This window comes from Streptomyces gobitricini (genome assembly GCF_039532985.1).
Lineage (GTDB): Bacteria > Actinomycetota > Actinomycetes > Streptomycetales > Streptomycetaceae > Streptomyces > Streptomyces gobitricini.
Window position 1 is genome coordinate 70,122 of sequence record NZ_BAAASR010000007.1, and the last position, 56,731, is coordinate 126,852.

51 protein-coding genes and 6 pseudogenes (1 of these 57 running past the window's edge) are annotated in these 56,731 nt (G+C 70.3%); 24 read left to right on the plus strand and 33 right to left on the minus strand.

Translation table 11 applies throughout. The features are described from left to right. The first annotated feature begins 68 nt into the window (after positions 1-68). Positions 69-674, plus strand: coding sequence for a hypothetical protein (locus ABD347_RS07500; protein WP_344358064.1), 606 nt, complete (start codon positions 69-71; stop codon positions 672-674). Between the two features lie 132 nt (positions 675-806). On the opposite strand, the gene ABD347_RS07505 is transcribed toward ABD347_RS07500, so the two are convergent. Next, complete coding sequence (locus ABD347_RS07505) at positions 807-1,496, minus strand: NAD(P)H oxidoreductase (protein WP_344358067.1); 690 nt, start codon at positions 1,494-1,496, stop codon at positions 807-809. Positions 1,497-1,609: 113 nt separating this feature from the next. Here ABD347_RS07505 and ABD347_RS07510 point away from each other — a divergent pair, with 113 nt between their 5' ends. The 3 genes from ABD347_RS07510 (at position 1,610) to ABD347_RS07520 (ending at position 3,892) form a co-directional block, all read left to right on the plus strand. Then, positions 1,610-2,539, plus strand: a complete 930-nt coding sequence (locus ABD347_RS07510; RefSeq protein ID WP_425575596.1) for an AraC family transcriptional regulator — start codon at positions 1,610-1,612, stop codon at positions 2,537-2,539. Between the two features lie 334 nt (positions 2,540-2,873). Further along, complete coding sequence (locus tag ABD347_RS07515) at positions 2,874-3,116, plus strand: DUF6411 family protein (RefSeq protein WP_425575597.1); 243 nt, start codon at positions 2,874-2,876, stop codon at positions 3,114-3,116. Between the two features lie 467 nt (positions 3,117-3,583). Then, positions 3,584-3,892, plus strand: coding sequence for a DUF6207 family protein (locus ABD347_RS07520; protein ID WP_344358073.1), 309 nt, complete (start codon positions 3,584-3,586; stop codon positions 3,890-3,892). On the opposite strand, the gene ABD347_RS07525 is transcribed toward ABD347_RS07520, so the two are convergent. After that, positions 3,889-4,077 (minus strand): hypothetical protein, encoded by a 189-nt coding sequence (locus ABD347_RS07525; RefSeq protein WP_344358076.1) that lies wholly within the window; start codon positions 4,075-4,077, stop codon positions 3,889-3,891. The two genes, ABD347_RS07520 and ABD347_RS07525, sit on opposite strands and share 4 nt — an antisense overlap. A 904-nt stretch (positions 4,078-4,981) precedes the next feature. Between ABD347_RS07525 and ABD347_RS07530 the strand changes: the two genes are divergently transcribed. The 4 genes from ABD347_RS07530 (at position 4,982) to tpg (ending at position 9,780) form a co-directional block, all read left to right on the plus strand. Next, on the plus strand, positions 4,982-5,380 hold the full coding sequence (locus ABD347_RS07530; protein ID WP_344358077.1) for a hypothetical protein: 399 nt from the start codon (positions 4,982-4,984) through the stop codon (positions 5,378-5,380). 473 nt (positions 5,381-5,853) lie between these two features. Further along, complete coding sequence (locus tag ABD347_RS07535; RefSeq protein WP_344358080.1) at positions 5,854-6,306, plus strand: hypothetical protein; 453 nt, start codon at positions 5,854-5,856, stop codon at positions 6,304-6,306. Positions 6,307-6,948: 642 nt separating this feature from the next. Further along, complete coding sequence (tap, locus tag ABD347_RS07540; RefSeq protein ID WP_344358082.1) at positions 6,949-9,210, plus strand: telomere-associated protein Tap; 2,262 nt, start codon at positions 6,949-6,951, stop codon at positions 9,208-9,210. 12 nt (positions 9,211-9,222) lie between these two features. After that, on the plus strand, positions 9,223-9,780 hold the full coding sequence (tpg, locus tag ABD347_RS07545; RefSeq protein ID WP_344358085.1) for a telomere-protecting terminal protein Tpg: 558 nt from the start codon (positions 9,223-9,225) through the stop codon (positions 9,778-9,780). A gap of 554 nt (positions 9,781-10,334) precedes the next feature. Here tpg and ABD347_RS07550 read toward each other — a convergent pair. Continuing rightward, positions 10,335-11,018: a response regulator gene (locus tag ABD347_RS07550; RefSeq protein WP_344358087.1), complete on the minus strand. Its 684-nt coding sequence runs from the start codon at positions 11,016-11,018 to the stop codon at positions 10,335-10,337. Positions 11,019-11,023: 5 nt separating this feature from the next. Continuing rightward, on the minus strand, positions 11,024-12,226 hold the full coding sequence (locus ABD347_RS07555) for a sensor histidine kinase (protein ID WP_344358089.1): 1,203 nt from the start codon (positions 12,224-12,226) through the stop codon (positions 11,024-11,026). 184 nt (positions 12,227-12,410) lie between these two features. On the opposite strand from ABD347_RS07555, the gene ABD347_RS07560 reads away from it, so the two are divergent. After that, entirely contained in the window at positions 12,411-13,523 is a 1,113-nt protein-coding gene (locus tag ABD347_RS07560; protein ID WP_344358092.1) for a glycosyltransferase 87 family protein, read from the plus strand. Next, complete coding sequence (locus tag ABD347_RS07565; RefSeq protein WP_344358094.1) at positions 13,520-14,689, plus strand: glycosyltransferase family 4 protein; 1,170 nt, start codon at positions 13,520-13,522, stop codon at positions 14,687-14,689. Before ABD347_RS07560 ends, ABD347_RS07565 begins: the two co-directional genes overlap by 4 nt. Before the next feature lie 337 nt (positions 14,690-15,026). Here the strand turns inward: ABD347_RS07565 and ABD347_RS07570 are convergent, their stop codons facing one another. From ABD347_RS07570 to ABD347_RS30785, 7 genes and pseudogenes are all read right to left on the minus strand, one after another. After that, positions 15,027-16,499 carry an oxygenase MpaB family protein gene (locus ABD347_RS07570; protein ID WP_344358096.1) on the minus strand — a complete coding sequence of 491 codons (1,473 nt, stop codon included), beginning with the start codon at positions 16,497-16,499 and terminating at the stop codon, positions 15,027-15,029. Beyond that, on the minus strand, positions 16,496-17,338 hold the full coding sequence (uppS, locus tag ABD347_RS07575; RefSeq protein WP_425575601.1) for a polyprenyl diphosphate synthase: 843 nt from the start codon (positions 17,336-17,338) through the stop codon (positions 16,496-16,498). Before uppS ends, ABD347_RS07570 begins: the two co-directional genes overlap by 4 nt. Before the next feature lie 832 nt (positions 17,339-18,170). Next, a pseudogene (locus ABD347_RS07580) lies at positions 18,171-18,287 on the minus strand (sigma factor); the annotation flags it as partial. 496 nt (positions 18,288-18,783) lie between these two features. Then, positions 18,784-19,383 (minus strand): GOLPH3/VPS74 family protein, encoded by a 600-nt coding sequence (locus ABD347_RS07585; RefSeq protein WP_344358102.1) that lies wholly within the window; start codon positions 19,381-19,383, stop codon positions 18,784-18,786. 99 nt (positions 19,384-19,482) lie between these two features. Further along, positions 19,483-20,277, minus strand: coding sequence for an alpha-L-rhamnosidase C-terminal domain-containing protein (locus tag ABD347_RS30775; protein WP_486388590.1), 795 nt, complete (start codon positions 20,275-20,277; stop codon positions 19,483-19,485). Continuing rightward, positions 20,190-21,914, minus strand: a complete 1,725-nt coding sequence (locus ABD347_RS30780; protein ID WP_486388591.1) for a family 78 glycoside hydrolase catalytic domain — start codon at positions 21,912-21,914, stop codon at positions 20,190-20,192. Before ABD347_RS30780 ends, ABD347_RS30775 begins: the two co-directional genes overlap by 88 nt. Next, positions 21,869-22,513, minus strand: coding sequence for a glycoside hydrolase family 78 protein (locus tag ABD347_RS30785; RefSeq protein WP_486388592.1), 645 nt, complete (start codon positions 22,511-22,513; stop codon positions 21,869-21,871). The genes ABD347_RS30780 and ABD347_RS30785 overlap by 46 nt, the downstream gene beginning before the upstream one ends. Positions 22,514-23,275: 762 nt before the next feature. On the opposite strand from ABD347_RS30785, the gene ABD347_RS07595 reads away from it, so the two are divergent. After that, complete coding sequence (locus tag ABD347_RS07595; RefSeq protein WP_344358105.1) at positions 23,276-23,929, plus strand: phytanoyl-CoA dioxygenase family protein; 654 nt, start codon at positions 23,276-23,278, stop codon at positions 23,927-23,929. 347 nt (positions 23,930-24,276) lie between these two features. Here the strand turns inward: ABD347_RS07595 and ABD347_RS07600 are convergent, their stop codons facing one another. After that, positions 24,277-24,678, minus strand: a complete 402-nt coding sequence (locus ABD347_RS07600; protein ID WP_344358282.1) for a hypothetical protein — start codon at positions 24,676-24,678, stop codon at positions 24,277-24,279. 839 nt (positions 24,679-25,517) lie between these two features. Further along, a complete protein-coding gene (locus ABD347_RS07615) occupies positions 25,518-25,715 on the minus strand; it encodes a hypothetical protein (protein ID WP_344358107.1) in 198 nt (65 codons plus the stop codon). A 438-nt stretch (positions 25,716-26,153) separates the two neighbouring features. Here ABD347_RS07615 and ABD347_RS07620 point away from each other — a divergent pair, with 438 nt between their 5' ends. The 3 genes from ABD347_RS07620 (at position 26,154) to ABD347_RS07630 (ending at position 29,532) form a co-directional block, all read left to right on the plus strand. Further along, positions 26,154-27,062 (plus strand): phytoene/squalene synthase family protein, encoded by a 909-nt coding sequence (locus ABD347_RS07620; protein ID WP_344358109.1) that lies wholly within the window; start codon positions 26,154-26,156, stop codon positions 27,060-27,062. Positions 27,063-27,217: 155 nt separating this feature from the next. Continuing rightward, complete coding sequence (locus tag ABD347_RS07625) at positions 27,218-28,174, plus strand: polyprenyl synthetase family protein (RefSeq protein WP_344358111.1); 957 nt, start codon at positions 27,218-27,220, stop codon at positions 28,172-28,174. A gap of 83 nt (positions 28,175-28,257) precedes the next feature. After that, the gene (locus tag ABD347_RS07630) at positions 28,258-29,532 is read left to right on the plus strand and encodes a geranylgeranyl reductase family protein (RefSeq protein ID WP_344358114.1); all 1,275 of its coding nucleotides are present in this window, start codon (positions 28,258-28,260) and stop codon (positions 29,530-29,532) included. Positions 29,533-29,605: 73 nt separating this feature from the next. Here ABD347_RS07630 and ABD347_RS07635 read toward each other — a convergent pair whose 3' ends face one another. The 4 genes and pseudogenes from ABD347_RS07635 to ABD347_RS07650 all read right to left on the minus strand — a co-directional run. Continuing rightward, positions 29,606-30,313 (minus strand): hypothetical protein, encoded by a 708-nt coding sequence (locus ABD347_RS07635; RefSeq protein ID WP_344358116.1) that lies wholly within the window; start codon positions 30,311-30,313, stop codon positions 29,606-29,608. Further along, positions 30,310-30,681, minus strand: coding sequence for a DUF6114 domain-containing protein (locus tag ABD347_RS07640; RefSeq protein WP_344358118.1), 372 nt, complete (start codon positions 30,679-30,681; stop codon positions 30,310-30,312). The genes ABD347_RS07635 and ABD347_RS07640 overlap by 4 nt, the downstream gene beginning before the upstream one ends. Continuing rightward, positions 30,672-31,157: a DUF6230 family protein gene (locus tag ABD347_RS07645; protein WP_344358120.1), complete on the minus strand. Its 486-nt coding sequence runs from the start codon at positions 31,155-31,157 to the stop codon at positions 30,672-30,674. Before ABD347_RS07645 ends, ABD347_RS07640 begins: the two co-directional genes overlap by 10 nt. Before the next feature lie 492 nt (positions 31,158-31,649). Further along, positions 31,650-32,123: pseudogene (locus tag ABD347_RS07650) on the minus strand (transposase); the annotation flags it as partial. A gap of 1,154 nt (positions 32,124-33,277) precedes the next feature. Between ABD347_RS07650 and ABD347_RS07655 the strand changes: the two are divergent. After that, positions 33,278-33,943, plus strand: coding sequence for a hypothetical protein (locus tag ABD347_RS07655; protein WP_344358285.1), 666 nt, complete (start codon positions 33,278-33,280; stop codon positions 33,941-33,943). A gap of 249 nt (positions 33,944-34,192) precedes the next feature. Here the strand turns inward: ABD347_RS07655 and ABD347_RS07660 are convergent. The 7 genes and pseudogenes from ABD347_RS07660 to ABD347_RS07690 all read right to left on the minus strand — a co-directional run. Continuing rightward, positions 34,193-34,360 (minus strand): annotated as a pseudogene (locus ABD347_RS07660) (helicase associated domain-containing protein); the annotation flags it as partial. A gap of 76 nt (positions 34,361-34,436) precedes the next feature. Then, on the minus strand, positions 34,437-35,942 hold the full coding sequence (locus tag ABD347_RS07665; RefSeq protein WP_344358122.1) for an MFS transporter: 1,506 nt from the start codon (positions 35,940-35,942) through the stop codon (positions 34,437-34,439). After that, a complete protein-coding gene (locus tag ABD347_RS07670; protein WP_344358124.1) occupies positions 35,935-37,146 on the minus strand; it encodes an acyl-CoA dehydrogenase family protein in 1,212 nt (403 codons plus the stop codon). Before ABD347_RS07670 ends, ABD347_RS07665 begins: the two co-directional genes overlap by 8 nt. Further along, the gene (locus ABD347_RS07675; protein WP_344358125.1) at positions 37,143-39,773 is read right to left on the minus strand and encodes a class I adenylate-forming enzyme family protein; all 2,631 of its coding nucleotides are present in this window, start codon (positions 39,771-39,773) and stop codon (positions 37,143-37,145) included. The genes ABD347_RS07670 and ABD347_RS07675 overlap by 4 nt, the downstream gene beginning before the upstream one ends. Before the next feature lie 8 nt (positions 39,774-39,781). Further along, positions 39,782-40,168, minus strand: a complete 387-nt coding sequence (locus tag ABD347_RS07680) for an ectoine synthase (RefSeq protein WP_425575598.1) — start codon at positions 40,166-40,168, stop codon at positions 39,782-39,784. A 232-nt stretch (positions 40,169-40,400) separates the two neighbouring features. Next, positions 40,401-41,005: pseudogene (locus ABD347_RS07685) on the minus strand (B3/B4 domain-containing protein); the annotation flags it as partial. Between the two features lie 1,554 nt (positions 41,006-42,559). Beyond that, positions 42,560-43,219 (minus strand): hypothetical protein, encoded by a 660-nt coding sequence (locus ABD347_RS07690; RefSeq protein ID WP_344358129.1) that lies wholly within the window; start codon positions 43,217-43,219, stop codon positions 42,560-42,562. A 623-nt stretch (positions 43,220-43,842) separates the two neighbouring features. On the opposite strand from ABD347_RS07690, the gene ABD347_RS07695 reads away from it, so the two are divergent. Next, complete coding sequence (locus ABD347_RS07695) at positions 43,843-44,361, plus strand: hypothetical protein (protein ID WP_344358132.1); 519 nt, start codon at positions 43,843-43,845, stop codon at positions 44,359-44,361. A gap of 64 nt (positions 44,362-44,425) precedes the next feature. Here the strand turns inward: ABD347_RS07695 and ABD347_RS07700 are convergent, their stop codons facing one another. From ABD347_RS07700 to ABD347_RS07720, 5 genes and pseudogenes are all read right to left on the minus strand, one after another. Continuing rightward, entirely contained in the window at positions 44,426-44,632 is a 207-nt protein-coding gene (locus ABD347_RS07700) for a hypothetical protein (protein WP_344358134.1), read from the minus strand. A 750-nt stretch (positions 44,633-45,382) separates the two neighbouring features. Beyond that, complete coding sequence (locus ABD347_RS07705; protein ID WP_344358135.1) at positions 45,383-45,583, minus strand: hypothetical protein; 201 nt, start codon at positions 45,581-45,583, stop codon at positions 45,383-45,385. Continuing rightward, entirely contained in the window at positions 45,580-45,909 is a 330-nt protein-coding gene (locus ABD347_RS07710; RefSeq protein WP_344358287.1) for a hypothetical protein, read from the minus strand. The genes ABD347_RS07705 and ABD347_RS07710 overlap by 4 nt, the downstream gene beginning before the upstream one ends. A 212-nt stretch (positions 45,910-46,121) precedes the next feature. Then, positions 46,122-46,256, minus strand: a pseudogene (locus ABD347_RS07715) (AAA family ATPase); the annotation flags it as partial. Positions 46,257-46,319: 63 nt separating this feature from the next. Beyond that, positions 46,320-47,015 (minus strand): MerR family transcriptional regulator, encoded by a 696-nt coding sequence (locus ABD347_RS07720; RefSeq protein WP_344358267.1) that lies wholly within the window; start codon positions 47,013-47,015, stop codon positions 46,320-46,322. Positions 47,016-47,101: 86 nt separating this feature from the next. Between ABD347_RS07720 and ABD347_RS07725 the strand changes: the two genes are divergently transcribed. Continuing rightward, positions 47,102-47,572: a DUF6194 family protein gene (locus ABD347_RS07725; protein ID WP_344358137.1), complete on the plus strand. Its 471-nt coding sequence runs from the start codon at positions 47,102-47,104 to the stop codon at positions 47,570-47,572. A gap of 70 nt (positions 47,573-47,642) precedes the next feature. Here the strand turns inward: ABD347_RS07725 and ABD347_RS07730 are convergent, their stop codons facing one another. Both ABD347_RS07730 and ABD347_RS07735 read right to left on the minus strand, forming a co-directional pair. Then, positions 47,643-47,981: a hypothetical protein gene (locus tag ABD347_RS07730; protein WP_344358270.1), complete on the minus strand. Its 339-nt coding sequence runs from the start codon at positions 47,979-47,981 to the stop codon at positions 47,643-47,645. Then, positions 47,891-48,109 (minus strand): hypothetical protein, encoded by a 219-nt coding sequence (locus ABD347_RS07735; RefSeq protein ID WP_344358289.1) that lies wholly within the window; start codon positions 48,107-48,109, stop codon positions 47,891-47,893. The genes ABD347_RS07730 and ABD347_RS07735 overlap by 91 nt, the downstream gene beginning before the upstream one ends. A gap of 3 nt (positions 48,110-48,112) precedes the next feature. On the opposite strand from ABD347_RS07735, the gene ABD347_RS07740 reads away from it, so the two are divergent. The 7 genes from ABD347_RS07740 to ABD347_RS07770 all read left to right on the plus strand — a co-directional run bounded on the left by ABD347_RS07740 (position 48,113) and on the right by ABD347_RS07770 (position 55,901). After that, the gene (locus tag ABD347_RS07740) at positions 48,113-48,700 is read left to right on the plus strand and encodes a site-specific integrase (RefSeq protein WP_344358139.1); all 588 of its coding nucleotides are present in this window, start codon (positions 48,113-48,115) and stop codon (positions 48,698-48,700) included. Positions 48,701-48,754: 54 nt separating this feature from the next. Next, positions 48,755-49,216 (plus strand): hypothetical protein, encoded by a 462-nt coding sequence (locus ABD347_RS07745; protein ID WP_344358141.1) that lies wholly within the window; start codon positions 48,755-48,757, stop codon positions 49,214-49,216. 897 nt (positions 49,217-50,113) lie between these two features. Continuing rightward, complete coding sequence (locus tag ABD347_RS07750) at positions 50,114-50,713, plus strand: hypothetical protein (RefSeq protein ID WP_344358144.1); 600 nt, start codon at positions 50,114-50,116, stop codon at positions 50,711-50,713. Positions 50,714-50,850: 137 nt separating this feature from the next. After that, positions 50,851-51,768, plus strand: coding sequence for a hypothetical protein (locus tag ABD347_RS07755; RefSeq protein WP_344358147.1), 918 nt, complete (start codon positions 50,851-50,853; stop codon positions 51,766-51,768). A gap of 83 nt (positions 51,769-51,851) precedes the next feature. Continuing rightward, the gene (locus ABD347_RS07760) at positions 51,852-52,313 is read left to right on the plus strand and encodes a hypothetical protein (protein WP_344358150.1); all 462 of its coding nucleotides are present in this window, start codon (positions 51,852-51,854) and stop codon (positions 52,311-52,313) included. 1,167 nt (positions 52,314-53,480) lie between these two features. Further along, a complete protein-coding gene (locus ABD347_RS07765) occupies positions 53,481-55,367 on the plus strand; it encodes an SMI1/KNR4 family protein (RefSeq protein WP_344358152.1) in 1,887 nt (628 codons plus the stop codon). A gap of 369 nt (positions 55,368-55,736) precedes the next feature. After that, positions 55,737-55,901: a hypothetical protein gene (locus tag ABD347_RS07770; RefSeq protein WP_425575599.1), complete on the plus strand. Its 165-nt coding sequence runs from the start codon at positions 55,737-55,739 to the stop codon at positions 55,899-55,901. 111 nt (positions 55,902-56,012) lie between these two features. Here ABD347_RS07770 and ABD347_RS07775 read toward each other — a convergent pair. After that, a pseudogene (locus ABD347_RS07775) lies at positions 56,013-56,273 on the minus strand (leucine zipper domain-containing protein); the annotation flags it as partial. Next, positions 56,270-56,731, minus strand: partial view of a hypothetical protein gene (locus ABD347_RS07780; RefSeq protein WP_344358155.1) — the 3' portion only. Its footprint extends 48 nt past the window's final position; only the last 462 of its 510 coding nucleotides appear in the window; its start codon lies beyond the right edge, outside the window — the gene reads right to left on this strand; its stop codon occupies positions 56,270-56,272. The gene ABD347_RS07780 and the pseudogene ABD347_RS07775, both read right to left, overlap by 4 nt.

Sequence of the window (56,731 nt, forward strand, 5' to 3'; positions counted from 1 at the left end):
GGCCGACCGAGTCGCCGGCGGGGACGGCCGATTCCCCTCGACGCCCCGAACAGAACAGGAGCCCGCCGTTGCGCCTCTACGCCCAGACTCCCGCACGCCGGAACCGCCAGGTGCTCGTGGACCTGATCGCCGTGACCCTGATCGCCCTCACGGTGTGGGCGGCACTCTTCGTCCGCGACACGATCATGCTGCTGGCCGAGCCCGGGCGGAAGGTCGAGAGCTCCGGAGACGGCCTCGCCGAGGAACTCGGCAACGCCGGGGACGCGGCTTCGGACGTACCGCTCATCGGCGACGTCCTGAAGAAGCCGCTCCAGTCCGCAGCCGACGCCAGCACCGGGTTCGCGGACGCCGGCGCATCGTTGCAGGAGACCGTCACTCAGGTCGCCGACGTGACGACCACGGCCATCATCGTCGTGCTCGTGCTCCTCATCCTGGTTCTGTGGCTCCCTCCGCGCCTCCTCTGGATTCGCCGGAGCGTGACCGTCCGCCGTCTCGCCGACGCGCCGGGCGGCGCCGACCTGCTCGCCCTGCGCGCCCTCACCGGCCCCCCGGCCGCCCTCGTCAAGCTGCCCACCCCGCCCGGCGGGTTCGCCGACGCCTGGCGCCGGGGCGACCAGGAGGTCATCGCCGCCCTCAGCGCGGTGACCCTCGCACACACCGGCCTGCGCCCCTGACACACACCGCCCACGGCGAGGGGTCAGCCGTCGGACGGATAACGGATACAGGCCGGGGGACCGGAGGTGTGTACGGGGGCCGCCGGGCTGCCTGCCGGTCAGGCCCCCACAAGTCCGCCGGGCCCCTGCCGGTCAGCAACCCACAAGTTCCTCGGCGACGAACCTTTCCACGAACTCCCGTGCACGGCGGTCGAGATCGGCGTACTGCGCCTCTCGCTCGGCGCCCGTGACGGCTGCGCCGACCAGGAGGTTGCCTTCGGCGTCGACGCGCTGCGGGCGCTCCTCCGCGTCGGTGAGCAGGCCGACGGTGGAATGGGAGAAGCCGCAGTAATAGGCGATGCCTTCGCTCAGATTGGTCTCCAGGACGGTGCGCATCCCCTCCACGACGGGATCGTCGGCAGTGGCGCCGGCCAAGGCAAGCCACAGCATGCGCTTGCCGGCGAGGCGGGGCTTGCTACGGCCGTAGGCGAAGCCGTAGTTCCATACGCGGTCGATCCAGCCCTTGAGGATGGCCGGCACGCTCTGCCAGTACACCGGGAAGACGGCGACCACGACATCGGCGTCGAGGACGCGCCGCATATGGGCGTGGGCTTCGTCCGAGTACACCTTCTCCCTGTTGCCCCAGTCCGGCTGGTCCGACGTGTTCATCCGCGGGTCGAACCCCTCGGCGTGCAGGTCGAGCAGGTCGATGTGGTATCCGGCGGCTTCGAGCCGGTCGGCGGCACGGCGGGCCGTGTGCGCGGTGAGGGAATCGGTGCGGTGGTGTGCGACGACCACAAGGGCTGTCCTGGCATGGCTGGCATGGCTGTCGTGCTGCGTCACGGTGTCTCCCGGCTGGTCTCGGTCGATTCGATGAACCCAGTACAGCCGCGGTGATGTAGATGATCCATAGGAGAAAAGCTCCGGAACATAGGAGATCGTCTACGATGCGTTCCGTGGATCCTCTGAGTTCCCTGCTGAGTGGCATCCGGGCCGAGGGCTCGGTCGTCTGCCACGCCGTACTGGCGGCGCCCTGGACCATCCGCTTCGCCGACGACGCACCGCTCACCATGATCAGCGTGCTGCGCGGCGGGGGGACCCTGCTGCTGCCCGACGGCACCGAGCGAGCGGTCGGCGTGGGCGATACGGCCATCGTTCGCGGCCCCGCACCGTTCCATCTCGCGGACCGTCCCGCCACTGTCCACGGCTCCCATGCCGCGTACGAGATCGCCTGCTTCGCCAGGGACGCCGAGCGCACCGCCCAGGAACTCGGCGGTATCCACTGGGGCACCGACTCGGAGGAGGTGACCGCGCTGATCGTGGGCGCCTACCGCGCCTCGGGCCACCGCCACGAGCGGCTTCTGCGTGCCCTGCCGCCCGTCCTGGTGATCAAGGAGGACGTCGAGGTCTGTGCCTGGCTGGAGACGGCCGCCGCCGACGCCGCCCAACTCTCCGCCGGCTCGCAGGCCCTGATGGACCGGCTCCTCGACTGGGCCCTGGTGTGTACGCTGCGCAACTGGTTCGACCAGGCCGGCGCCGACGCGCCCAGCTGGTACCGGGGCCTGGCCGACCCAGTCCTCGCCCCCGCCCTGCAGGCCTTCCACGACCGGCCCGCCGGGGCCTGGACGGTGGCGTCGCTGGCCGCACGAGCCGGCGTCTCCCGGGCGCTGTTCGCCAAGCGCTTCACCAAGCTGATGGGCCGCCCGCCCCTCGCCTACCTCACGGAATGCCGCATGGACGAGGCCGAGGCGCTGCTGACCGACACCGACCTCAGCATCGCCCAGATCGGAAGGTCCGTCGGTTATGCCGACGCTTTCGGCTTCAGTGCCGCGTTCAAACGCCACAAGGGCCTGAGTCCCAGTACGTTTCGCGCCGCGGCGGCCTGAGTTCCGGTACGGCGACCAGGTCGTTCCGCCGCAGGCGGGTCGTCGTCCCCTCGGGGCGCTGCCACTGGGCCTGTCCGGTACCCGCGGCGTCGCTGCCTGCGGGCACCGTGCGGCCCGTACTACTGCACAGCTAAGCGACTGATCGTGCCGTTGGGCTCCCTCGGCGCGGCCGGGGACGTTGTGGCTGCCGTCCGTGGCTTTGCTGCCGCCGACCGCGCCGTCGGGCGTGCCGCTGTAGGCCGCCGTGCTCGTGAAGGCCCGAGTGCGACGCGGTGCTCTTCGCCGTACGGGGTAAGCGGCCTGCACATCGCCCGCTTACCTGGAGGTACAGATCATGGTCGTAGGGATAGTTGCCGCGGTTTGCGTTCTGCTGCTCGTTCTGGGGTTCCTCTTGCCGAGGCTCTCCCACGGTCCCCAGAAGGGGACGCAGAGGTCTCTGGGACTCGGAGCACGAGGGGCCAACAAGGCTCCAGGAGCCCTCGGCCGATGGCTGAGCAAGCCGTTCCACAGCAGTAACCGCGCTGTCGGGCGCAGTGCTCGTGTCGGGCGCAAGGGCCGTTCACGGCTGCCGTTCTGACCTTACGCACTATCACCCACGCAGTTCGCGCAAAGACCCCGGCCACGAGGGAGAGGGGGTGCGGAACGTGACTCGGAGGGCCTGCTGCGGGCAGGTACGGGCGCTTGGCCGGTTCCTCGGCACACCCGCACCATCGGTCGGACGAGCGAAAGGTCACGGGCTTGTCGCCCGAGAAAACAACGCGCAGGTGCCTGCCCGCCACGGCAGCGCAAAGCCCGACGCCACCCCGGTACACCTGCTCGACGACAGCGCGGTGACCGGACGATGATCCGCATCGCGACATCGGACGAGCTGCCCGGGCGTCCGAGGGGCGGCGTCGGTGAACTCTCGCACGGCGTCGATGTCGTCGGCCTGGACGGCCCGGTGGTGGCTGTATCGCGCTGATCGCCGCGTTGGGGTCAGTGTGGTGGCGTCGGGCGGGGGAGAGGTCGGGTCGGGCGCGATGCCGACGTGCGGGGCGGTGCCCAGTGGACGCAGGCGACGCGGGCGACGACACCGCCCCCGCCTTCCAGACGGCGCTCGCCGAGCACCGGGCAACCGCGTCAGCCGACCGGACGACGAGAACTCCGGTTGAGCCGGGCAAGCCACTGCGCTGCTGTCCGCGGCTGCGCCAGGAACTCACCCGATGTCGTCGGCGTGGCCACTGCCCGACGGAATTCATGACGATTCATGACGAGCGGCTGCTGCTGCCGGCTCGCCGAACAGCAGCACGTGCCGGACGTTGCTGCTCGACCAACATGCCGGGATGGGCGTGCTGGTCGAGCAGCCGGGCTTAGGCGGCCTGGTCCCAGCCGTTCTGATCGTCGTCCCCGTCGGGCGGGCACTGCGCGGTCTTCTCGCGGGCGCGCAGGACGGCCCAGGTGAGAACGGAGGCACAGGTGAGGTACCAGGGCAGCGGCCAGATGGTGCCCCACCACGGTGCCCGCGGAGCGAGAACGAGGTCGAGGGCGGCCGTGGTCATACCGGCGGCCAAGCTCCAGCACAGCAGGCGCCCGGCCCACTGGACGGCGAGAGTGAGCCGGCACGGACTTAAGCGGTGTCGGTGGGTGGCGCTGGAGCAGGGCATGCGTCTGCCCAGTGTGTTCATCCGGGAAAGGCCTTCACAGCAGGGGCGGTTGCCGCGGGCTGGGGGACCACGCATGCGGGACGTCGCAAGTGTGCATTCCGTGAAGCCGGGCACGCAGTCGCGTCAGGTGATCACCACAACCTCTGAGACAACTTCTCCCCTCAACTGTTTCCCGCGCTCACCGGCAAGAACGACCAGTGAGCGCCGCCCGGCAGTGTGTTTGACAGGGTGATATCTGACCGAAAGGGACCGCTCACTGACCGCAGGTGCCCGCGAACCGCACGAGTTCAAAGGATTTCAGTCAATGTGAGGCCCGAAGCGAACGGCGGAAGTATCGATTCCGCCCCTTTTGCATCGTGGCTCACGTGGGAGCATCCTGGTTTGTCCCATTGAAGCGGAGGGGCTGATTCCGGCATGCATGCGTTCGAATATTGAGGGCACGGAGTCGCGAGTGGTCAACTGCTTGTGGGAGCTTGTGGGCGCTGTTGGCGCGAAATCCAGGGCTGCTCGCACCAGCGACTCGTTGGACGGGCGGTGCGCTCCTTGTCAGAGGCGGCTGGCAGCATCACCGCCATGAACGTCATCCGCGCCACCCCTCCGCGGCCGCTCGACGTCGCCGCCTTCCCTCAACTGTGCCCGTTGGCGCGCCCGGCGCTTCGGCTGCATCCCCGCCCCGGTTCTCCGTCGCCGTACGACAGCTCGGTCGGCGGGCCGCTGCTGTGACCCGCTCGGCAGCCTTGGCCGTACTGCGACAAGTGGCACGAGGGAGCAAGTCACCGAGAACCCACACTTTCTGGAGTTGAGCAAGGACCTGCGGCAGCAGCTGGCGGACTGGCGCCTGTGGCAGGCGGACGGCGCTGTGGTGGACGCTTCCTATGAGGTCGCGCCGGAGGAGTTCTACATGGACGAGCTGTCCGTCGCCCCAGGCTGGAAGGTCGGTGGCTGGCCCTCCTGGGGCCTCACTGATCCCGTCGCCCGGTTCTGCGTCGCCTGTGGCGCCGAGATGAGCCCGCTGCTGACCATCGCATCAAGCGAATGGAACGCCGGCAGCGGTTGGATCCCCTACGAGGACCAAGCCCTCGCCGCGCTCGACGCCGTCGGCGTGGCGAACCCGCCGGGGGTCCAAGTCTCCAGGGGCAACCATCTACAGCTGTACGTCTGCGCGAAGTTCCATTCACATACCGACCTGATCCAGTAAGGAGATGAACTGGTCCCGGTCCAAGGGCCGGGCGGTCGGCGGGGGACCCTTGGTTCGGTGCCGTCGATCATGCCGGTCGCCGGCGCCGAGGTGGCCAATGACTTCAACCAGCCTTCGGAGCCGGTCGCGTGAGGGCTGTTCACCAGCTCGGCGCGCCATCAGTGATGCCGAGGGAGACCGGGGCGGGGGTGAGGTGCCTGGGCCCGCTCGCCGAGCGCGCTCACGGCTTCCACGGCGCGTCACCGTGGCCACTGCGGCAAGAGGAGGGCTTCAGGGTTCGACCCGAAGGCCTTGCAGATCGCCCAGCTCGGTGATGAGCGGTCGGGCGAGGTGGGGCCACATCCGCTTTCTCCAGCGAATCGAACATGGTCGTCGTCACGCCACCGTCGGCGTCCGAGCATGAGAGCTGCCGCCCGAGTCGGGTTACGGGTTCGCGAGACGGATAAGGAATGTGCGGAGTGATGAGACAAAGCATGGCGGACGTCGCGCTGGATGCCCTTCGGGCCGGCGCCTCCCAGCTGGAGCCCGGATGCCGACGCAACCTCCTCCCGTCACTCCCAAGGGGACGACCTGTCGTCGTCGATGTCTGGATCGACGGTTCCCTCGGGTTCGCCCTGGTCGTCCACCGCCGTGGTGACGGCCTTGTGGCTGAGGAGCTCTACTACTCCCTACAGAACGACAATGGCGATTGGATGAGCTGCGAGCACGTCACCGGAGCCTTCTTGGGGCTCGCCTCCCAGATGCCTACGGTGCCCAGGAGCTCGCCAGGCGGTTCGCCCCTTGCGGCGGTGTCCGAGTCCGAGGCTCTCCTCTATACGGGCCGTAGCGAGGCCGAAGACGGGTACGAACCTGTACGCGCGCTGACAGTTCTCATCGGCGAAGAACTGATCGCATCGCGATCGAGGACAATGCGCAAGGGGTTCTGACGCCAGGCGGACAGGCCGGCATGGACGTGAGATCACCCCTCATCCTGCTCGTGCTGCTCCCCGGACGACAACTGCGCGTGTCTGCCCTGCGCGTCGAAGGATCCTCCTGCGCGGTGATCGGTGCCCCCATGGAGGCTGTGCCGTCCGACAATTGAGCCTTCGTCGGATCGCCCCGGATCGGCGGGGTGGCGCTGCCGCTCGGCCGCCGACAGCTGCGTAGCGGCGGCCACGCCGAACGAGGACTGCGAGCTCATCCGCGTCCAGCCGCGAGTCCTGTCGGCGCCGCGTGTCGGGCGCACCCATACGCCGACGGTGGAAGACATCGTCGGTCAGGAGCTCGGCGTCCGGGAGTGCGCTGACTGGTAGAGGTCGGTACAGATCCGTACCGCGCTGCCTCGCCGGTCGAGCGCCGCCTGAACGGCACTCCTGGTGAACGCGGGAACGATCACCGGCTCCAGCGCCTGGCATCTCTCCGCCCAGGGCAACGCACCCAGAACGTCGCTCCGCCTCGTCAGTGCTCCGGGCGTCTATCTTGCAGTTCAAGATCACCACGCAGCGGTACGGAAACCGTACGGAGTTTGTACGCAATGAGTACGCGCTCTGTACGGTTTATGGGGTAAGGTGCCGGTCAGGAGGCGTTCTATGTCCGAGTTGTTCGACGCGGTCGACGCGCTGGTCGCGTCCCGCTCTCCGCTGCCGTCGGTGGAGGAGCGCAGGCGGCTGCGCCAGGCGCACGGTCTGACGCTGGATGAAGTCGCCACCGCGCTGAAGGTGCGCCGGGCCACGGTGTCCGGCTGGGAGTCGGTCAAGAAGCCGACTGAGCCCCGTGGCCCGGAGCGTGAGGCGTACGCGCGGCTGCTGGAGAAGCTCGCCGAGCTCTATCCCGCTGCCTCGGTGACGGAGGAGCCGGCCGCCCCGGCGGCGTCGGCCGCCTCCACCGTCACGCCCGCCCCGCCGGAAGCGGGGACTCCGTCCACAGAGCAGGGCCCCGAGGCTGCGACCATGACCGCGACCGAGAACGCTCAGCCCCCCGCCACTGCTCCCCCCGCCACTGCTCCGGCATCCGCGCCGCGTCCGGTGCGCACCAGCAGGCCGTCGCCGATGTCGCGCCGGCCGGGCACGAAGAAGGGGGCCCCGGCCGGAACCCCGGTCGGCACCCCGGCAGGCGGTACCGACCCGCGGTTCGAGAACGGCCCGCTGACGGTCGTCGACGTCGACGCCGACGGGCAGGTGCTGGCGTACTGCACCGGAGGCCTGGTCCTGGACGTGCCCGCCAAGTCGATCCCCGCCCTGGTGGAGTGGACGTTGCGCGAGGCGAGGCTCGGCCAGCCGAAGCTGTCCGGGCCGGGCAAGGACGCCGACCCGTTGCTCGTGCTGACCGAGGCCGCGCTGGAGCGCTACGGCCTGCCCACCACCCTTACCGACGAGGAGAAGCTCGCCGGACGGATCCCCGAAGGGCACAAGGTCATCAAGCAACTGGTCCGCGCCGACTGGAAGCTGACCAAACGCGGCTTCGGGCCGTGGGCGCGGATCTACCGCCCCGCCACCGGTTCGGAGCGGGCCTGCGTCCAGCTGTGCATCCCGTCGTGGAACGCGCTGGACACCCGGCACTGGGGCGAGGCCGCACAGCTCCCGCCGGCCGAACTCGCCCGCGTCCTGGGCGTGTACGCCTCCCGGGTGATGACGCCGCGCGGCTCGACCGCAGTGACCGGCCTGGAGCTGATGACCGCGCTGCACCCGCCGACCCGCGCCACCGCGCCCGACGCGGCGGGGAAGCGGCACTCCGAGCACAACCCCGGCTCCCTCGGGAAGGACCCGGTCGACTGCGCGCCGTGCGAGGCCCCCGACGGGCACCCACTCCTCAAGGACCTGCCGCGCTTCCACGTGCGAGGCCCGGCGGAAAAGCTGTTCGAGGAGGCGTACGACTGGGCGCGGCCGATGACCGATGCCGAGTGCACCCTGCGGCACCTGGTCGGCATCGACGTCAACATGGCCTTCGCCGCCGGTGCCAACGGCCTGGTCGTCGGTCTCGGAGCGCCGACGCACGTCAAGGCACCGCTGTTCGATGCGAAGCTCCCCGGCTCGTGGCTGGTCGACCTCAGTCATGTGAACCTGTCGCGGGTGAAGGCCGGCAAGGAGTGGGTGGAGCTGGACGGCTCGCTGCTGCCCAGCCCGTTCACTCCGAAGGGCGAGCACCCCGAGGGCCCGGCCTGGTACGCGACGCCGACCGTCGCCTACGCGGTGGAACTCGGCTACGAGGTGCGCCCGCTGGAGGCGTACGTCCGCTACGACAACGGCCGCTACCTGGACGGCTGGTACCAGCGGCTCCGTGACGCCTACCTCGCCACCATGGCCGACCTCGGCGTCGGCGCCGACCTCGCGCCGGCCGACTTCCTCGCCGCGATGGACGGCTACCAGAGCCGCGACCCGGAGCTGGGACTCGTCGTCTCGGCGATCAAGGCGACGGTCAAGGGCGGCCTGGGCAAGCTGCGTGAACGCCCCCGGGGCGAGGGCTGGAGGCCCGGCGAGCCGTGGCGCGCCCTGTCCCGCCCGACGTGGCGGCCGGACATCCGCGCGGCGGTCATCTCCCGCACCCGCATCAACCTGCACCGGAAGATCGTCAGGCACGCGGCGTTCACCGGGCAGTACCCGGTCGCGATCCTGTCCGACTGCGTCGTCTACGCGGCCGGCGGCACGTCGCCGCTGGACTTCCTGCCGTACCGGGACGGCAAGCCGCTGCCCGGCGGTTTCAAGCTCGGCATCAACCCCGGGCTGGTCAAGCACGAAGGCACCCAGACCGTCCTGTGGGGCGAGGAGGTCCGCGAGCGGTTCAACGCCCCGGAGCTCAACCTCGCCCGCTACATCAAGGACGGCACCGTCACCGGCGTCGACGACGGAGAGTAGGAGTAGGCGACGATGAGCCTGTTCGGGGACGGCCTGGAGGCCGCGGTGCAGAAGGCGTTCACCCGCCCGGCGCCCAAGAGCGCCGGCGCGCAGATGCGGTACCTGGTCAAGCAGATGAAGGGCACCAAGGCGGTCGCACAAATGCTGCGGATCTCCCAGCGCACCGTCGAACGGTACGTGAAGGACCAGATCAAAAAGCCCCGCCCGGACCTCGCCGCACGCCTGGAACGCGAGGTGAAGGCCCGCTGGCAGCCGCAGATCCGGGCCAGGGCCCGGCAGAAGGCGGCGACCACCGGCGGCATCGTCATCGACACCCGCGCCCGCATGGGCTACACCGCCCCGATCGGCTCGACGGACCAGGACCGCATCCGGCACCTGACCGTCGCCCTGCCTCCGCAGTACGCCGCCCGGCTCTTCGACGCGCAGGCAGCCGGCGCCGGCGACCAGCAGCTCCAGGAGATCGCCGCCGAAGGGCTCAAGGAGGTGTACTTCCAGGACGGCGGCCGCCGCGCCGGCTCCCTGGAGGAGGTCCGGTTCACCGACATCGAGCACCTGGAGTTCGACCTGTAGAGCTGCGTCCCGGACAGCGCGCGAGCCTCCGGTTGTGGCCGGGCAGCCGGTTCGCCGAGGCAGTGCAAGCCGTACGTACGCAGCCTGCCCCCGGTCACCGGACCGACGCCGGAGAGCGCCGAGACCGAGCGTGGCCGAAGCCACCGCTCGATGGCTCCTGCTTCGATCGCCGTGGTCATGCCGGGCGGCGTGGACCAGCCGCCATCGTTGGCAGCATCCGGTTCGGGACAACAGGCGCCGTCGTCCGCACACCGTGCGGGGCCGGACGGCTGCCCAGGAAGGGCCGGTGCTCCGCCGTGTCCGCGGCGCCTCGCCCGGTGCCGGCACTCACCGTCCCGCCCGCAGGGCCCGCCGCCGTGCCACCGCCTGGCCGACCGCCGCGCTGCGTCGGGACCCGCCGCCATTCTCCGCCAAGCCGCGCGTACTGATGAGGGATGCCGTGAGAAGCGGACTGGTGTCCTCATGAGTCAGGAACGAGTGGGTGCGGTGCGGTCAGGCGGCGGGCCATGTCCGCTGCGGAGCCCCAGCAGACCGGGGGAGGAGGAAGAGGCCGCTCAGCCGGCCCGGCCTCCCACCCGTGCCAGCCCCAACTCGTAAGCCGCGATCACGGCCTGCGCCCGGTCCCGCAACTCCAGCTTCGTGAAGAGCCGGTTGATATGGGTCTTCACGGTGTGATCCGTGATCGTGAGACGGCTCGCGATCTCCGCATTGGACAGCCCCCGAGCGATCAGGGTGAGCACCTCCGCCTCGCGCGCCGTGAGCTCTCCGACGGAGTGAACCGGCAGCCGCGATGTGCGCGCATGCACGAACTCGCCGATCACCCGCTTGGTTATCTCCGGTGAGAGCAGTGCGTTCCCGGCCGCTACCACTCGCACCGCGTGCAGCAGTTCGGGAAAGGTGGCGTCCTTGAGGAGGAAGCCGCTCGCCCCGGCCGCGAGCGCGTCGTACACGTACTCGTCGAGGCCGAAGGTCGTCAGGATCAGGACCTTGGTCGTGCTCTCGGACCCGGCCAGAATCTCGCGGGCCGCCTCGATGCCATTCTTGTGCGGCATCCTGATGTCGAGGAGCACGAGGTCGGGACGGGTCTCGGCGGCGATGCGTACAGCCTGCACCCCGTCCCCGGCCTCGCCCACGACCTCGATGTCCTCCTGCGTGTTGAGGAGGTTGACAAAGCCGGTGCGGACGACCGCCTGATCGTCGGCGACCAGTGCCCTGATCACACCCGTCTCCTTCTCCATGCCGATCACCTGGTCCCCCAGGGAAGCTCCGCCTCCACCAGGAAACCTCCGTCCGGGCCCGCTCCCGCGCTGAGCCGGCCGCCGACCAGGGCCGCCCGCTCCCGCATCCCGGTCAGGCCGTGGCCCGCGCCCGAGCCTGGACCGCAAACCGGGCCGGGGCCGTCGTCGCGGATGCGCAGCGTGAGCAACTGGTCGGCGCCGTAGTCGATCTCCACAACGGTACGGGCACCGGGCGCGTGCTTACGCGCGTTGGTCAGCGCCTCCTGGGTGATGCGGTAGGCGGACAGCTCCCACGCGGCGGGCAGCGGCACTCGCTCCCCGGTGACCCGCAGCTCGGCCTCGCCGCCCACCCTCCGGTGCTGCTCGACCAGTTCGGCGAGATGGTCGAGGGTCGGCTGCGGGGCGGTGAGGGCCGTGTCCTCCTGCCTCTGGGGGGCACGCAGGACACCGAGGAGGCGGCGGAGTTCGGCCATCGAGGAGCGGGCGGTGCCGGCGATCTGCTGGAAGCCGTCGCGGGCCTCGGGGGTGAGCCCGGGGGTGGTGTATGTGGCGCTCTCGGCCTGCACGGCGATCATCGACACCGAGTGCGAGACGATGTCGTGCAGCTCACGGGCGATGGCCGCCCGTTCGGCCTCGGCGGCCTGCTGCCGCTCCATGGCGATCAACTGGGCCTGGGCCAGGTTCCGTTCGTTGCGGGTCTCCTCCCGGGAACGTACCGCGTCCCCCATCATCACGGCCCCGAACATGACCACGGTCAGCAGGAACGCCTCGGCGAACAGGCTGAGCGAGCCCTTCTCCCAGAGAGCGGGCACCGGCAGATCCATCCGCGACCACGTGTTGATGTGCACCAGGTTCACGCACAGCGCCCCGAGCGCGGCGCCCGCCACGGTCACCGCGGGGTGCAGTACCCGGTTGCGGCCCAGGGTGTAGCAGCCGATCAGCCCGCTCGCCATGGTCGAGACATACAGGTTGACGTCCCCGGCGAACCCGAGCAGCCCCGCGGCGACTGTGAGCACCGCGGCGGGCGGGAACGACCGCCGCCACATCAACGAGGCGGAGGAGACGAGGACCCCGGTCGTGGTGGTGACGGATCCGGGGAAGGCGAGCAGCTCGGCCACGGCACCGGCGGTCAGGGCACCACCGGTGACCCAGGGGTAGGCGGGAGCGGCGATCCAGGCGCGGAGCCGCTGATGAAGGGACGTACTCATGCGTCCATGGTCCGTGTTGGCGGGGGTGCGCGCGTCACCGCACGGGTTGAGCCTGCGGCCCGGTGTCATGCCACGGGTTGAGCCCCGGGTCCGGAGTCTCGGTTGACGCCGTGCGACCTGCGGATTCCTACCGTCGATGGACATGAGGAAGCGTCTTGGGAGATACGTGTGTCACACCCGGTATGTGCGTCACGAGCGGTACGCGTGGGCCGGCTGCGCGGTCGTCGCGCTGGCGCTCGCCGTGGTCTCGGATCTGGGACCGCATCGGGTGTGGGGGGTGGTGGCGGGGGCGGCCTACGCGGCCGCGGCGGTCCTGGCAAGCGGTGCGCGCTCCCGCCCCGCCGCCCGGGTGGTCGCGGTGGCCGGGGCCGTCGTGGTGCCGCTCGTCTCGTTGGTGACGGCCGGGCTCGGGCAGCTGGAGGTCGCGGTCGTCGAGCGGTCGGGGCAGCTGCTGCTCACGACCGGCAGCCCGTACGTCACCGGCGCCACGGCCGTCGCCGACTTCAACCCCTACCTGCCCGGGATGGCGCTCTTCGGTGTGTTGCCCGGGGATGCGCGCTGGTGGCTGGGCGGCGCATTCGTGGCGGCCCTCGCCGCGGCCGGCCTGCACCGGGCCCGGCTCCTCGCCTGTCCGCTGGTCGCGTTGCCCCTCGCGGTGGGCGGGAACGACCTTCCGGTCGTCGGCCTGATGTGCCTCGGCCTCGTACTCGCCGGGCGGGGGCGGCCGGGCCGGGCGGGGCTGGTGCTCGGCGCCGCCGCCGCGCTCAAGTGGACGGCGTGGCCCGCGCTGCCCGTGGCGCTGGCGCTGATCGCGGTACGCCGGGGCGGCCGACCCGCGCTGCGGTACGCGACCGTGGCCCTGTCCACCGCCATGGCGGCGGTGCTGCCCTCCGTCCTCACCAGCCCCTCTGGCTTCTACCGGAGCGTCATCGCCTTCCCGCTGGGCCTCACCGACACCACCTCGCCGGCCGCGAGCCCACTGCCCGGCCATCTGCTCGCGGCGTACGTCCCTGAGGGCAGGGTGATCGCGCTCGCGCTCCTCGCGGTGAGCGCGTTGCTGATCGCGGTGTCGCTGGTGGTTCGACCGCCGAGGACGGTACGGGTGGCGGCCGCCCGGCTCGCCCTCGGTCTGAGCCTGGCGATGGCACTGATGCCCGCGACCCGCTTCGGCTATCTCGTCTATCCACTGGTGCTCGGGACGCTGGCGTACCGGACGCAGCAGCGCGGCAGCACCACCGCGACCCCCGCCGCCCCCGTCACCCCCATCGCCCCTTCCAAGAAGGAGGCCGCCGTATGACGCACGGCACCAGCCCCCGCACACTGATCGTCACCAACGACTTCCCGCCCAGGCAGGGCGGCATCGAGACGTTCGTCCGTGAACTGGCCGACCGGTTCCCACCCGACGAGGTGGTCGTCTTCACCTCGTCGCCGGACCCGGCCACGGCGGAGCCGGCACCCGACGAGTCCTTTCCGTACCCGGTGATCCGTCACCGGGCACGCACCCTCCTGCCCACGCCCCGGACCACCGCGCACGCCGCATCCGTGGCCCGCCGGTACGGCTGCGACCGGTTGTGGTTCGGCGCGGCAGCACCGCTCGGCCTGATGGCGGGCCGGCTGCGGCGGACGACGGACATCCGCACCGTCGTCGCCACCACGCACGGCCACGAGGTGTGGTGGGCCCGCACCCCCGGGGCCAGGGCCCTGCTGCGCCGCATCGGAACGGAGGTCGACACCCTCACCTGGCTGGGCGCGAGCACCCGCCGACCGATCGAGGCGGCCCTCGTCCCCGGGGCCCGCACCGCGCGCCTGGTCCCCGGCGTGGACACCACGGCCTTCCACCCCTTCCTGGACGGCGGCCCGATGCGGGCCCGCTACGGTCTGCACCGCCGCCCGGTAGTCCTGTGCGCGGCCCGGCTGGTCCCGCGCAAGGGCCAGGACACCCTGATCAGGGCACTGCCCTGGATCCGCAGGGTGCTCCCGGACGCCATGCTCCTGCTGGTCGGCGACGGACCTTACGCCGCCGAACTACGCCGACTCGCCCAGGCCGAAGGAGTCGTGGATGCGGTCGTCTTCGCAGGCGGCCACCCCCATCACGCCCTCCCCTCCTTCTACGCCGCCGCCGACGCCTTCGCCATGCCCTGCCGCACCCGCAGACGCGGCCTGGAGGTAGAAGGCCTGGGAATCGTCTACCTGGAGGCCGCCGCGTCCGGGCTGCCCGTCGTGGCAGGTGACTCGGGCGGCGCCCCCGACGCGGTACGCGAGGGAGAGACCGGCTACGTCGTCGACGGTCGCTCGGTGGCGGCGACGGCGGACCGCCTGTCCAGACTCCTCCTCAACCCCGAACTCGCCCGAGAGATGGGAGAGAAGGGCCGTCACTGGGTCCAGAAGGAATGGACCTGGGACCGCTCCTACGCGACTCTGGCGGGGCTGCTCCAACAACCAGTGGGGCAGCGGAGTGAGTGAGCGCGAACCGTACCCGAGCGACTTGTCAGAGGAACGGTGGCGCTGCTCGCGTGCCGCGGTATGGAACGCACGACGCGCGGCCGGCCCGGAAATGCTGACCGCGCGGGTGAGGCCGTCGTGGAGGGCGGTGAGGGTGTCGGCGGCCGAGGCGCCTGGCCCTGAGTACCCCCGATGCCGCGCACCCGATGCCGCGGTGGCGTACCGACGATGCACTCGCGCGGGAAGCCACTCCAGTGATCAACGCGTCGAGGGCGACCGGAAAACCTGACGAGACGCAGCCGACAGCGGCCCCGGTCATGCCGCGACATCAGCGCCGGATCGGTTCTGGTTCACGCCCCTAGGCGTCGGCGAGGAGAGGGTCGTACGGGGTGCTCGTACGGCGGCCCGACATGAAGGAGAGGAAGTCGCCCACGAAGGAGCTTTGACCGCAGACGCCGTCGGTGGTGGTGGTGAGGTCGCGGTGGAAGGCGGTGCGGAAGAGGGCCCGGTACTCGTCCGCGTCGATGGCCCCGTTGCCGTCCTTGTCGGTGGCGTCGAAGAGCACCTCGGCGAGGCGGATAAGCGCGGGTCCGGCGAGGGAGGGGACCGCGGCGGCGTACTCGTCGGCGCTTACGCGGCCGTCGCCGTCGGTGTCGAGCGCGGCCTGGAGCTCGCGCCACCAGGCGGCGAAGGCGTCGTAGAGCCGGGTCTCCTCGGGCTCGTCCAGGTCGAGACGGGTGGAGAGTTCGCGGGCCATGGCGGCGAGGTCGGGCCAGTCGAGGTGGCCGTCGCCGGTCTGGTCCAGCACCTGACGGAAGAACTCCTCCGCCGAACGTCGGCCCTCCCCCGTGCCTGCCGCAGGTGCCGGTCCGGGGCCGGGGTCGGGGTCGCCGCCCAGCGGTGTGAGGAGGCGGAGCAGGGCCGACGCCCGCTTCATGCGGGCGCGCAGGGCGGCTACGGTCCGGGCGCGGGGGTCATCACTGCCGGGTGGGAGCGAGAGAACTTCGATGATGCTCTCGGCGTTGATCCAGCCCTTGGGCAGGAAGCGGGCGAGCCCGGCGGTGAGGTAGGCGCCCTGCATGAGGGTGTTGGCGCCGGGCATCTCCGGCAGGCCGGCCCGGCGCCGGTACGGCTCTGGGAGCGAGGCGACGGTGATCGCGCCGAGCAGCGGGCCGGCGACGGCCCGGCCGGCCGCCCACAGCGTCGGCGCGCCGTCGAGCAGCGCCGGGGCGGGCAGGTGGTCGAAGAGCCGGTAGAGGATGACGCGGGCCGCCTCGGTGTTCTCCAGCTCGTCCTCGACGACCCGGTCGAAGTACCGCCAGAAGTCGTGGAGCTCCTCCGGGAGCTCCGCGGCGTCGCCGTCGAGGGCGGCGAGGAACGCGCGGTACTCCGCGTACATCCGCTCCATCGTGTCCTGGTCGAGCGGCTGGCCGCTCAGCCGGAGCATGGTGACGGCGCTCTCGAAGAGGGTGGCGACCACCCAGGCGCGGGTCGCGCGGTCCATCGCGTCGTAGGCCCGGCCGCGGGAGTCGGAGCCGCTCATGCGGGCGTGCAACCGGTTGAGCCGGGCGGCCTCCCGTTCGCGAACCGCCGGGTCGGTGCCGAACATGCGCCGCATGCTGAGGAAGGTGTTGCGCAGCCGGCGCCATGGGTGGGTGACGAATGTGGAGTTGTCGACGAGGGCGGCGCCGATCTGCGGGTGCGCGGCCTCCAGCACCGTTGCGCGGATGATGGCCAGCGCCCAGCGCGGGTCGTCGAAGAAGGCGTGGAACTGCGATTCCTGGCCGAACAGGGGCGCCTCGTCGGCCGTGCCCGTGGTTCCGGTCGTCATAATGGGTCTCCGTTCGTCCGGGGCGGCACGCCGCCGAAGCGGCGGTCTCGGCACCGGTAGGTGTGCAGGCAGGCGAGGAAGTCGGGGGCCCGGAAGTCCGGCCAGAGCACCTCGGGGAAGACCCACTCGGCGTAGGCGACCTGCCAGAGCATGAAGTTGGAGATGCGCTGCTCGCCGGAGGTGCGGATGACCAGGTCCACGTCGGGGGTGTCGGGGAACGGCAAGTGGTCCGCGAAGAGCCGCTCGGTCACGTCGTCGGCGGGAGTGCCGCTGCGGATCAGCGACCTCGCCGCTTCGACGATGTCCCGGCGCCCGCCGTGGTCGAAGGCGACGGTCAGCGTCATCCCCCGGTTGTCGGCGGTCAGCGTCGTCAGGTCGTCGAAGTCCTGAGCCAGCTCACCGGGGATGCGCGGGTCGGCGACCCCGAGGAAGCGACAGCGGATGCCGCGGGCCAGCAGCAGCGGCGCGTGCTTGCGTACGACCCGGCGGACCAGGCGCATCAGGTAGTCGACCTCAGCGCCGGGGCGGTTCCAGTTCTCGGTGGAGAACGCGTACAGGCTGAGCCACTCGACACCGGCGGCCCGAGCCGCCTCGATGATGTCGATCACGGTGGTCTCGGCGGCCCGGTGGCCCGCCGTGCGCGGAAGTGAACGTCGCTGCGCCCAGCGGCCGTTGCCGTCCATCACGCAGGCCACGTGCCGCGGCACCGCACGCGCCGGTTCGTCGTCCGGCCGCTGCTCGCCGAGCCCTGCGCCCCGCCGTTCCCGGCCCGGCCCGCCACCCGGTCGCTGCCCGTCGGGCGCATCGCCGCGCCGTTGCTCGCTCGGCCGGTCCTCCATCGCCGCTCGTGCGAGCGGGACGCCGTGGTCCCTCATGCCCGGACCCGTCCCGTCCGGAGCGGCACGATCAGCCGTACCGTCCTCGGCCACGCCCAACCCGTCTCACCGCCCCCGCCTCGCCCACGCCCCACCGGCGCGTTGCCTTTCAGGAGTTTGACAGCGCGAAAGGGCCCTGACCGGCCAAACGGGTGGCCGTCACCCTTGGGACATACGTCCAATGCCTTCGCTCCCGCACGGGGCGGGAGGGCTCTTCATCGTGCGGGAATGCGCGGCATCGCGGGTGACGATGCCGCGCCGCATCCACTCCGTACGCATCCGGGACGTTTTCCGTCGTCAGTCTCCGTTCGAGCCGTCGACAAGGTTGCGGTCTGCGGCCAAGGGAGTATGTGAAGTGGGCCCGCCACCTCGTGACGCAGACCTGCCCGCCGGGGCGGTGACGGGCACCACGATGCGGGGTGCGGGGCGGCGGTGGGCACAGTGCGGCGCACCGCCCGGCGATGGTGCACCCGACGCGCGCGGTGCGCACCACACGGCCGGGTACACGCCGGCCGGCGCGGGATGCGCGTCGAGGGCCGGCCCACGCCGATGGCCTCCGGCTGGCGCAGGACATCGACGACGTTCCCGTCGTCCTGGGTGAGGGACTGATCGCGAAGCCGATGACCGCGTGGGCGATGCGGTGTCGGCGTCCTGCGTCTCCACGGCGGATGCTTCGGCCTCAGTGTCGCTGTGCAGCGGGGGTGGAGGGATGACGTCCTCGCTCCGGTTCTGGTCGCTGGGTTCCGGCGGCTCTGGTCACCATGCCTTGATGACCGGCGCGTCGGGGGCGTGCTGGGATGCGGTCGCGGTCTGCGGCCTGCCAGCGCGGGAACGTGTCCTGCACGGCGTCCTCGGCGTCGGCGGCCGAGCCGAGCAGACGGTACGCGCGTGCGAGGCCAGCCGGCCCCGGCAGGGTGGTGCAGGACGCCCCGGACGGCGTGACCCGCCCGGAGCTGCGCCGCCAGCGTCCTGGCTCGCGTGGGTGTGGAGGCGGCACGAGACTGCACCGCCCGATGTCCAGCCGTTCCTTCCGGCCAGATCACGGCCTCGCCGTCCAGGACCGTTCCCGATCCAGGCCACGTCGTCCGCCAGCCACGGCAAGCGCTGTGGGGCAGCAGCCGCATGCCAGCTGCGATCAGGTCGATCCACACGGCGGTGACGCCCTGGCCCGACCGCGCTCCGCAGGGGGACGGTGGCCGCGTTGCGGAACATCACCATCCGGTGGCCGCCGTTCTCCAGGCCGGCAGTCGAGACACCCTGATCAGGCTGTGGGCCGGACGCACACGGGTGTCCAGGTGGAGGCCGCGCGACACTGATCGGATCTGGTCGACGAACATGCCGTAGCGCTGCCCGGCGGCCGTGTCGCCCTCGCCGTCGGGCTTGACCGCGCCCCCGAAGACGGGCTCGGCCTACGGCCCGCGCCAGAGGTTGGCGAAGGCCGTGTTCTCAATGGTCCGCCTCTGGCGTACGGCCTCCAGCTCCATCACCGCGTCATGGACGGCGGCCACCACGGTCGTCACCGCCTCGTCATCGAGGCCTGTCTCTTCCTCGGAGTGTGCGCCGTCGATGCCCACGACCGAGGCGAGGGCAGCCAGGACGGGTTCCTTCTCCTTCCAGCGGGCGGCTGCACGGCGGCGCGCGGGCGTATCGGCCGGTTCCACGCGTTCCGTGCCGAAGGACCACCGGCCGCTTCGCTGCGGCTTCAGCTCACCGTCCTTCTCCAGCGCGGCCTGGTACGCGGCCGAAAGGTCTCGTCCCCGGCGCCACAACCAGTCCTCGATCCGTTCGTAGGGCGCCTGCCGAGTGAGCCCTGCCGCAGCCTCGCCCATGAACTGATCGTCCAGCGTCGGCGGTCCACCCGGCACGATTCGGTCGCCGTCCACGGCGACCGCCCCCGCACGGATGAGATCGATCAGCTCTGCTCCAGCGAGTGCGAGGGACAGGTCTCCCTGCCCCACGGAACGCTTCAGGTCCATGGCGATGATGAACAGGTCTTTCGCCGTGGTCATCAACGGCTCCCCTCGGAGGCATCGGCAAAGGTGCGACCCCACCGGCCGGGCCACGCGTGCGAGGCCGGCCCGGCGGCGGGACGACTGTCACGACCAGTATCACCCCGCCCGCGCGGACGAAGCCCTTCGCAAGACGGCGAGTGTCTCCGCCGACGACGTCAGCCCCCGAGGCTCGCGGACATCGAGAAGGACTCGATCCTTCGCCGCACGCGAGCCGAGGAGGAGCAGTCGCTCGGTGAGATCGAAGGCATCGACATGACCTTGACCTTTGTCCCGAGCCAAGCAAGCCGACGCCGTTCGACCAGCACAACGTCCACCCGTAGCGCTCGGCACCCGGCCACCCATTCCCAGTCCGAGTAGGACCTGTCTGATGCTCATGAAACCCGTCGAGAACGGACACGGGACCCCGGAGACTCGGTCAGTACGCAGGCTCCTGACCCCGGCCCTCGTCAACGAGGCCGCGAGGGCGCGAGGGCGCGAGGGCGCGGGGAGACGCGCGCGAAGCGGCCTGCCTGATCGCGTACGACTGGGAACGCAGCTCATCGCTGCGGCTGGACACTCCCTCTGCGTCCGAGTCCGTCGTCCGTCGCCGTCTGGTGGATGGGTCGAACTGCCCGTGGGCGATGGAGCAGACCGTCCAGGCTCCGTGTCACCGGCACTGACGTCCGCCGCGGCACGGGCGGGGACCCACACCTCGGCGGCGGTGCCCACCGGCAGGCCGAGACGGAGAGTGAAGCCGCCGCCGCCCGCCTCCCAGCGGGTGGTGACCGGGCCGTGGAGCGAGTCGAAGCGGGCGCGCGCCGCCGTCACCGCACCGCCGGGGCGGGGGCGGACGACCAGGCGCCGGAAGCCGGCGCGGCGGGCGCGATGCCGGCGATGGTGGCGTACATCCACGTGCCGACCGCGCCGTAAGCGTAGTGGTTGAAGGAGTTCATGCCCGCGTCCTGGAAGCCGCCGTCCTCCCTTACGGAGTCCCAGTGCTCCCATGCCTCCTCGAGGACCCGGATGTCCCCGTAAGCCTCGTACAGCGCCCACGGCACCGAGACGCCGGCATCACCCCAGCCCGCCGTGCCCGCGCCCAGCATGCCGATCTGCGGCGCCACATCGGGGAACGCGCCGTCCGCCCGCTGGGCGTCGTACAGGTCCCGCAGCCACTTGGTGAGGAAGCGCGCCGACCCCATGACGTAGGCCGCGGTGGGGGCGAAGACGCCGATGTCCCCGGACCAGCCGAGCCGCTCGTCGCGGGCCGGGGTGTCGGTGGGGACGGACAGGAAGTTCCCGCGCTGGCCCCAGGTGATGTTGGAGTGCAGCCGGTTGAGCATCGGTACGTCGGTCTCGAACTCCATGGTGAACGGGGCCGAGGTGTGCATGACCCGGCCGGTCACCGCGTCCAGGGGCGGCACCCCGGGGTAGCCGGTCACCTCCACGTAGCGGAAGCCGTGGAACGTGAAGCGCGGCTCGTGGACCTCCACCGAACCGCCTCTGAGGGTGTAGGTGTCGGTGGCCCGGGCCGACCGCAGGCTGGCGGTGTGGAGCGTGCCGTCCGGGTTGAGTGCCTCCGCGTGGCGCAGCCGCACCACCGTGCCCGCCGGGCCGCAGACCTTCAACCGCACCGAGCCGACCATGTTCTGGCCCAGATCGAAGACGAAGACCCCTGGGGCGACTTCGGTGACCTGCCGGGCGGGGAGCTCACCCGCCACCCGGACCGGGGCATCGGCCTGGGCCACGATCGCGGGTGGTGTGGTGACCGCCGCGGGTTCCGCCGGCTGCCATCCGGAGTCGTCGAAGCCGGGCTGTGTCCAGCCGTCCGTCTCCCGCCGGGCGTCGTAGTCCTCGCCCCCGATCAGGTCCGCGGAGACCAGCGGGCCCGCCGCCGCCCGCCACGCGTGGTCCGACACGATCCGCTCGGTCGATCCGTCGGTGTACGTCACCTCCAACTGCGCCAGCACCGAAGGGCGTTCACCGTAGTGGTGCCGGCCGAAGGAGGCGATGGCGCCCGCGTACCAGCCGTCCCCCAGGTGGAAGCCGAGCGTGTTGGCCGAGCCGCCGCGCAACAGGTCGGTGACGTCGTAGGTCTGGTACTGCACCCGCTTGCGGTAGTCGGTCCAGCCCGGGGCCAGCTCGTCGGCGCCGACGCGGCGGCCGTTGAGGTGCGCCTCGTACAGGCCGAGAGCGGTGGCGTACAGACGGGCGCGGACGATCCGTTTCGCGGGGAGGTGGAACTCGCGCCGCAGCTGGAAGGCGGGGGACGAGGCGGGGGCCACCGCCCCTCGCGGGGCCATACCCCAGGGAGCCCACTCGTCGGCGGCCGCCCAGGCGCTGTCGTCGAAGTCGGGGCCCGACCAGTCACCCGCGGGTTCGCTGCCGGTGGTCTTCCACGTACGGCATGTCCGCACGTGGCGTACCGCGTCGGCGGTGGCGAACTCCAGCACTCCGAGGAGACCGGTCTCCCCGGATCCGGTACTGCTCGTGTCGACGCGGACTGCTACGGCGGTGCGCCCCGGCCGCAGCTGGGCGGTGACCTCGGCCACGGCTGGACGGCGCCATTCTCCGCGGTGGGATCGGCGACCGTGTGCAGCACCTCGGTGCCGCCGACGTAGGCGGTCAGGCCGCCGTCGGCGGCTAGCACCAGACAGGCCCGGCGGACACCTGCCGGTACGTCGACGACGACGCGGAACCAGCGGATCACGGCCGAGGCTCCGGTCTCTTCCAGGCCCCGCGCGCTGCTGTCCGCCAGGCGTATCCACTGGCCCCCTTCCAGGGTCGGCACCCCTGGCAGCGGGGCCGCTGCTGCCGCGTCCACGAGGGCGGCCGGGGCGCCGATCCAGCGGCCGGTCCAGTCCGAGCCGTCCATGAGTCCGGTCTCCCACCAGGAGGGCTCGCTCCATTCGCTCGCCACACCGTCCGCGTCCCAGACCCGCACCGACCAGTGGAATCGGGTGCGGGGGGGGGTAAGCGCGGGGCCGGCGTAGGGAACCAGCACCGACTGGTCGGATGCCACTCGTGGACTGTCCCAGACATCGGGGTCGCTGATCCTGTCGGCGCTGGTCGCGACGTGTACCTGGTAGGCGCTCTGCGTCTGACCCGGTCGGTCGGAGAGCAGCTGCCAGCTCAGCCGCGGCCGGTCCAAATCGAGTCCCAGAGGGCACGTGGTGTACTCGACGGTGGGATGGACGACGTGCAGAACCCCACGGGAGTGCCCCTCTCGGACGACATCGCCGACAGCACGGTGGTGAATCGTTTCAGGAAACGCTAGGAGGGCGCGCTGCGACGCGTCAACCCCGGCGAGCCCCGAAGTCCTCGAGGCGGCCGCGCGTCCGGAACGCCGTCACAGGTAACGGAGTTGGCGCGGCCGGAGCCTTCTCGGCCGGAGCCGGCAGGTGTCGCGGCGAAGCGAGGCTGAGGACGCCTGCGGCCTCCGGAGCCGCGGCCCGCGGACCGGTGCGGCACGCTCGGGGCGGCCGGTGAGCTGTGGCGCGGCCCAGAGCCGAGAGCGCTGATCGGATCGTCCATGAACGGAGCGTTTTCCACATGGCGCGGCGCGGAGGCGAGTTCCTAGCCCGTGGGCCATGAGCGAAACCATGTCTTCGGTTCCGGTGAAGGTCCAAGCCGCTGATCTGACGCCGTTCGAGGAATCCACCGAACTCCTCGGCGTCCCCGACGAGTTGCGAGCCCGAGCCGAGCGCGACGGGTATCTGTTCTTCCGTGGACTGCTCGACCCGGAGCGGATTCTGCAGCTTCGCTCCAAAGTCCTCGACATACAGTCGGAGCATGGCCTACGGGCACCGGATGCCGACCCGCTCGACGGGAAACTGGACCTCGCCCGGCTCGACCAGCTGCCCGCCGACCGGATGCGGGCGATATCGGCGTCACCGCGGAACTCTATGCCGCCATGCAGAGCCTGCCCGAGCTGCATCGGCTGCCGCACCAGCCCGCGCTCCTGGACCTCTATCGCAAGCTCCTCGGCACCGACGACGTGTTCGTCCATCCGCGTCACATCATGCGCGCCATGACGGCGCACCCGTCGACGGGCGCGACGCATCAGGACTTCCCGCTCGTTCAGGGCAGTACCGAAACGTGGACCTGCTGGTTTCCCGTCGGGGACTGCGGTCTCGCGAGCGGTCCGCTCGTCATCCTGCGTGGTTCCCACCGGCAGGGCCGCCTGCCGGTGGGAACCGGGGACAGTGACTGCTACTGGACCAACTGGGGCGCGCAGCTGTGCGCGCATGAGACCGACTGGGTCGGCGGCGATTTCGCCGTGGGCGACGTGGTGACATTTCCCAGCCTCACGGTCCATCAGTCGTTGCCCGCAGTGGTCCGCGACGAGGTCCGCGTCTCCATGGACGTCCGCTACCAGCGCGGCGACGACGTGATCGAAGCCCGCTCACTGACGAACCATGCCGAGCGTCCCTGGGACGAGATCTACCGGGGATGGTCGAGCGAGAACGCGGACTTGATGCACTACTGGAATCCGGATCGGCTCTCGTGCATCCCGTGGGACGAATCGCTTCTCGAGCCGGGCACCCGCAGCGTGGTGCGGGGATGAAGTTCAGCCCTTGGGCCGGATCGGTGCATCCGGGATGACCTCGAAGACCATGGGCGTGGTGAAAGGCTTCGTCCTGCGTCGACTACCTGCAGTAAGACACCACAACTCGGCTCCCCACACCGGCGGGGCAGTCCGTATGGCGGGTACGCGTACACCTCGGACCCCGTCCCCACACCGGCAGGGCCGGCCCCGGACGCCGCTCCCAGCGCATGCGGGGATGGATTCGTGCGAGGGCGATGGCCGCGACGATGGCAGCCTCCTCCCCGCGCCCCTACCGGTCTGGCCGTGGAATAACCCCGCGCCCCTGTTCGTGGCTGCGCTCGGCGACGCCATCGATGATTGCCGAATCACTGGCGAGGAGTTTCGAAGACCTCGACTTCGTCACTGCACCACGTGCCAAGGTTATAGGACACACACAGTTGCACGACTGCGCTGAGTCCGTGGGTGGGGCTGAAGGAGTTGCTGCCTGCCACCCAGTCTTGCGCGGCACTTCCGTTCGAACAGGTCACCTCGTTCGTGTCGCGGGTCGCACTTCCTCCGCCGAAGTACTCCCTCGAACGATGCCTCAGGAAGGCGTAGTAGGTGCCTCCACTGCAGGAGAGGTAGATGCGCGCGCTCACCACGTACGAATCCGTCTTGAACCGGACTTCTCCGCTGTCCGACGTGGCGTTGTACCAGCCGAACCACGACTTGACCTGGAGGTCACGGAACTGCCGCACGACCTCAGCCTGGGCTGCTGTCGTGCTCATACACGTGAGCCAGACTGCCATGAGCAGGACGACTGCGCTGCGAACTGAGCGCTTTACCCTACGGTTCATGTGGACCCCTTCCAGCACTGCCCTGGGCGAATGTGTCTGGCAGGTTGGTCCCCCAGTAGGAGTTGGATACGCCCCCTTGGCATCCCTTCGCCAACGGCCATCGAAGTCCGACGCGGCCTCGGCCTCGGGGAACGGAGCGTCGACGGGTTCGTTCCGTCGCTCCCTGCGGGAGTTGCGAAGGTCGATGGCGAGTGGGTGTGCGAGCCGGAGCCGGGCATGGGCAGCGATGACGAGCCAGGTCCAGCGGTCGGCTGCATCCGAGTCGCGAAGCCTTTGTCGGATGCAGCCGAGGCTCTGCTTGAGTAGGCGGAAGGTGTGCTCACAATGGAAGCGATCGTGAACGCGGCTTGGTGGGGCTCCCGGGTTTTGCCATGCGAGTGGCCAGTCCGCACCACTGCTTGAGCCTGTTGAAGCAGCGCTCGACCACGTCGCGGCGGCGGTGGATCCGCGGGTCGAAGCCGGGCGGCCGGCCGCCTCGCGAGCCTCGGTGATCACGACCGCCACCGGCTCACCCGCGTGGGCTACGGCTTGCCGGCCCCGCTGCCGGACGTGGCTCCGCAGCTGGTCTGCGGAGTGCCGCTGTAGAGGTTGGCGTCGGCGACTCCGTTGGTGACGCTGCGCAGGTAGTAGCCGCAGGTGGGACGGTTCCTGAAGTCGAAGGTCCGGCCGGGAGTCAGGCGCCAGATCTTGAAGCCGGAGTAGCTCAGTGGCCGGCCTGCGACGGCGCGATCGGGCTGGTGGTCGCCGAGGACGACGTAGGTGTCCTTCCCCTACGCCGTTGCCGTACCGTTCTTGTCGAGGAAGAGCGAGCCTCCGCCTTCCTCGACGCCGACCCCCCAGGCCTTGCCGCCGCTGGTGAGGCCGTCCTTCAGCGCACGGGCCACGAATGCCATGGTGCGTCCCATGCGGTCCCGGGTCACGAAGTGCGAGTCGTTGACGACGCCGGCGTAGTTGGGCCATGTGAACATGCCGGTGGTGAAGCTGATGTACGGGTCGTAGGGGTCGGCGAGAGCCTCCGCGCTGGTGACGCTGCCGCCTCCCCGCGCTCCGCGAGCACCTGAGGGTCCCCGTCCCTGCCGACCGCGGCCTCGGCCGCGTCTGGACAGCGGGGCTCGGCGCTCACCGTCGTGCCCGCGCCCCGTACCAAGCGGCCGATCCGGATCGGGCAGGTGGACCGCGCGGCAGGAGCCGGCGAGCCAGCTCGAAGCCCGGCGCAGGCAAGCGCGTTCTGACCTTAAGGCCGAAATCGGTCATTTGTGCGGTGGGCGTCTTTCCTCACTCCTTCCGGTGATACGTCGGGAGTTTCTGTTCGTGGGGTGTTGCTGGGGCTCAGGATGCCGTGGGGGCTGTTGGCTTCCGTTAGGTGAACGCCGGCGGATCAAGACTGGGCGAGGGGTGGATGAAGAGTGCTGGGAGACCGGGCGGCTCTGGATCGGGCTGCGGTTGAGGACCCGGTGTTGCGAGAGGCTTATCGGTTGTGCGGTCGGCTGCTGGTGGCGTTCGAGGGACGAGATCACTGGGCGGGGTCGCTGCTGCTGCCTGCGGGTAAGCGCCCGCATTCCTGGGCGGTCTACGCGCTGTGTCGGTGGGCGGATCAGCTGATGGACAGCGGTGATCCGCAAGGACGTGCTGCCCGGTACGACCTGTGGTGCCGGCGGATGCTGGAGGATCTGCGCAGCGGGCGGTCGACGGACCCGCTCTGCCAGGCCGTCGCGCACACCGTCGCGACATGCGGGATCGACGTGGCGGACGTGGAGACGATGCTGGCGGGCTTCCGCGTGGATCTGACCGTGAGCGAGTACGCCACTTGGGAGGACCTTCGCCGCTACATCTACGCGATCGACGGCATGGCTGGCCGGATGTTCTTGAAGGTGCTGGAGCCGGTCGACCCGCGCGCGGAAGAGGTCATGACCGCGCTCGAGGAGGCGATGCAACTGACCAACATGTTGCGTGATGTCGTAGAGGACGTGCGGATGGACCGGGTGTACCTGCCGGCTGAGGACCTGAAACAGTTCGGCGTCACCAGGGACGATCTCCATGCCGCGAAGGCCACGCCGCAGCTGCGGCGTCTCATCGAGTTCGAGGCGCACCGGGCCCGTGGTCTGTTCGCGAGCGGAGTGGACGTGATCGGCATGATCAGCCCCGGAAGCAGGCCGTGTCTGTGGGCCATCACCGAGATCTACCGTACTTTGCTGGCGGAGATCGAGCGGCGTGACTATGACGTCTTCACCCGTCGGGTGTCCTTGTCCGTCCGGCAGAAATGCATGATCGCCTGCCGGGCAGCAGCCCGGGCACTCCCGCGGGCTGCGGCATGAGGAGCGACCTGCACGGCACCGCACCGCTGCATTCGCCCGCCTCTGCAGATCAGGCACGGGCGGTGCCGCACCAGGGCGCTCCCTCCGCACGGACGGCGGGTGATCCAAGCGGCAAGGACGTCTCGCTCGAAGAGGGGGGCCCTACTGCGTTGCGGTTGCTGCTGGTTGATGCGCTCTCGGACCGCTGGAGTTCGGAGGAGGGCCTGGTCGGCGACATCTGCCGTTACGCTCTGGCCTCCTCGGGGAAACTGCTGCGGCCGCTGTTGCTGCTCGAGGCGGCCCAGGCGGTAGGCGGCGATCCACGTAGCGTCCTGCCGGCTGCGGTAGGCACCGAGTGCGGACACCTGGCCAGTCTCATCCACGACGACATCATCGACGGCGACGATATGCGCCGCGGCCGCCCGTCAGTACCGCACAAGTTCGGCGTCAGCGAGGCTCTCCTCGCAGGCGACTGCCTGATCTTCGACGCGTTCGCGGCCCTGGCCGAATGCCGGCACCGTGGCGTGCCGAGCGAGCGCATTGTCCTGGCCTTGGAGATCGTGGCCGGGGCGGGCCTGGATCTGTGCCGCGGTCAGAGTCTGGAAGCCGAACTCACCGCCACCCGCCGTTTCGACGCTGCCGCCTACCGGGAAGTCGCCCGGCTGAAGACCGCCGCGTTCTTCCGTGGCGCCGGCGAGAGCGGCGCCGTCCTGGGGGGCGGCACCCCCGCCCAGGTGGAGGCCGTGCGCGACTTCGGCCAGCATATGGGCATCGCCTTCCAGATCTACGACGACCTGCTGCCGTACACCAGTTCCTCCGCCACCACCGGCAAACCGGACACCAGCGACGTCCGCAACCAGCGCCTGACCCTGCCGCTGCTACTCGCCCATGAACTGGGCACCGGGCCACAGCGCCGCACCCTGACCAGTGCCCTGGCCGATACCAGTGACCCGGAACGCGCCTTGCGCACCCTTTCCCAGCTCGCCGCCGACACCGGAGCCCTGACAGCCGCCGCATCGCAGGCCGCGAACCACCTGGAAACGGCGCTGCAGGCACTGGCGGCGCTACCACCCACCGCGAGCCGCAGCCGACTCCAACGCCTGGCCGAGGCACTCACCGACTCCCACTCCTGACTGCGGCCCGCAACCGAAGCGGTTGCCCTCGTACGCGCCACGGCGCACCAACACAGCGACACATCTCGCAAGAAGGGACGACTATGGCTGCCAGCCAGACCCAGGAGACCGCGGACGTGGTCGTGGTGGGGGCCGGACCGGCCGGCTCGGCCACGGCCTACCACCTCGCCCAGTCGGGACTGGACGTGCTGCTGCTGGAGAAGGCGACGTTCCCCCGTGACAAGATCTGCGGCGACGGCCTGACCCCGCGCGCCGTGAAGGAACTGCTCGCCATGGGCATCGACCTGCACAGCCCGGGTTGGGTACGCACCCGGGGCCTGCGTGCCTACAGCAGCGGCATGCGGGTGGAACTCGACTGGCCCGACACGGCAGGCTTCCCCGACTACGGCCTGGTGCGCACCCGCCAGGACTTCGACCACCTGCTCGCCCAACGGGCCCAGAAGGCCGGCGCCCGCCTGCTGGAAGCTACCAAGGTCACCGACGTCGTCCTGGATGAGCGCACCAGCCGTGTCCGCGGCGTCACCGCCCGGTGCGACGGCGTACAGCACACCTACACAGCGCCCCTGGTGGTGGCCGCCGACGGTGCCTCCAGCCGGATGGCGGTCGCCATGGGCCTGCAGCAGCGAAAGGACCGGCCCCTGGGTGTCGGGGTGCGTCGCTACTACACCACCGACCGCACGGACGACGACTACCTCGAGGCCTGGCTGGACCTGTGGGACCCGACCGCGCCCGCCCGCCGCGCGATGCTGCCCGGTTACGGATGGATCTTCCCGGTCGGCAACGGCGTGTGGAACGTCGGCCTCGGCACCGTGACCGTCGACCGCCGCATCGACGTCGACCACCGTGCACTGCTGGAGGACTGGACACGGCGACTGCCCAAGGAGTGGCAGATCGACGAGGACCACGCCACCACCCCGGTGAGGGGCCACGCGCTGCCCGGAGGCATGAACCGCCGCCCCCAGTACACGCGCGGCATGCTGCTGACCGGCGACGCCGCAGGAATGATCAACCCGCTCAGCGGTGAAGGCATCGACTACGCCCTGGAATCCGGCCGCCTGAGCGCCGAGATCATCACCCAGGCACTGGCACGGTCCACCGCAGGCCAACGCGAACGCGCCCTGCACGCCTACCCCCACCACCTCCAGGACGCCTTCGGCGGCTACTTCACCCTGGGACGGCTGGTCGTCCAGGCCGTCGGCAACCCCCACATCATGAAGTTCATCGCCACCCACAGCCTGCGCCACCGGCCGCTGCGCGCCCTGATGTTCAAACTCTGGGCCAACCTCACCGACCCGCACAGCAAGGACGCCGGCGACCGTGTCATCACCGCCTTGCTCAAAGCCGTTCCCGCCGCCTGACCCGGCCAGGGCGGCAGCAGCCGTAGCCCGGCTCCCGGCCAGGCCGGGAGCCGGACCGAGCGCAAAATCGTGCTCAGCGCTCCTTGCACGCAGCCCCGGCGGCGATCACCAGGTCCGGGGCATCCACCTGGTCCGCCTCAAGGACGACGTCCTCGCCCTGCACGTGAGTCAACTGCGCATACGGCACGACCACCGGCAGCGGGGTGCGTGTGGACATCGACACCGGCACCTGGCCGAACACCCGCCCACGCAGCACCCTCGCCCCCAGGCGCACCGATCCCCGCATCGTCACTTCTGGTGCGGTGATACACATGCGTGCTCCCTTGTCCTGATAGGTGAGCGAAACGTTCTCGGCGGTGACAGACGTCGCCCGGCACACTCCGGATCCAATCGCGGACAGCAGACAGTCCAGACCGTGCACCCGCAGCACGTCCGCCAACATCCGCAACCGCCGACCCGGCTCGGTCCCGGTGGCTGCCGGAGCGCCGCCCGCCTCAAGACAGGCCGCCACCGCCTGCGCCTTCCCGGCAGACGACGCGGCCACCGCCGGCAGACCATCGGCCGAGCAATGGCCGGCCGACGCCTCGCCAGTAGCTGCAGCTCTGTCCAGCGCGGTGGCCACCGGTGCGGGACGCCCGACCGGCACATCGGCCTGCGACGGCAGCACCGCCTGGCCTGCCTGTACCGGCGGCTGCGCCACCGATGATCCGGCCCACGGATACGCGCACGCCAGCACCATCAACACTGACGTGCCCTGCCGCACCGATCTCGTGCCGTTCACGCCCGCTCACCGGGCAGATGCCGCCAGGAAAGCGCCCAGGCGCCGCCCACCACCGCCAGCAGCATGCCGATCCCGAAGCCTCCCATGTTGGCCATGGGCCAAGACAGCAAACCCAGTCCGACCGCGGCAGCGCCGCATCGTTTCGCCCGCTGCGGTCGCCGCACCAGCATCACGCCGATTCCCACCAGCGCCGCCGCAATCAGCAAGGACGACGTCGCCCCCACGCCCTGCAGCGCCAGCAGCTCAGGACGCTGCAACGGCAGGTACGCAATCTGCACTCCCGCCAGCGCCATACACGTCCCCGCACTCCAGGGCCGGCCGCGCCACCACCCCGCCACATATGCGGCACGCACTCCGCTCATCCGCATGGCGACTCCTCCAGAGAAATCGCCAACGTGGCCTGCTTGAGCTTCAGCACCCCGGCCGTCAGCGACCAGGCACGCAACCGCATGTCCTTCACCACCAGCCGTCCCACCCGCTGCCCGAACACCCCCTGCAGCCCCTGCGCCCCGGCCTGTCCGTCCAACGTGGACGCGTCCTGCCCCATCCGAGCCTGTTCAAAGCGCATGTCCCCGGTGATGCGGTCCAGGTCAATCACCAGATCTTCAGCCTGCACCGGCTCTGCGCCGCCCCCGCGCACAACCAGGGCAACCGGCCCCACAGGAGTACGGGTGACGGCGAACTGGCACATGTTTTTCAGCCGGGCCCGGCTGATGGCGGCTACCGCAACCGGATGCCGTGTCCCGTCAAGCTCCACGTCGGTAGAGATGTACTGCACCGCGTTATGTCCGTCGAGGTGATCAGCGGTGACCGTAAAGGAACTGCCCGATACGGCGAACGCCACCGGCACTGCCCCGCTAGCAGTCGTCGCCCACGCCACCCCACCTGACAGAAGCACGCTCAACGGCCCAAGGAGCGCAAACAGCCGCCAGTCCGTCCCCGCCCGCCCGCACACTTCCCCGCCCTTCGTCATACTTCGCCTCTCGCATCGCGGCCACACCGAACGCAGCCGACTGCCCAGCCATACGCTGCAAGATCAACGAAGGAAACGCCCGATAGGCACGCTCCACCGACGCCGCCCAAGACAAAGGGGTCCCCGTGCCGGGGATGGAATCGCCCCGGAGAGTCAGGGGCTTTCGATCTTGCTACCGGTGACAGAAAGGCTGCCGAATGAGCGTTTGCAACAAGCCGGGTGCCTCACTGGTGACAACCAGACTGCTTCGACCGGTCTCGTTCACCAGCTCAACCAGTTCTGCCGGTGACAACCACTGAGCTTCGGCTCAACCGACGCGGTCCGGGCTCCCTCGCGTATCCGCGGGGGCCCCTATGGGTTTGGTCAAGCTGATGGGGCGGTTTGGGGTTCGTAGAAGGTGCCGTCGCGGAGCATCGCGAAGAGGACGTCGGCTCGTCGTCTGGCGAGGCAGAGGAGGGCTTGGGTGTGGTGCTTGCCCTGGCTGATCTTCTTGTCGTAGTAGGTGCGGGATGCCGGGTCGGCCAGGGCAGCGAACGCGGACAGGAAGAAGGCCCGTTTGAGCTGCTTGTTTCCTCTCCGGGACGGTTGCTCGCCACGGATCGACGAACCCGAGCTGCGGGTTGCCGGGGCGAGGCCGGCATAGGCGGCGAGGTGGGAGGCGGAGGGGAACGAACTGCCATCGCCCACGTCGATCAAGATCCTGGCTCCGGTCCTGACCTCGATGCCCGGCATCGAGGTCAGGACCTTGGAAAGAGGGTGGGCCTCCAGCAGTTCCTCGATCCGTCCGGCCAGCAGTTTCCGCTGGTCGAGGACAGCGGTCAGCGAGCTGGCCAGGCTCCGCAGCGGTGGCCGTCAAAGCAGTGGTGCTGAAGCCGCCCGCGGAACCGATGCTCGCCCAAGCCAACGTGGAACGGTACCGGGCAGCCTGGCGCTCGAGGCTAAGTTCGGCGGCTACCGGGCGATCGTCTTCTCCCTGCGGCAGATGTCCGCCCGCTGCTGGTGCAGTTCCGCCGTGGCGGCCTCCTGCATAGCCGTTTCGCGGAACTCGTGGACGAGGCCGCCCATCCGTCCGACGGCCTGGTCGGAGATGCTGAGCTGGTCGTGTGGGTGGAGGGCCGGATGTCGTTCGAGGCGTCCGGGGCATTGAGCACGTCGTCGGTCAGCCGGGCCGCCATATGCGGTGCCTTTGGGCCGGATCACCCCCACGAGTCTGCGGCGGCCGGCTTCCGGAGGCTTCCGTGGGGAGGAGCGTTTCGAGCGGAGGTCACCGCTGGATGGTCCAGGCGCTGGCCCGGACGCGTTCCAAACGGCAGGCCGTGTATCCGGTTGGAGGCGCGGGTGGCCCCGGCCGCAAAAGGCCTGGTTGGAGCCGGTCAGCACGGCCCGTGATCTCGTCGATCAGTTTCCAGCGAGAGCAGACGCATCACTGGCCACACATGGACGACATAGTCCGACATCCCTGGACATCTCCAAGAGGAAGACGTCGCCGAGAGGCACCGCAAGGGGAACGGTCCCTTCCTTCGGCCTCTTGTCAAAGGCCAGGTCATAGGCCTGTTAGGGAGGGAGAGGGACTGAAGGGACTCTGTTTGGGTGTTTTCGTCTGCGTGCGTGCGCGTATGGGTGCACGCACCAGAAGCTGGACGAAGTCTTTGATGCCCTAGGCATAACGCGGTCATAACTACGAATTTGGGTCCCTTCAGTCGCTCGACAGACAGTCTTGGCGCCTTGCGACCGGGCGTCGGCCACCCGTTGGTGGAGGCGGTTAGTCGGCCTGATTCGCTCGTGCAGGGCCAGGGAGTCGTCCAGGCGGGCGAGGTGTTCCTCCAGCCGGGCTTGCTGGGCGGCCCTTGGCGGGACTCCGAAGGGCCGGACTCTGGTCACCCACTGACGACCAACCGCTGCCACCAGCCCGCCCCCTCGCAGGGCGCTCTTTACGTGGCCGTGCCGTCGCGATTACCTGGGGCGCACGAGTACGAGCCACGGGGGGCGGCATGGCGGGCTGGCATGGGGGATGGGCACGCGGGCTCTGGCGGACCGCAGTGGCGCTGGCCGCGCCGCCGCTGTCCGCGGCCCTGGCGTTCGGGGTGGCCTGGAAGTCGGCGTACGGGTCGCTGGGCAATCGAGGGTTCTTCTTCGGCGGGCTGCTGCTCCCGCTGGTCCTGCTCGGCTGGCACGCCGCCGTCGCCGCCCGGCGCGGTGCCTCGCTCATCGCGCTGTCGGCCCTCCCTGCCGGTGTCGGCGCCATCCTGGCACTCGCGTCCGTGGGGCACAGCACGCTGGAGGACCGGGGCGTCGAGATCAGCTGCATCGTGCTGAAAGTCACCGAGCACACCGAGACGGAATCCTCCATGGACGCCGAGGGCCACTGGACCTTCACGACCCGGACCTCATACGACCACCGCCTGGACTGCCCAGCGGGCGGCCCACAGCACCTGGACACCCCTTCGCGGCTCGCGAAGGAGGGCGAGTCCCTCGCGGTGGTGCACGACCCGCAGGGCAAGGTCTCCCCGCGGGCTGCCGGGGACGTCCACGGCTGGGGCCTGCGCACCGGAGCCGAGGTGGCGGTCGGGGCGGCGGTGCTCCTGGGGCTGGCCGGCGGAATCTGGGAGGCGTACGAGAAGCGACGCCGAAGGTCGCGGCGGCCCACAGGACGGTGAAACGCCCCGTCCGAGGGCGGCACCCCTCCAGTCCTCCAAGGCCGTCAGGACGGCCTGCAAGAGCCGCTCCTGGTCATAGGGCGGATGCCCTCCGTCACCACCGAATGCGAGACAGAGCCGGGCGACGGGGCGGCCGCGGCCGCACCGTTCCTCCGACAGCGCCCCCGCCCACGACTCCACGGGCAGACCCTCGGCACGCCGCTGCTCGATCTCGTCGGCCCTGCGGGCGGCGGCCCCCTGGTTCTTCAGCCAGATGCCCACCCGGCAGCCGTGGTGGGTGGCGTCCAGCGGGGCCAGCAGGTGTCCGTTCTCCTTGGCCCGCCCCCGAGCGGCAGCCAGACCCTCCTCCCACGCGACGTCAGAGTGCGACCACACCATGCCCGGCTTCTCCAACTGCTCGATGCGCTCCTGGTCCATGGCCCCGCGGGCGTAGAAGCGGCGGGCGTCGGCGATCCACTGCCCGGAGGGAACCCGGCGAGCGAGGCGCGGGGACCTACACCCTGACCCTGCACGACATCACGATGCGGGTGATCGGCCCGACCTCCGCCCCGCGAGTCGACCCCGCCCTCGTGACCACTGCCGCCCTCGGCTGCTGACCCGTACCTCGCCTTGCCGCCGCCCTCCCCCGGGAGGGCGGCGTTGTGCCGTCACCGCCCGCGTCATCGTCCCGCAGACGGGCTTTCTCCGCGAGGCCGTCGGCGCGAGGTCGGCGTGGCGGTACGCCGCCGATCGCCGCCCCCGCGGTGACGGAGGCGGCGAGGCAGTACGCGCCCATGGTCCACAGCAGCGCGGGAAGGCCTGCCCCGAGGTCGAGCAGGACGCCGACCGCGCCCGGCCCCACGGCCGACGCGACGACCAGCACGGCCACCACCGCCGACCGGATCGCCCCGAGGTGCGTCACCCCGTACAACTCGGGCCACACGGCGCCGAACAGACTGAGCGACATGCCGTTCGTGACGCCGTACAACGCCATGAACGCGTACAGCGCGGCCTGCTGCTCCAATGTGCCGAGCAGCCACAGCCCCGTGGCCAGCGGGATCAGGAAGTACGGGACCAGGGCCAGGGCGCCGGTGCGGTCGAGGAGGTGGCCCCCGGCGAAGTTGAACACCACCGTGGACACCGCGTACACGGAGTAGGCGGAGGCGACCGCGGTCAGCGGCCAGTCGCGCAGGTCGGCGAGGTGGGACTGGTGGAAGAAGACCGTGTTGCCGATGAGGGCCGGGGCCGCCATGGCGGGGAGCACCAGATAGAAGGAAGCGGTGCGCAGGATCTCGCGCCGGGAGAGGTCGGCCCCCGTCCCCGGCCGGCTCAGGGGAGCGGCGCGCTCTCCGGGCGCCGGGATGCGCTCCCGGGCGAGCAGCAGCGTCGCCGCGCCGCCCAGGGCCACGAGCACGACGAGGGCGGTCGCCCAGACGCCCCGCCGCCCGATCTCGGCGGCAAGGGGGACGGCGGCCAGCGGCAGCAGCGCCTCGCCGAGGTTCAGCCCGACCGAGGTGGCCGAGACCGCCCGCCCTCGCTCCGCGGTGAACCATCGGCCCACCAGCGTGAACCCCAGATGCGTCAACAGGCCCTGCCCGGCGAGCCGGAGCAGCAGCAGCGCCACGAAGAGCAGGCCGGGACCCTGCGGACGCACGGCCATCAGCAGGCACCCCAGGGCGAGCAGCGTGACCGCTCCCGGCACGGTGAACCGGGGCGGCACACGGTCGGCCGCCGGCCCCGCCACCGCGAGCCCGACCGCGGCGCAGAGGGTCGCCGCCGTGTAGAGCCCCGCGAACTCCCCGAGCGACAGCCCGGCGTCGGCCCGGATGCCGTCGGCGAACAACGAGACGAAGAAGGTCTGCCCGAAGGAGGACAGCAGGAACAGCAGCAGCCCTCCGACCAGCCACCGGGCGTTGACCCGATGGAAACCCCGGCCCGCCGGACCACGGCGCCCCGGGCCGTCACCTCGCTCACCACCGGCCGGGGCACGACCGTCCGCGGCCCCGGAGGCGCTAGACATCCGGGGAGCCTGCCGGAGCGCGGCCGCCTCCGAGCAGCACGGCCGTGTAGTTGGCGGCCGCGCGCTCCCAGTTCACGTCCCGGTGGGCGGCCATGAACTGCAGGTCCCGCCAGTGCCTGGACAGGGTGTGTGCGGTGAAGTGCCCGGCCGTGCCGAGGAGTTCCACGAGTCTGCCGACCGACCTGACGCACAGGCGGGCCAAGTGGGCGCGGTCCCTGTGGACGGTCGCCCGCTCCTGCGGGCTCAGCCCTCGGCGTTGCACGCCCGCTGTGTGCAGGGTCGAGCACAGGGCGACGAACAGGTGCTGGGCACACGCGATGTCCGCGCTGCTCTCGGCCAGACGGTCCTGTGCGAGGGGGCGTGCCGCCGGGCGCGGCGAGGCCCCGCCGGGTTGCGACAGCGACGCGGTCACCGCCGACAGGGCGCCTTCCGCGCAGCCGAGGATCGGTCCCACCGCCGTCGTCGTCAGGTAGGGGTGAAGGGGCGCCTCTTCGAGGTAGTGCCGATCGGCCGGCCCGTCGTGCCCCCTGCCGTCGAAGCAGGCGTTGAACGGGGTCAGCCGGGACCGGGGTATGAAGACCTCGTCGAGCAGGATGCTCCGGGAGCCGGTGCCGGCCATGCCCGAGACGTGCCAGTCGTCCTGCACGGTCACCAGGTCGCGGTCGACGGGGACGAGCAGCCGCCGTCCGGACTCCGCCCCGCCCGCCGGATCGGGGCCGTGGACGACGATCCAGCCCGCGTGGTCCACACCGGAGCTGAACCGCCAGCGACCGGAGAGCCGGACTCCGCCGTCGGCCTCGGTGATCCGGCCCCCCGCCGCGACGGACGCCGTGGCGAACAGCCGGGGCCCCGGAGTGGCGAACAGCTCCTCGGCGGCGTCCGGGGACAGCCGCCCGGCGAGTGCCGCATGAGCCCCCACGACCCCGATGATCCAGCCCGTGGAGGCGCAGCTCCTCGCCGCACGGCGGGCCGCCTCGGCCAGGGTCGGCCAGTCCCGGCCGAGCCCGCCGAACCCGGCGGGGGCGACGATCTCCAGCAGCCCGGCGGACGCCAGTTCGGCAATGGACTCGGCCGGCAGCACCCGGTCCCGCTCCGCGACGGCAGCGCGCTCCCGCCACACGTCCGCGAACCCGTCCACCCGGGCGACGACCTCGGCGTCCAGGCCCGACGCCGGGCGAGGAACGCCGAACCCGGTCACCGTCACCGCCCCTCCCTCGCCGCGGCCCCGAACAGTCGCCGCGTCGTCGGCCGGTCGAAGCAGAACTCCTCCGGTACGTGCGGGCTGCCGGCCAGCTCCAGGAACTCCGTCAGCGTCCCCTCGTCGTCGCACGCCACGAACTCGTAGAAGTTCGTGGCGCTCCACAGGAGATGGACGTGGCGGAACCGCTCGCAGAGCGCGCCGGCCAGGGTGTCGAAGTCCACCTGGCCCTGGCGCATGGAGGACAGCATCTCCTGCTGCTTGCGCGCGATCTCGGCCGCGGAGAAGTACCTCGCCTTGTGGATCCGGTCCTTGGCCTCCTCCCGCCTGCGGTACTCCTCCGGATCCGGGTGGTCGAGCTTCTCCAGGAAGAAGACCAGCCCTCCGGGACGGAGCATCTCGGCGAGATGAGCGATCTGGGCCCGGCGGTCCGTGCCGTAGAACTGGAACGCGGCGGTCTCGTACACGGCGTCGGCGCCGTCGCCGAAGAAGGCGTGCGCCGGATGGCCCTTCAGGCTGTTCCTGTCCAGTTCGAACAGGGAGCCGGAGAAGAAGGAGGACAGCGACGGGTCGGCGTCCCGGTGGAACCACGGCTCGTTGGCGCGGTTCGGCGAGCTGGTGAGCGTGCGCACGCTGCCGCCCGCCGCCTCGGCCAGCGTGCGGCCCTGGGTGCCGTCGAAGGCGTCGGCCTCGTAGAAGGTGAAGGGTCCCTCTCCCTCGGCGGCCCTTCGCTCGGCGAGGCGGGCCAGCGCGACGCCCACCCGCGCCAGTTCCTCCAGCACGGCGGGGACGCTCGCCAGGAAGTGGTGGTAGAGCGGTCCGGCCCGCTCGACCAGCCGGTCCTGGTAGTCCAGTTCCCGCCGGCTGCCGATCCGGTCGCGGATCGTGGACTGCACGGCAACCCGGGGCACCTGGTCGGCGCCCCGGGCGATGGCGTCGAACCGGTCCACCAGCCGGAACATGGAGGAGTCGGCGGAGTGCGTGGACGGTGCGCCGGTCGGCTGCACGGGCGGGTTTCCCTTCACGGGCCGCGCTGACCGGCCCTGGAGCAGTTGATGCTGGAGCGTCCGCCGGTCCGTCTTTCCGGAGGCGGACCGGGGGAGGACCGCGCCGTCGTGGAGGACGATGCGGGCGGGGACCATGTGCCAGTCGAGCAACCGCTCGCAGTGGGCGCGCAGTTCGGCAGGCGAGGGGCGGTCCGAGGGGCGCGCCGCCACGATCGCCACCGGTACGTGTCCCGCCTCCTCGTCGGGCACGGCGACCACCGCAGCGTCGGCCACCCCGGGGTGCCGGCGCAGTACCGCTTCGATCTCGTGCGGATTGACCATGAACATGGCACGGCTGAAGACGTCGTCCCGGCGCGACGTCCAGTAGTGGAAGCCGTCCGCGTCACGGGTGAAGAGGTCGCCGGTGAAGAACACGCGATCACAACCGAACGCCCGGCGGCGCAGGGACCGTGCGGTGCCCTCCGGGTCGTTCCAGTAGCCCTGCATGACGAGATCCCCGCCCACGGCCAGCTCACCGACCGCGCCCGGCTCGGTGACCGGCGAACCGTCCTCGGCCACCAGGAAGGCGCGGACCTCCGGCAAGGGCTTGCCCACCGACTCGACGTGGCCGTCGAGATCGTCCGGATCGAGCATCAGCACCCGCTTGCACTCGGTGAGGCCGTACATCGAATGGAGCGCGACGCAGGGATACGCCGAGCGGAGCCTGCGGATGTGCTCCACCGGCAGGCGCTGCCCGGTGCTGGACCAGTAGCGCAGGGTGGGCAGCGCCCGCGGCGCGGACCCTCCGTCGTCGTCCGCCCCGGCCAGCAGCGCCAGGAGGGACGGGAAGGCGTGGACGCCGGTCACGCCCTCTCGCGTGATGACGTCGACCAGGTCGTCCGGCTCGGCGGGCAGGCCGTCGAGGAGTACGACGCGTCCTCCGAAGCTCAGCGGCATCATGATGTTGTAGAAGCCGAAGTCGGAGCCGATGGGGGTCGCGCTGAGGATCACGTCGTCCCGGGTGTTGCGCAGCCGCGAGGTCACCGCCCGGAACGCGGAGACCATGATGCGGTGGGTGACCGTGACGCCTTTCGGCGCCGCGCTCGACCCCGACGTGAAGAAGATCGCGGACGGCTCCTCGTCCAGTGGGATCCCCGCTCCCCGCCGCGGTCGCCGCACGGCGTCCGCCCGCCGCAGAACGGACCGGTCCGCCGGGCCGTCGCATCCGAGGACCACGACGGCGGAAAGGTCCGTGGACCGCAGGAGTTCCGCGCCACGGCCCTCGCTCGACCGCTCCTCGTCGGTGACGAGCACCACCGCGTCCGTCTGCTCGATCTGGTGCACGAGCTTGCGCGTGCCGAACGTCGGATGCGTCGTCACCAGACAGCACCCGGCCTTCAGCACCCCGAGGACCGCCGCGACGACGTCCAGCGACAGCCGCGCGTGCACGACGACGCGGTCGCCGGGCCGCGCCCCGGCCTCCCGCAGTCGCCGGGCGTACCGCTCGGCCCGCTCGTCGAGTCCGCCGTAGGTGAGCCGGTCGCCGCCGAGCGAGACGGCGGGGCGCTCCGGGAACCCGGCAGCGTTCGCCTCGAAGTAGGCGTGGAACCGGGTGGGCGTGCCCGCCCCCCCGACGTGCGTCGTCACCCCGGCCATCAGTACGAGGAGGCTTCCAGGCGGTCCAGGGAATGCCTCTCCGTCCCGGCCAGCGCCGGGTTGAAGACGCTGATCAGTACCAGATCGCATCCGTCGTCGGCGCGCAGCCAGTGCCGGTCGTGCCGGTCGAGTCCGTAGAGTACGCCCGGGGTGATGCGGTGCACGATGCCGTCGTCGCCCTCGACCTCACCGGAGCCGGCGATGCAGAAGCACGCCTCCAGGTGCGACCGGTATTCGAGCAGGGAGCTGGTGCCGGCCCGGACCACGGTGTGGCAGACCGTGAACCCCATCCCGTCGGCCGCGGTGAGCAGTCGGGTGCTGGTGCCGTTGCCCCAGTCCACGTCCAGCTCGGTCCCCGCCAACTGAGCCAACGACCTGATGAGCACTTCTGTCCCCCTCCTGTGTGCCCTTGCCGGCGCAGACCGATGAGAGACGTTGGGCCGTGCACCCCCCGATATGCCGACGCAGTGAACTTAGCCGAGTCCGCGGGGCGTTGACAGAGCACGGAACGCACACCGCTGTGATTCCGGCCACTGGGCGTGACAACCTGCGCTCACAGAGTGTGAGGTGCGGGGCCGGAAGGCGCGAGGCCGCAGCGTTCTGGTCAGGTCCGCGCTCTCACACGGTGACCTCCGGCTGCTCCGGTGAGAGGTGGTGCACGAAGGTCTCCTCGGCGTGCGGGGCGAGCAGGGCAGTTCGTGGGCGGCCGCCTTGAGGAGGTGGCCGTCGCGGGAGGAGTGCAGGTCTCCAGGGCGAAGACGACACGGGCGGCCGCCTCGGTGACGCGACTGCGGTGGGCCTCGCGGTGGTTCCAGTGGCGGGTGAGGACCCGGCTCCGTCCACGTAGACGACCTCGCCGGGCTTCGGGTTCTCGACGGTCTCCGGCTCACCGAGCGGCGTGAACCTTTCGCTGCCGTCGGCGTACCGGATCTCCACGTCACCGCGACGTAGTCGAGGCCGAAGGCGCAGGAGGGCAGGCCGTGCCGGACGGAGACGGCGTTGTACGAGTCGACGGCCGGATTGATGCGCGGCAGCGTCCCCTTCTTGGCCATGCGGCGGCCGGGCGCGTCGACGCTGGGCCGGATGCGGCGCGGGTTGGTGCCGAAGGACCGGTAGGCCGTGTGGCACGCCTCGATGCGCGGGTCGGTTTTGTCGGCGGGCTGCCAGACGCCGTCGGCGAGCTGCCGTACGAGGTCGGCGAGCGCGGCTGTCGCTGAGGAGGGGGGTAATTGGTGTGTGGGGTGGTGTGTGAGCTGGTCGGCGCGAACGGAAACGGAGGCGCCGGTGGCGCCGGCGGCGACGCGAGCGGCAGCGCCGGTGTCGGCGGTGCGGGCGGTGCCGGGGGTGCCGAGGGTGCCGGGGGTGCCGGGGGCGCCGGGGGCGCCAACGGCAACGGCGGCAGCGGCGGCTTGGGTGGCGCGCCACCCTCGGCGGCAAGGGCGGCAAGGGCGGCAAGGGAGGCAAGGGCGGCGTCGGCGGGGTCGGCGACGCGGGTAGCGGCATCGCCGGCGGCAAGGGCGGTAACGGTGGGGCGTCCACGGTGGACGGTGGCCGCAAGGGCGGCACAGGCGGTGCGGGTGGCGCCGCCAGCCCGGTGTGTCCCGGCAAGCCCGGCGGCAACGGCACCGCCGCCACTTTCGATGCCGACGGCACCACCGGCGCGACCGGCGCCGCCGGAAAGTCCACACTTCCCTGATGAACCGACCCTGCGGGGGAATGACCGGACCAACCCTGCGTGGGACAACACCCATCCCTTACGCCGCCCCGCCCCTGGTGAAGCAGGGGCGGGGCGGTCCGCGGCAGTCCCGCGGCACAGACGCGGCGGGAGTGCGCAAGGCGCGGCCGGGAGTCGATGGCGCCAGAGTCCCGCGCGGCTGTTCACCGGCCCTGCGTGTGCCGTGGTCTGCCCCGGTGCCACCGGCCACCCTCTCTCCACGCGTCGCTTGCTGTACGGCGGCTCTACCTGCAGGGAAGGCTCCGCCACGGACGTGGATGTCGTGCCCGCCGGGCCGTCCGCGGCTTGCTGCTGCACACGCTCCGATTACCCGTGCCGCGAGGTCGCCGTCCGACCGGCGCCCGACGGCCGCCAAGCCGCCGTCTCGGTCGGCCCAGTGGTCGTCCGGGGCCGCCGCCCAGGCTGTTGCTGCTCCTTCATCACGCCGGACCGCCGCCTGTCGCTTCTCACGCCGCCCGGTCGCCGCCGGGGTCGCCGTCCCGCCGCGGTCCGGCTTCCTGGCGAGGGTGCCTCGCCGCCGTGGTTGCCTGCCGGGCCGCTGGGCCCGTTGTCCGATCGCTGTGTCGCTTCGCGGCCGACCCGCTGCCCGCCGCCTTCCCCGGAGTTCTGCCGCGCCACCACGTCCGCTCCCCGTCCGCTGTGCTGTGACTTGCCGCCGCCCGGGTCTTGCCGTCCCGGCCGCTGCTCCACGTCCCGCCACCGTGCTGCCGGGTTGCCGCGCGTCGCTGTCCCGCCGGGCCGTTGTGCGCCGTCGGGTGGCCGCCGCCCACCGGCCACGCGTCGATCGCTGTCACGTCGTCCGGTCTCCCGCCGCCGTGCGCCGACGAGTCTGTGGCGGGGCCGGTGTCGTATGGCGAACGTCGGGCGGCGGGGACCGGGGCTGTGGTGGCGCGGGCGACGAAAGCTTGTTCCGCTTTGGTGGCGTGGCCGCTGTGGACGCGGCGCATGGGCTGGTCGAGGGCGTCGGCGAGGCTGGCTTCAACAGTATCGGCCCCTACCCTGCGATCAGGGTGGGGGCCGGTCTCATGTGCGCGGCAGATGGTCAGGCCGGGGCGATGAGGACGCTGGGAAGGTCACCGGCCTTCACCGCGTCCTGGTCGATGTCCACGCCCGTGTAGGCGCCCACGGCGGTGAACACCAGCTCGGGCAGGCGCTCGCCATGCTCCTCGAAGTGCGCGACGACTTCGGCCTCACTGGTCTCAGGCATCGACGGGAACACCGCGCCCGCGGTGCTGAGGGCGGCATCGAGGGCCGAGCCCTGCCCGGTGTCGGTGCCGAAGTCAGCCCGGTACGCGCAGGCACCGGGCGCATGGATGATCAGGGCCGGGGGGCTGAAACGGTTGGCGGTCAGGCAGAGGATCTCCTCGCCCTCGCAGGGAAGCATCGACTCGACCTTGCCTTGGTGGCCGGTCGCCCAGGTTGCCATGCCCCAGTCCTCCAGCACATACGTCCACTCACCGCACGTGCCGTACATGGCGCGGTTGAGCTGGGTGGAGGGCTGGCCCGGCTGCCCGGCCGGTACGCGCAACTCCCTAAACGGGGTGCGCGCGGCCAGTTCGTCGAGGTCGGCGCCCAGGTTGATGAGGAACTCGTCCCTTTCCACGCCTCGGGCCAGGGTCAGCGAGACGCCGCCGAGTATGCCGGGCATGGCCGATGGAGGGGTGTGGTGGTGTGCGCCTATCCACGCGATGCCGTCACTCATGCCGGTCAGAGTATCGGCCTGGTAGTGGCGGCGGTCCCGGTGGTGGCAAGTGCCGGCACAGGAGTGCGGGCGGACGTGGCGTTTTTCGCATCCTGGGAAGGACCGCCACGGTCAGGCGTGCGCGCGGCACGACGCCGCGCCCACCAGGACAGCCGCAGCGCGGTGGCCGCGTTGAAGACGGTGCGACCGTCCTTGCCCGCAGGGCTGAGTTAGGACAGTCGGGTTCAGCGAGTCCCCGATGTCGCCGAGCCAGCCGTTGGAGCGGGCCTCACGGATGCGTTCGGGTCGAGTCGTCGAGGTCGAGGATGTCGCGCGGTGGCTGGGCTGCGTAGCCGGTCGCGGACGTTTTCGATGCGGTCGGCGGCGGGCGGGACGGGGGAGCCGTCCGGGCGGCGGGCAAGTGCAGGTAGCCGGACGAGATCAGGCTGATGGGATGCAAGGTGTCTTCTGCTCGGGTGCTGAAGGGCCGGGAACGTGCGGAGCGCCGCGCCCGGCCCGGAAGGCGGGGCACGGCGCTCGGGGTGGTTCGCTCTATACGATCATTGAATACTGGGCACTGATCCGCCGGTCCTGTGCGGAGATCAGCAAGAGGGTCCTGTCCGGATAGTTGAGGGAGCTGGCGGGTGTCCGCTTTGGACTTCTACGCTCACGTCGCCGTTTGCGGTGAGGTTCTGGGAGTTGGCCTCGGTGCCACCCCGGAAGCCTGGGAGGCAGCCCTGGGGGCAACGTGCCTCGATGTTCCCGGTGGTGGCCTACTGCGGCGGGACTACGGGCTTGTGGAGATCAACTTCTCGCCGGACCAGCCAGGGCGACAAGGGCAGATGTCGTGCTTCGGCTTCGGCGTGAAGATCGAACGGCTGCTGTACGACCAGTCCTCGAACACCGTGCCGTCCCCGCTCTCGCGGAAGTATGGGGAATTCGCACCCAGAGTCCCCTTCAAGGAGCTGCAGGCCGCCATCCTGGCCCTGGGCCACTCGATCGAACTCGACAAGCACAACACGTCGAGTGACATGGACTGCTACCGCGTCTCCGCGTCCGCCGCCCGCGTCCACGTCGTCGCAGACCCCGACCCGTATGGGTCAGGCGACCCAGATCCAGACGGACATCAGAGGGACGACGTCTGGTCCGTCGACGTGTGGTGACCGGCCGGCGACCTCTCCGGTGGATCCGCGATCTCTCTTCGCTACGAGGAGCGCCGGGCAACAATCACACGCGCGGCGGGCAACAATCCTGCACCACCGGAGACCCGCGCATCGCCGACGTATTGCTGCGAGTGTCCGGGGTGTCGGGGGCGATCCGGTCCGCGTCGGTGGGGGAGTGGATCAGGGTGAAGCGGGCGGTGCCCAGGCCGGAACCGGCGGCCGGGATCGCGTCGACGTAGCCGTCGATGGCGACGTGTGGCTGGGGGTTCATCAGTTGGCCTCCGCAGGGGTCTTGGTGGTGCGGGGGGGGACCGGGTTCGGGGGGAGCGCTGCGCGAGGTCGAGGAGTATGCGGTTGCGGCGCTGCTGGACCGGGCCTTCGGGCCGCGGCGGTGCCAGAGCGGCGAGGCCGGCGGCTCCGGGTAAGCGAGGGCGCGGTCGACGTCGGGCTGGGTGCTGCTCATGGGGTCCTCCAGTCGGAGGTGAGGAGTTCAGGTGTGGTCGGTCGTCCCGCCGCCCTTGGCCGGATTGGAGACGAACCGGGTCTCGCCGGGGTGCCGTGCGTTCCAGAACTCCGCGCAGACCTTGTGGACGGGTTCCTTGGGCGTGGGACCTCAGCGGGGTCACGGCCGCAGGTGCGGCAGCTGTTGGAGGACCTGGTCGACCAGCTCCTCCGTGGGACGCCAGGGTCCGAGCTTCCCGCGCGCCGGGATCGGCAGGGCGAGGGACTGAACATCACTGACCTCGAGATGCCACGCCCCGGCTGGTCGCCGTCCGGGCTGGTCAGTGCGTCGGTCAAGTAGCCGACGGCGTGGTCCAGGTCCTCGCTGGCGTCCTGCCAGTTGCCGAGGCTGGACGAGCCGAGGACGTCGCGGACTTCTTCGACCAGGTCGATGAAGGCGTTCGGGGTGGTCCCGCGCGGCGGCTGGTCGCCGATGAGGGCGGCGAGGTCGGAGGCGAAGCAGTCGCGGAGGGCGGCGAAGGTGTCGGTCTTGGTCTGGACGGCCATGGGGGCCTCCTTGTCAGTAGTCGAGCCGGATCGTGATGGGGGTGCGCGGGTCGCCGGCGCTGGTGTGGACGGTGCGACGGTGCGCGGCGAGGCCGGCGCCCCCGTCCTGGATGGGCAGGTGGCAGTCCGGGCAGCCGCGGAACCAGTCGTCACCGTCGGGGAGGTCGGCCGGGGTGAGCGGGTGCGGGTGCGGCCCGTCAGCGGCGCGGCTCACGCGCGGACCGCGTCCGCGTACTGGCCCTCCAGGTCGGCGCGGCCCTCGAAGTCGTCGTTCATCAGCTCACCGGTCAGGGCGCGCAGGAGATCGATCACGTTGTAGACCGGCGCCCACGCTGCGCCCTCGCATTCGTCGTCGGCCGCGCAGCCCACCAGGACCTCGAAGGCGACGTCGCCCGCGCCGTCGACGTCGTTGCGCTGCGCGAGGACGATGCGGTCGGCTCTTTGAAGCCGGATCTCCGCGACGCGGTCGCCGTCGGCGAGCTGCGAGCCGTCGCGCCAGCGCCACATCGGCAGGATCTCGGGGCCGAAGTACCGGCGCACCAGGAACAGGTCGCCCAGGCCTTGCCGCCGTCCCAGCCGGGATCCGCGCGCCGGGCATCGCTGAGCCGTTGCAGCAGCGCCTGAAGGCGGTAGATGTTCTCCGCGACGACGACGTGGTCGAAGCCTTCGCCGGGCAGGCCGGGCCATGGGTCGACCATGGCGGCGTGCTGGGCGAGGACGACCGGCTCGGGCACGCGCCGGTTCGCGGGCCGGCCTTCCTGGCGTTCGACGCACACGGAGGCCGGAGTCGGGACGATGAGGGCGACCGTGAGCACACCATGGCGGCGGGCGGTGGCGATCAGGTTGGCGCGTACGGCCTGCTCGCAGTTCGTCGCGTTCCCTGTCAAGTTCTTCTGTTCAGTTCATTCTCCGGCCTAGCTGTTGCGGAGCAGAACGTTGTTGGCGGAGCCTCACGCCTGGGTGGCAGCGAGGACTGCACTGAGTGCGACGGTGGCGTCGAGGAGGGCACGGGAGCGAGCCGCGATGCTCACATCCCGGGCTGCCAGCGCGGCTTCGATGTCTTCCGACCGGTGCCCGCGCCGCAGGCCCGGCATCAAGGCCCGGAGCTGGTCGATGCGGTACCCGGCGGTGCGTAGCTGGTGAACAATCCGGGCGTCCCGAGTTTGGGCCGGTGAATATCGTCGCGTTTCTCGCGGGGAGACGCGGTCAGGAACAGCAAGCCCCTCGGCGTCCCAGTGCCGCAATGTCGATGGGCGCACTCCGAGTGCGGCGGCAAGTTCGGAGACGCTCATCGAATCCGATGGGCGTACGTCTTCGACCAGCTCGGCAGAGATCGCTGAGGCAGCCTCCTTGGCGAGTTTGAGATCCGTACGCTCCCGGTCGAGTTGGGCGTGTGCCGCGTCGAGGAGTGCAAGTACTTCCGAGGTCGGGCACTCATGCACGGCACGAACGATCCGCTTGGCCTCAACCGGACCCGCGCCGACTGCGAGGGCTCGGTAGGCCAGGGCGGACTGAAGGTGAATCTCCCCATAGAGCCGGTAGCCCGCAGCTGAGCGCGTCGCTGGGGGCAGGACACCGTCGCGTTCGAGATTGCGCACGTGTTGAACGGAGTACCCGGCACGTCGCGCGACGTCCACTGTGCGCATCGCCGACGACTTGAGAGTTGGCACCCGATATCCTCTGTCTTCCGGTTCAAAGTCTCCACAAGCACCTTAATGAAACGCTTGAGTGCATGACCATAGAAGAAATCATCGCCTTCGTAGAGGCCCTGGACGGAGCTCTGGCCATCAGACCGGGACCCGAAGACGGCTCACCAGAGATCAGTTGGGGGGATACATTCTTCTTCTACTCTCCTGAGGGCGTCATGCCGAAGGCAACTCAACCGTTCGCGACGATCGTGACGAAAAACCAGCCGGGCGACGAGAGGTCGCGCCTCGACCGCCCAGACACTTTCCGCGTCAATATGGCTGCTGGGAAGGAATCGTTCATCAACTGGACCGGCCACGCGCCGCGCGAACCAGCCATCGACGACGACCCCAGCGTCACCGATGCTGTGATTGCACACCCCGTCTACGGCTCCGTTGCATGGCTCGCGGTGGTGAATCCGGGCCAGCGGACCGATGCGGCGGTCCGCGAGCTGCTCCGCAATGCCCATCACCTCGCACGTTCGCGCTATGAGCGACGAGCGGGCTCAACAAGCTGACAGGGAACGCCGCCAGCTGAGGCAGGGCATGTCCGGTTGAGCTCGTCCGGACTCTGCAACGCCAGACTCTTCAGGTTGTCGATCGGCGGGACGGGACGACGTTGTCGGAGACGGGTGCGCGTTCTGCCTGCCTGTCACTCTCATGAGTAAGAACAGCGCTGGCGAGGGCGAGCCTAGTTACCTGCCGGCGAAGTGCCTCGATTTCGGCCTTCTGGTTGGCAATGGTTTTCTCGAGCTTGGTGACTGTGTCCCGGAGCCGTTTCTCGGGTTCCGGGACCTGTCGGGTTTCGTTACGGACGCGTTCGTAGAACTCGTTCTTCAGGTCGACGTGTCGTTTGAGGAGGGCCATGCGGTGGACGTCGGCCTCGGCGGCGAGCACCGGCGGTCGCCCTTGCGCAGGGTGATCCAGGTGGTGACCAGGGCGGCGGCCACGCCGATCTCGTGGTGGGCCGCCTGGTCTGTTGACTGCACCAAGCTGGTGATCCGCTGGTGTTCCGACCGGTGGGTGCCGAGGATCTCGGCAAGTCCTCGTTTCATGGAATGTCCTCCGTACATCGGGATCTGATGGATGGCTGCGGTCGGTTGCCGTCGGTCGGTGCGGTGGTGAAGGGGGCGAGACCTTCGCTGCCATGGTTCGTAGTCGACGCGGCCGATCAGGAGATCGAGCCGGTGAGCCGGTACCTGCGTTATCTGGCGCTCGGCGACGCGAGCGCGCTGACCGGCCGCAGCTACGGGTACGACGTGCTGCGCTGGTTTCGGGTGCTGTGGGCGGTGGATATCGGCTGGGAGCAGGCGACCGAGGCGGAGACGACCGCGATGGTCGGCTGGCTGCGTACGGCGCCGAATCCGCAGCGGCGACGCTCGCGGCTGGACTCGATTCCCGCAGGCGTGGTCAATCCGAAGACGGGCAAGTCCACGTTGCGCGACGGGTACGCGCCTCGCACGATCGCACACGCGTTGACCGTGGTGCACGCCTCGTCGCCCGCGTCGCCGAGGCCGAGCGCGAGGGCTGGCTCGGGGAGGTCGAAGGGCTCCGGGTCAGTCTGGCTGGAGCCGGAGACAAGCTTGCTCAAATGGACCGACGAGCGTCCGGCGGTACGGCGATCGACCTCGGCGTGCCGCGCATAGCCGCAGCTCAACCCATCCAGGCGGTGGGAACGGCTTCGCTGACACAATCACTGGATGACCAGCAATGACATCCGGTTCGACTGCCAGCACCGTGGCGACGGCGGCCCGCTCGTGATCGTCCCCCGCATCGACGGAGCACCACTCACCGAGCTGGTCGACGGGTTCGAGATCGCCGCCGGGATGCAGCCCACAGGCAACGCCTACGGCGGTCTGATCCCAGAGTTCTTCCGGTTCGGCCCGATGCAGGATCACTTCCTCGAACGGTCCACCAACGCGATGGGGCCGAAGATACCCGTTCTCGGTTGTGAATGCGGCGAGTGGGGGTGCTGGCCGCTCATGGCCCGCATCACCGCGACGGCCGACGTCGTTACCTGGGAGGCCTTTGAGCAACCGCACCGCAAGGCCCGCGACTATGTGGCATTCGGTCCGTTCCAGTTCGACCGTCACCAATACGATGACGCTTTGCAAGGCCTGAGCGCGGTGATCGGCTCCGACGTCGACGACACGCGCGCATGAGCGCCACCGGGCGCGGCCTGCTGGGCTAAGGGATGGGGGAGTGGTTTATGGAAAGATTCGAGACGGAGAGTCTGGCGCTCATGCCTGGCGAGAAGGTGCAGGCCAGGGTCCTCAGCCATCACCCATGGGGTGTGCTCGTTGAGATCGTTGGTTACGAGAACGCTGGTCTGTCGGCCTCTATCGACATGATCCAGCAGTTCTCCCAGACCACGAGCAACCACGACGAACTGCTCGTGCTCTTCCCGCCCATCGGTTCACAGATCGATGCAGTGATCGAGCAAATCCACCGCTGGCATCCGCCGGTATCAGTGCGGCTGACCATCCGACCTGTCGACCTGTCGACCTGCCGACCTGCCGACCTGGAGTCGCTGGTTTGGAGCTGCGACTTCTGTGGTGAACCGATCACGTTGGGCCCAGGTGGAGACGCCCTCGTCCTGGACTCGCGCAGCAGCGACGGTCCAGGAAGCCACACCATCATCTCCCACCGGCACTGCCTTGCCGAGCGCATCCGCCCGGAGAACAGTGGAGAGCGGGCGCGAGCATGCACTCGGCCCGGCGCCCGACGAGTACCTGCCGCGCCGCACCGAGTGGCACCGCGAACTCACCAAGGACCTACGCCGCTGGTAATGGGCCTGCTGCCGCACCGTTGCTGTCGCTCGACCAGACCGGACGGCTCGCCGGGACGCTGGCGCAGAAGCTGCTGGGGACACCGTGACGGCCGCCCGCCCGAACACCCCGCCCCGTACCCGAGGTGGTGATGTGGTCCGACCAGGGAATCCGGACTCCTCCTGCGGATCGGCCCCGAAGGGATATACCACCGCGGCTCCGAGAACCGGGACACCGACGGGCTCTGTGGCCCCAGGTCACCGGACCGGAGACCGGCGAGCCGCTGACGGCGTGATGAAGCCGCTCAAGCCGCGCCTGGCGATGGAGGAGTTCCGCTGCCAGGTCGGCATGAGGCCAGCCACCAGGACCGGGAACGGGGCGCTGTGGCTGCTGCCGCTGCCCGCAGGTACGCCCGAGGACCCTCCGTGGGACTGGGCGGAGGGGGTGACGACGACCGAGCCGCCGGTGTGCCTCGCCCACGCCCTGGTCGCTGCCCAGAAATGCCCCCGGCTCGGGGAGCGGCGTCATCAGGCGTTCTTCGTCCGCGACGCCGAACTCGTCGCCGTCGAAGGCCACCTCTACCCTACGCCGCCGTCCCCGCCCTGGGCCCGGCCGCAGAAGGCCGCAGTCGCCTGGGACTTCCCAGAGGCACGCCTTATGGTCGTCGAGCGACTGGTGCGTCGACTGCGTGATGTGACGCCCGTCGACCTGGACGACCGGGAACTGACCGGAGACGCCGTCCCCTGCAACCGGGGGCGGCAGCGTGATCGGTACGGCCGGGGCGCCCGCGCCGCCGGCCAGCCTGACGCCGCGCAACGCCTCGCTGACCTCGTCGTGAACCGCGTCGGCGTTGTCCCGTGGCACCGCGCTGGGACGTATGGCCGACGGTGACCGGAAGGAGGGCCGGATGCAAGATCACCAAAAAGCAACCTGAAACTTTCCAGGTACCACTCCTTGATCCGCGCCCGTTGAATTACGAGCAACGCGCCGCCACTGGGGACGGTGGCAGGACACGGGGGAACACCACTATGGGACGGGCTTTCGCCATGAAGTGTGCGGCGGCGCTGATGGTCGGCGCGGCGGCGACAGGCTGCGGCGCGGCGGCCGTTGGCCCGTCTGGTAACTCGGCGAGCCCGCGCCCAAAGGCCCGTGAGCTCACCGACGCTGAGCAGATCCTGATCCAGCGTGCTGAACAGACGCTCGTCAAGAAGTGCGTGGAGGAGGCGGGCTTCAAGTACTGGATCGGCCGCCTGCCGACGGTCGACGAGCTGAAGGGTACGGGATACGTCCTGACGGACGTCGACTGGGCGAAGCGGAACGGGTACGGCACCCGGCTGCAGGAGAAGCTCCAGACCATCCAGCGGAGCGACCCCAACAACACCTACGCCAGGTCGCTCTCGCAGGAGGAGCGCGTCCGCTACAGCACGGCTCTCGAAGGCGGCCCGTCGAGCGGAATGCTGACGGTCGAGCTGCCCGGGGGCGGCACCGTGCAGACGCCTCGTGACAGTTGCCAGGTCGAGGCCAAGAGGAAGCTGTACGGGGACTTCGAGACCTGGTTCCAGACCGAGAAGACCGCCACCAACCTGTCCCGCGTTTATGTACCGGTCCTCCTCAAGGATCAGCGCTTCGTCGACGCGGTCGAGAAATGGTCGGCCTGCATGCGCGAGGCCGACCACGACTACGCCAGCCCTCAGGAGATCCGCAAGAGGCTCCCGGAAGTGACCAAGGGAATGGGCAGGGACGAGGCGTTCGCCCAGGAGGTGAAACTCGCCGTCGCAGAGGCCAGATGCGCCACACGGACTCCCCTGTCCGAAACGGCGCTTGCCCTCCAGAACGAGTACCGGGCCAAGCAGCCCCAGCAGTACCGCGACGCCGTCGTCACGTACCAACACATGTCTCTCGCCGCGTTGCAGCGGGCCGAGGACATCGTTGGTTCGTCGGACTGACACCACGCCGACGAGGACCAGCCGTCCGCGGCACCACAGCCGCAGGACATCCACACCGTACCTATACAAAAGGAGCATGCAACATGCGCAAGATCCTGGCCACCGTCGCCACGATCGGTCTCGCCGGCCTCGGCGTGATCGTCGCGGCGACCACCGCACAGGCTTCGACGGGCTGCGACAACGCCTGGGCGGGTGCCACACCCGGATATTTCTACGCCTGGGACGGCACCAACTGCGGTGGTGGCCTCCTCGGCGCCACCGACAGCTATGACACCAGCTACAGCGACATCCTCGGCGTCTTCCAGGGCGACGACACCAACAAGGCATCTTCCATCATGAACAGGGGAACATCCGGCATGGCCGTCCAGGTCTTCAACGGCACGGGATCGGACTGGGCCGGCGGCCACACCTGTCTCAGGAGGGCCGAGTACTACATGAGCTCCCTGTCCGGGCACACGTTCACAAGCGGAGTCTCGGTGAACAACAACATCAGCTCTCACCGGTGGGTCTGGGACGGTTCCTGCGACAAGTTTCTGGACTCCTAGCTCCACAGCGGTTCGTGTCCTGAGGTGAGGGACCTGGTCCGGCTGGGCCCCTCACCGGCGCGAACGGCGCTGCCCAGTGCGAGGGTGGGCAGAGGACGTCGTTTCTTTCGGTTTGAGTATTCGTCGAACCGTGCACGACGGATCTCGTTGAGCGGCTGGTGCCGGACGAGCTGTCGGTGTTGTTCGGGCGTGCGCGACCGATGAGGTGAGCGCATAGTTGGTCCAACAGGACGTGGCTCGCCGAGTAGGCGCTCTCTCGTCCATGCGCTTGTCGACCTGGGCGCGTACAAGGTGGCTCACGTTGCGGTCGCCCACCACACATGGTGAACCGGCCGCGTAGTCGTTTCCGGGGAGCGATAGACGCCAAACCGGAACGCCGAATCAAGGATGTGCGGAGCTCGTCCACGGGCCTCACAGGGATCGTCGTGAGGACGTGTCAGGGCCTCGGCTGGGCCTGCGCGCCCGATTACCAGGGGATGAAGACGTCCTTGAGCGTCGTGCAGAGGAGCAGCTCTTGATCAGTCTGTGTGACCGGGGGGCGTAGGTTCCCGCCAGGTTGCCCATGCTGTTCTCGGGGCTGCAGCCGGTACGTTGCGCCAGCCGGCGTCCGTCCGCGTCGGCGGGCTGGTAATCAGTGCCCCGGAAGTAGGACACGGCGCTACGTTCACCGCCGATGTTGTTGAAGATTGACCGCACGGGGGCGGTGGAGTCCACTGCGGCCGCGCCCTGTACGACCCGCGCCCCAGGGACCCGGGCCGCTGGGACTGGACCGGCGACACTCCCTGATTGTCCTGGGCTGAGACTCGCCCACGAGCCCGGCCCGGGGCACGCTGGGAGCCGTGAGCAGCGCGCCGATCGTCGTGCACCGGCCCTCTGATGGCACCCATTGAAATCGGCCACCAGCTGCTCGGGGGTGGTCCCAGACCTGCTCAATGAATCTCCCCACTCATGCGGCCCTGACCTGCGGACGGGCGCCAAAGGACCGGTTCTCTCATAGCTACGACAGACGGTCACGTAGCGTGGAGTGACGGCTGGGCCTGGGCCTGTCGCGGTAATTACGTCACCTCACCTGCGAAAAAGCGCGGGGCGCCCTGCTGAGGGGGCCCGCCCTCGCGGTAGATGAGAACAGGGTGCCGCCTTGTCGGTGCCGGGTGACACCATCCGGCCATGAGTAGCGAATCTTTCAACTGGCACGAGTTCCTGGGACGGTGGCAGGAGGAGTGGGTTCCGCGCCAGGACGCAGACGAGGACGGCGGGCAGGCCCTCGTCCCGGGCCTGCCCGGGGCGGACGAGGCGGTGATCGCCATGGCCGAGGAGCGGCTGGGGCGGCGGCTACCGCCCTCGTACCGGGGGTTCCTGGCCGCGAGCGACGGGTGGCACGTCGACCAGACGGCCGGGATCTACCGGCTCGGGGGTGCCTCGGACATCGACTGGTTCCGGGATCCGTACGACATGACCACGCTGTACGAGCCGGATCCGGGCGACGACCCCCGCGAGGAGGACGTCCTCCTGGCCGGCATGTGGCAGCGGGCGCTGCGCCTCGAAACGGACTCCGACATGTCGCATGCCCTTCTCGACCCGGGCGACAGCGACGAGGACGGCGAGTGGGCACTCTACGTCTACAAGGGCTGGAGCGGTGAAGTGCCCGACCGCTACCCCTCGTTCCGCGCGTACATGGAGGCCATGTACCGCGGCTTCCACGCCGACCGGGCGGCGCAACCCGACTTCGTGAACGCGACCACGCTCGCCCAGGACGTCCACGTGGACGAGGCGCGTCTGCTGGCCCTGCGCGGACGGTACGAGGAGGCCTTGCCCCTGCTGCAGGAGGCGTTCTCCTTCGGGAGGCCGCGCAGCGCCGTCCTGCTGAACCAGCTCAGGCACCTGCTCGCTCCGAGCGGCTCCCAGGGCTACGGCAACCTGGTGGCGGACCCGCTGTACCAGCCGGAGATCCTGCCCCTGGAGGCCATGGAGCAGGCGAACGGCCGCGGGTGGTCGGGCGGGGACGAGCAGTGGCTGCGGATGATGGTCGCACGGGGGGCCGCCCCGGAGATCGCCGAGGCCGTGCTGGGCGCCGTGCGGGACGGCACCCACCAGTACGCGCCTCCCGGTCCGTGGGGCCGGGCCGTCGCCGAGGCACGGGAGGCGGCCCGCTGGGGCGCGACCGACGCCGCGTGGCACGTGCTGCGGGACGCGCTGCCGCTGTGGGAGGCGCCGGGGCCGCTGATGGTCGTCCCGCTCGGCCTGCTCGCCGATCCGGTCCTGGGGCCGCTGATCACTCCGGAGCGCGGGCGGGAGATCCTCGCGACACCGCGGGCCGGTGAGACGGGACCCGCTCCCGAGCCGGTGCCCGATCTCGATCCGCCGGGCCTCGCCTGGCTGGCGGGGCCGTTCAGGTACGGGCAGCCGCTCGACGGCTACCGCTGCGTCTGGGTCGAGGGGGCGGATCCCGTCGGCCTGCCTGCCCTGATCGGTGAGGAGGGCGCCGAACTGAGCCCGCCCGTCGATCTGTCGAGGTCTTTCCGGCGGGCGCCCCAGCCCCATGAGCGGGAGGGCGTGGAACTCTGGGAGGACCGGGCCGTCGTCGCCGTCGGCCGCACGGCTGAAGGGTGGGCCTTCGCCTTCGACGGGCCCTCCCACCGCCACCTGCACGGCCTGTTCCTGTCCCCGGCCGCGGCCGCCTCCTCGTCCGGCCGCGCGGTGGTGGTGTGGTCCGACCCGAGGCACTCGTCCCCGGACGATCCGTCGGCCTTCCACGTATCGGTGGCCGAACACGGCCAGGAGCTCTACGCCTTCACCGTGCGCGGCACGGAGATCCAGCGCTCCGGCGCGATACCCGAGACCCTGGACCCCGCACGGCTGTTCCGGCCGGAGGCCACCGAGCAGGACAACGAACGGCGGGTGCTGGAGGCCCTGCACACCGAACTGGGGCTCTCGCTCCCCCGCTTCGCGCTGACCCAAGGCAGGCTCCACACCTTCACCACCCGGTCCTGGACCCGGGCGCCACGCGCAGGTGAGGGCTTCGCCTACATCAGCTTCGCGCGGCACCGGTCCTGACCGCGGGCGGGCCCGCCCCCCGTGGCGGGCCCGCTGGCGACGACCGACCGCGGTCTCAGCTCAGGTTGATCGCGCGGGCGCTGGTCGCGCCGGCCTCCTGGGCGACCTCCGTAGCCATCCGCCCTGCCCGGCTGCCCGGGCCGCCGACGCGGCAAATCGAGGGGAAGCCAGCGCGAAGCGCCGCCGAAGGCGCCCTTGAGGGCTCGGCGCGGCCCGCACCCTGCATGATCGGGCGGCCCAGGCCGACAACGCACGACGCTCACCGAAACTCCCCACTCCGTTGAATGCCGGAACAAGTGAGGCGACGAGCGTCCCTGTCCGAATTCGGAGATTCCCATCACCTCCAGCTCGGGCGGCCGGAGAGTCACTGTGCACAGGCGCGGGCAGGACGAGGTCCTCGGCACCGCCTACAGCGACCACGACCTAGTCGTGTTTCTCGAGGGCGCCGGCGTCGCCGAACCCGAGACCACCTGGGACGATCCGCAGTGGGTGGAGTGGCGCGGCGGCCCTGCCCACGAGTTCAGCGCCGCCTGACCTCCGAGCGGCGGCAGCGGCCGGGCAGGGTGGCCCTGCCCGGCCGCGGTGGCTACGCCCAGGGCCGGGGCAGCGCGTGCCACAGGGCTCTCAGCCAGTCGGGCGGGTTGGTGAGGAACGCTTGTGGGTCCGGCGCAGCTGTTCGATGAGGACGAGGGCCTCGGACGGTGTCGCGGTCGGCTGGTGGTGCGGAGTGGAAGAGCGGTCCTCCAGCCCGAGTTCCCCGTGGCTGCGATCTCGATTGACCCACTTCGATGCACACGCCCGGGAGATCCCCATCTCGGCCGCGACATGCGCAATCGGCCTCGTCCGGCAACGCTCGACCAGCCGACGGCGCCCCTCGATGGTGAGGGGCGCGTTCCGATGCGTCACGCAGTGGGACCAGGTGCGGAGGGCCGCTTGGTGATGTCCCGCTGGGAGATGGCCTCTGCCACCTCGTCGAGGGCGGTGCGCAGGGAGGCACCGTATGTGTCCTGGGGGAGGTTGGGGGCGTGCTCTTGGGCTGTGTTGATGTGCTCGGTGGCCGCATTGAAGGAGCCGAGGCGGCGGTAGTTGTCGGCCAAGTTGAGGTGGAGGGAGGGGTAGAACCCGGCGATGTGGAGACTGGCGTGGTGCGCCTGGGCACGCTGTTCGGTCACGGCGTCGGCAGCGTCCAGGGCCCGGACGTCCCAGGCGAGGGCCTGGGCGGGATCTTCGTAGAGGTCTGCCAGGTAGTGGGCGAGTGAGCAACGGTGCAGCGGGTCCCCGGTGACGCCGATCTCCGACCACAGGTTCAGGAGCTTTTGGCGGGCGGAAAGGATGTCGCCCGTTCGACCTTCGACGACGGCTTG

Excerpts from the sequence above, each read along its gene's own strand:
- ABD347_RS07515 (WP_425575597.1), top strand. The coding sequence starts at position 2,874 with ATGGTCGTAGGGATAGTTGCCGCGGTTTGCGTTCTGCTGCTCGTTCTG.
- ABD347_RS07525 (WP_344358076.1), bottom strand. The coding sequence starts at position 4,077 with ATGACCACGGCCGCCCTCGACCTCGTTCTCGCTCCGCGGGCACCGTGG.
- ABD347_RS07535 (WP_344358080.1), top strand. The coding sequence starts at position 5,854 with ATGGCGGACGTCGCGCTGGATGCCCTTCGGGCCGGCGCCTCCCAGCTG.
- tap (WP_344358082.1), top strand. The coding sequence starts at position 6,949 with ATGTCCGAGTTGTTCGACGCGGTCGACGCGCTGGTCGCGTCCCGCTCT.
- tpg (WP_344358085.1), top strand. The coding sequence starts at position 9,223 with ATGAGCCTGTTCGGGGACGGCCTGGAGGCCGCGGTGCAGAAGGCGTTC.
- ABD347_RS07550 (WP_344358087.1), bottom strand. The coding sequence starts at position 11,018 with ATGGAGAAGGAGACGGGTGTGATCAGGGCACTGGTCGCCGACGATCAG.
- ABD347_RS07555 (WP_344358089.1), bottom strand. The coding sequence starts at position 12,226 with ATGAGTACGTCCCTTCATCAGCGGCTCCGCGCCTGGATCGCCGCTCCC.
- ABD347_RS07565 (WP_344358094.1), top strand. The coding sequence starts at position 13,520 with ATGACGCACGGCACCAGCCCCCGCACACTGATCGTCACCAACGACTTC.
- ABD347_RS07570 (WP_344358096.1), bottom strand. The coding sequence starts at position 16,499 with ATGACGACCGGAACCACGGGCACGGCCGACGAGGCGCCCCTGTTCGGC.
- uppS (WP_425575601.1), bottom strand. The coding sequence starts at position 17,338 with ATGGAGGACCGGCCGAGCGAGCAACGGCGCGGCGATGCGCCCGACGGG.
- ABD347_RS07585 (WP_344358102.1), bottom strand. The coding sequence starts at position 19,383 with ATGACCACGGCGAAAGACCTGTTCATCATCGCCATGGACCTGAAGCGT.
- ABD347_RS07595 (WP_344358105.1), top strand. The coding sequence starts at position 23,276 with ATGCAGAGCCTGCCCGAGCTGCATCGGCTGCCGCACCAGCCCGCGCTC.
- ABD347_RS07600 (WP_344358282.1), bottom strand. The coding sequence starts at position 24,678 with ATGAGCACGACAGCAGCCCAGGCTGAGGTCGTGCGGCAGTTCCGTGAC.
- ABD347_RS07615 (WP_344358107.1), bottom strand. The coding sequence starts at position 25,715 with ATGTTCACATGGCCCAACTACGCCGGCGTCGTCAACGACTCGCACTTC.
- ABD347_RS07630 (WP_344358114.1), top strand. The coding sequence starts at position 28,258 with ATGGCTGCCAGCCAGACCCAGGAGACCGCGGACGTGGTCGTGGTGGGG.
- ABD347_RS07640 (WP_344358118.1), bottom strand. The coding sequence starts at position 30,681 with ATGCGGATGAGCGGAGTGCGTGCCGCATATGTGGCGGGGTGGTGGCGC.
- ABD347_RS07655 (WP_344358285.1), top strand. The coding sequence starts at position 33,278 with ATGGCGGGCTGGCATGGGGGATGGGCACGCGGGCTCTGGCGGACCGCA.
- ABD347_RS07665 (WP_344358122.1), bottom strand. The coding sequence starts at position 35,942 with ATGTCTAGCGCCTCCGGGGCCGCGGACGGTCGTGCCCCGGCCGGTGGT.
- ABD347_RS07690 (WP_344358129.1), bottom strand. The coding sequence starts at position 43,219 with ATGAGTGACGGCATCGCGTGGATAGGCGCACACCACCACACCCCTCCA.
- ABD347_RS07700 (WP_344358134.1), bottom strand. The coding sequence starts at position 44,632 with ATGAACCCCCAGCCACACGTCGCCATCGACGGCTACGTCGACGCGATC.
- ABD347_RS07720 (WP_344358267.1), bottom strand. The coding sequence starts at position 47,015 with ATGCGCACAGTGGACGTCGCGCGACGTGCCGGGTACTCCGTTCAACAC.
- ABD347_RS07725 (WP_344358137.1), top strand. The coding sequence starts at position 47,102 with ATGACCATAGAAGAAATCATCGCCTTCGTAGAGGCCCTGGACGGAGCT.
- ABD347_RS07735 (WP_344358289.1), bottom strand. The coding sequence starts at position 48,109 with ATGAAACGAGGACTTGCCGAGATCCTCGGCACCCACCGGTCGGAACAC.
- ABD347_RS07740 (WP_344358139.1), top strand. The coding sequence starts at position 48,113 with ATGTCCTCCGTACATCGGGATCTGATGGATGGCTGCGGTCGGTTGCCG.
- ABD347_RS07745 (WP_344358141.1), top strand. The coding sequence starts at position 48,755 with ATGACCAGCAATGACATCCGGTTCGACTGCCAGCACCGTGGCGACGGC.
- ABD347_RS07755 (WP_344358147.1), top strand. The coding sequence starts at position 50,851 with ATGGGACGGGCTTTCGCCATGAAGTGTGCGGCGGCGCTGATGGTCGGC.
- ABD347_RS07760 (WP_344358150.1), top strand. The coding sequence starts at position 51,852 with ATGCGCAAGATCCTGGCCACCGTCGCCACGATCGGTCTCGCCGGCCTC.
- ABD347_RS07765 (WP_344358152.1), top strand. The coding sequence starts at position 53,481 with ATGAGTAGCGAATCTTTCAACTGGCACGAGTTCCTGGGACGGTGGCAG.